At 36.3% G+C, this 57,671-nt stretch carries 66 protein-coding genes and 1 pseudogene (2 of these 67 cut by a window edge); all 67 read left to right on the forward strand.

What is annotated here, in order from left to right:
* Nucleotides 1–2,562 carry the 3' portion of a chromosome segregation protein SMC gene (smc, locus tag AC6F8J_RS12130; protein ID WP_500723619.1) on the forward strand. The gene continues 1,005 nt to the left of window position 1, outside the view, so only the last 2,562 of its 3,567 coding nucleotides appear in the window; its start codon lies off the left edge, out of view; it ends in the stop codon at nt 2,560–2,562.
* 34 nt (nt 2,563–2,596) lie between these two features.
* Nucleotides 2,597–3,526 carry a signal recognition particle-docking protein FtsY gene (gene ftsY, locus AC6F8J_RS12135; protein WP_500723620.1) on the forward strand — a complete coding sequence of 310 codons (930 nt, stop codon included), beginning with the start codon at nt 2,597–2,599 and terminating at the stop codon, nt 3,524–3,526.
* Between the two features lie 37 nt (nt 3,527–3,563).
* Nucleotides 3,564–4,586, forward strand: coding sequence for a TRM11 family SAM-dependent methyltransferase (locus tag AC6F8J_RS12140; protein WP_500723621.1), 1,023 nt, complete (start codon nt 3,564–3,566; stop codon nt 4,584–4,586).
* Nucleotides 4,587–4,705: 119 nt separating this feature from the next.
* Complete coding sequence (locus AC6F8J_RS12145) at nt 4,706–5,095, forward strand: VOC family protein (protein WP_500723622.1); 390 nt, start codon at nt 4,706–4,708, stop codon at nt 5,093–5,095.
* Between the two features lie 87 nt (nt 5,096–5,182).
* The gene (ylxM, locus tag AC6F8J_RS12150) at nt 5,183–5,527 is read left to right on the forward strand and encodes a YlxM family DNA-binding protein (RefSeq protein WP_500723623.1); all 345 of its coding nucleotides are present in this window, start codon (nt 5,183–5,185) and stop codon (nt 5,525–5,527) included.
* A gap of 16 nt (nt 5,528–5,543) precedes the next feature.
* Complete coding sequence (gene ffh / locus AC6F8J_RS12155) at nt 5,544–6,893, forward strand: signal recognition particle protein (protein ID WP_500723624.1); 1,350 nt, start codon at nt 5,544–5,546, stop codon at nt 6,891–6,893.
* A gap of 123 nt (nt 6,894–7,016) precedes the next feature.
* Entirely contained in the window at nt 7,017–7,259 is a 243-nt protein-coding gene (gene rpsP, locus AC6F8J_RS12160) for a 30S ribosomal protein S16 (RefSeq protein ID WP_275841311.1), read from the forward strand.
* Nucleotides 7,260–7,319: 60 nt separating this feature from the next.
* Nucleotides 7,320–7,547, forward strand: coding sequence for a KH domain-containing protein (locus AC6F8J_RS12165; RefSeq protein ID WP_125135491.1), 228 nt, complete (start codon nt 7,320–7,322; stop codon nt 7,545–7,547).
* Nucleotides 7,548–7,676: 129 nt separating this feature from the next.
* The gene (rimM, locus tag AC6F8J_RS12170) at nt 7,677–8,183 is read left to right on the forward strand and encodes a ribosome maturation factor RimM (protein ID WP_500723625.1); all 507 of its coding nucleotides are present in this window, start codon (nt 7,677–7,679) and stop codon (nt 8,181–8,183) included.
* Nucleotides 8,183–8,926 (forward strand): tRNA (guanosine(37)-N1)-methyltransferase TrmD, encoded by a 744-nt coding sequence (gene trmD / locus AC6F8J_RS12175; RefSeq protein ID WP_500723626.1) that lies wholly within the window; start codon nt 8,183–8,185, stop codon nt 8,924–8,926. Before rimM ends, trmD begins: the two co-directional genes overlap by 1 nt.
* A gap of 78 nt (nt 8,927–9,004) precedes the next feature.
* Nucleotides 9,005–9,352, forward strand: coding sequence for a 50S ribosomal protein L19 (rplS, locus tag AC6F8J_RS12180; protein ID WP_500723627.1), 348 nt, complete (start codon nt 9,005–9,007; stop codon nt 9,350–9,352).
* Between the two features lie 223 nt (nt 9,353–9,575).
* Complete coding sequence (gene lepB / locus AC6F8J_RS12185) at nt 9,576–10,124, forward strand: signal peptidase I (protein ID WP_500723628.1); 549 nt, start codon at nt 9,576–9,578, stop codon at nt 10,122–10,124.
* A 167-nt stretch (nt 10,125–10,291) separates the two neighbouring features.
* Entirely contained in the window at nt 10,292–11,149 is an 858-nt protein-coding gene (gene ylqF, locus AC6F8J_RS12190) for a ribosome biogenesis GTPase YlqF (RefSeq protein ID WP_500723629.1), read from the forward strand.
* A 198-nt stretch (nt 11,150–11,347) separates the two neighbouring features.
* Nucleotides 11,348–12,172, forward strand: coding sequence for a ribonuclease HII (gene rnhB, locus AC6F8J_RS12195; RefSeq protein ID WP_500723630.1), 825 nt, complete (start codon nt 11,348–11,350; stop codon nt 12,170–12,172).
* Nucleotides 12,144–13,775, forward strand: a complete 1,632-nt coding sequence (locus tag AC6F8J_RS12200) for a hypothetical protein (RefSeq protein ID WP_500723631.1) — start codon at nt 12,144–12,146, stop codon at nt 13,773–13,775. The genes rnhB and AC6F8J_RS12200 overlap by 29 nt, the downstream gene beginning before the upstream one ends.
* Nucleotides 13,775–14,047 carry an EscU/YscU/HrcU family type III secretion system export apparatus switch protein gene (locus tag AC6F8J_RS12205; protein ID WP_500723632.1) on the forward strand — a complete coding sequence of 91 codons (273 nt, stop codon included), beginning with the start codon at nt 13,775–13,777 and terminating at the stop codon, nt 14,045–14,047. Before AC6F8J_RS12200 ends, AC6F8J_RS12205 begins: the two co-directional genes overlap by 1 nt.
* A gap of 40 nt (nt 14,048–14,087) precedes the next feature.
* Nucleotides 14,088–14,453: a YraN family protein gene (locus tag AC6F8J_RS12210; RefSeq protein WP_500723633.1), complete on the forward strand. Its 366-nt coding sequence runs from the start codon at nt 14,088–14,090 to the stop codon at nt 14,451–14,453.
* A gap of 11 nt (nt 14,454–14,464) precedes the next feature.
* Nucleotides 14,465–15,307 carry a peptidoglycan editing factor PgeF gene (gene pgeF, locus AC6F8J_RS12215; protein WP_500723634.1) on the forward strand — a complete coding sequence of 281 codons (843 nt, stop codon included), beginning with the start codon at nt 14,465–14,467 and terminating at the stop codon, nt 15,305–15,307.
* A gap of 3 nt (nt 15,308–15,310) precedes the next feature.
* Nucleotides 15,311–16,702, forward strand: a complete 1,392-nt coding sequence (locus AC6F8J_RS12220; RefSeq protein ID WP_500723635.1) for a DUF512 domain-containing protein — start codon at nt 15,311–15,313, stop codon at nt 16,700–16,702.
* A 143-nt stretch (nt 16,703–16,845) separates the two neighbouring features.
* Nucleotides 16,846–18,171, forward strand: a complete 1,326-nt coding sequence (gene der, locus AC6F8J_RS12225) for a ribosome biogenesis GTPase Der (protein ID WP_500723636.1) — start codon at nt 16,846–16,848, stop codon at nt 18,169–18,171.
* A 28-nt stretch (nt 18,172–18,199) separates the two neighbouring features.
* Entirely contained in the window at nt 18,200–18,802 is a 603-nt protein-coding gene (plsY, locus tag AC6F8J_RS12230) for a glycerol-3-phosphate 1-O-acyltransferase PlsY (protein WP_500723637.1), read from the forward strand.
* A 7-nt stretch (nt 18,803–18,809) separates the two neighbouring features.
* Nucleotides 18,810–19,802: an NAD(P)H-dependent glycerol-3-phosphate dehydrogenase gene (locus AC6F8J_RS12235; RefSeq protein ID WP_500723719.1), complete on the forward strand. Its 993-nt coding sequence runs from the start codon at nt 18,810–18,812 to the stop codon at nt 19,800–19,802.
* Nucleotides 19,803–19,900: 98 nt separating this feature from the next.
* Nucleotides 19,901–20,263, forward strand: coding sequence for a lipopolysaccharide assembly protein LapA domain-containing protein (locus AC6F8J_RS12240; protein ID WP_500723638.1), 363 nt, complete (start codon nt 19,901–19,903; stop codon nt 20,261–20,263).
* A complete protein-coding gene (locus tag AC6F8J_RS12245) occupies nt 20,256–20,888 on the forward strand; it encodes an HD domain-containing phosphohydrolase (RefSeq protein ID WP_500723639.1) in 633 nt (210 codons plus the stop codon). Before AC6F8J_RS12240 ends, AC6F8J_RS12245 begins: the two co-directional genes overlap by 8 nt.
* A gap of 141 nt (nt 20,889–21,029) precedes the next feature.
* On the forward strand, nt 21,030–21,494 hold the full coding sequence (rimP, locus tag AC6F8J_RS12250; protein ID WP_500723640.1) for a ribosome maturation factor RimP: 465 nt from the start codon (nt 21,030–21,032) through the stop codon (nt 21,492–21,494).
* A 23-nt stretch (nt 21,495–21,517) separates the two neighbouring features.
* Complete coding sequence (gene nusA, locus AC6F8J_RS12255; RefSeq protein WP_500723641.1) at nt 21,518–22,672, forward strand: transcription termination factor NusA; 1,155 nt, start codon at nt 21,518–21,520, stop codon at nt 22,670–22,672.
* 5 nt (nt 22,673–22,677) lie between these two features.
* Nucleotides 22,678–22,944: an RNase P modulator RnpM gene (gene rnpM, locus AC6F8J_RS12260; protein ID WP_275841294.1), complete on the forward strand. Its 267-nt coding sequence runs from the start codon at nt 22,678–22,680 to the stop codon at nt 22,942–22,944.
* A complete protein-coding gene (locus tag AC6F8J_RS12265; protein ID WP_500723642.1) occupies nt 22,937–23,242 on the forward strand; it encodes a ribosomal L7Ae/L30e/S12e/Gadd45 family protein in 306 nt (101 codons plus the stop codon). Before rnpM ends, AC6F8J_RS12265 begins: the two co-directional genes overlap by 8 nt.
* Before the next feature lie 21 nt (nt 23,243–23,263).
* Nucleotides 23,264–25,306: a translation initiation factor IF-2 gene (gene infB / locus AC6F8J_RS12270; protein ID WP_500723643.1), complete on the forward strand. Its 2,043-nt coding sequence runs from the start codon at nt 23,264–23,266 to the stop codon at nt 25,304–25,306.
* Between the two features lie 10 nt (nt 25,307–25,316).
* Nucleotides 25,317–25,757, forward strand: coding sequence for a 30S ribosome-binding factor RbfA (gene rbfA, locus AC6F8J_RS12275; protein WP_500723644.1), 441 nt, complete (start codon nt 25,317–25,319; stop codon nt 25,755–25,757).
* Nucleotides 25,754–26,710 (forward strand): DHH family phosphoesterase, encoded by a 957-nt coding sequence (locus AC6F8J_RS12280; protein WP_500723645.1) that lies wholly within the window; start codon nt 25,754–25,756, stop codon nt 26,708–26,710. The genes rbfA and AC6F8J_RS12280 overlap by 4 nt, the downstream gene beginning before the upstream one ends.
* An 8-nt stretch (nt 26,711–26,718) precedes the next feature.
* The gene (gene truB, locus AC6F8J_RS12285; protein ID WP_500723646.1) at nt 26,719–27,630 is read left to right on the forward strand and encodes a tRNA pseudouridine(55) synthase TruB; all 912 of its coding nucleotides are present in this window, start codon (nt 26,719–26,721) and stop codon (nt 27,628–27,630) included.
* A gap of 14 nt (nt 27,631–27,644) precedes the next feature.
* On the forward strand, nt 27,645–28,577 hold the full coding sequence (gene ribF, locus AC6F8J_RS12290) for a riboflavin biosynthesis protein RibF (protein ID WP_500723647.1): 933 nt from the start codon (nt 27,645–27,647) through the stop codon (nt 28,575–28,577).
* A 264-nt stretch (nt 28,578–28,841) separates the two neighbouring features.
* Nucleotides 28,842–29,117 (forward strand): 30S ribosomal protein S15, encoded by a 276-nt coding sequence (rpsO, locus tag AC6F8J_RS12295; RefSeq protein WP_500723648.1) that lies wholly within the window; start codon nt 28,842–28,844, stop codon nt 29,115–29,117.
* A gap of 204 nt (nt 29,118–29,321) precedes the next feature.
* Nucleotides 29,322–31,421 carry a polyribonucleotide nucleotidyltransferase gene (locus AC6F8J_RS12300; RefSeq protein ID WP_500723649.1) on the forward strand — a complete coding sequence of 700 codons (2,100 nt, stop codon included), beginning with the start codon at nt 29,322–29,324 and terminating at the stop codon, nt 31,419–31,421.
* An 85-nt stretch (nt 31,422–31,506) separates the two neighbouring features.
* Complete coding sequence (locus AC6F8J_RS12305; protein WP_500723650.1) at nt 31,507–32,781, forward strand: insulinase family protein; 1,275 nt, start codon at nt 31,507–31,509, stop codon at nt 32,779–32,781.
* Nucleotides 32,757–33,206 carry a dUTP diphosphatase gene (dut, locus tag AC6F8J_RS12310; protein ID WP_500723651.1) on the forward strand — a complete coding sequence of 150 codons (450 nt, stop codon included), beginning with the start codon at nt 32,757–32,759 and terminating at the stop codon, nt 33,204–33,206. The genes AC6F8J_RS12305 and dut overlap by 25 nt, the downstream gene beginning before the upstream one ends.
* A gap of 32 nt (nt 33,207–33,238) precedes the next feature.
* Nucleotides 33,239–33,799 carry a hypothetical protein gene (locus tag AC6F8J_RS12315; protein ID WP_500723652.1) on the forward strand — a complete coding sequence of 187 codons (561 nt, stop codon included), beginning with the start codon at nt 33,239–33,241 and terminating at the stop codon, nt 33,797–33,799.
* Nucleotides 33,800–34,023: 224 nt separating this feature from the next.
* Nucleotides 34,024–34,752: a pseudouridine synthase gene (locus AC6F8J_RS12320; protein WP_500723653.1), complete on the forward strand. Its 729-nt coding sequence runs from the start codon at nt 34,024–34,026 to the stop codon at nt 34,750–34,752.
* Nucleotides 34,753–34,778: 26 nt separating this feature from the next.
* Nucleotides 34,779–35,774, forward strand: a complete 996-nt coding sequence (gene queG / locus AC6F8J_RS12325; protein WP_500723654.1) for a tRNA epoxyqueuosine(34) reductase QueG — start codon at nt 34,779–34,781, stop codon at nt 35,772–35,774.
* A gap of 1 nt (nt 35,775) precedes the next feature.
* The gene (locus tag AC6F8J_RS12330; RefSeq protein ID WP_500723655.1) at nt 35,776–36,312 is read left to right on the forward strand and encodes a Holliday junction resolvase RecU; all 537 of its coding nucleotides are present in this window, start codon (nt 35,776–35,778) and stop codon (nt 36,310–36,312) included.
* Nucleotides 36,313–36,492: 180 nt separating this feature from the next.
* Complete coding sequence (locus AC6F8J_RS12335) at nt 36,493–38,175, forward strand: DEAD/DEAH box helicase (protein WP_500723656.1); 1,683 nt, start codon at nt 36,493–36,495, stop codon at nt 38,173–38,175.
* 196 nt (nt 38,176–38,371) lie between these two features.
* Entirely contained in the window at nt 38,372–39,622 is a 1,251-nt protein-coding gene (gene hisZ / locus AC6F8J_RS12340) for an ATP phosphoribosyltransferase regulatory subunit (RefSeq protein ID WP_500723657.1), read from the forward strand.
* 48 nt (nt 39,623–39,670) lie between these two features.
* Nucleotides 39,671–40,306 carry an ATP phosphoribosyltransferase gene (gene hisG, locus AC6F8J_RS12345; protein WP_500723658.1) on the forward strand — a complete coding sequence of 212 codons (636 nt, stop codon included), beginning with the start codon at nt 39,671–39,673 and terminating at the stop codon, nt 40,304–40,306.
* Between the two features lie 12 nt (nt 40,307–40,318).
* Nucleotides 40,319–41,614, forward strand: a complete 1,296-nt coding sequence (gene hisD, locus AC6F8J_RS12350; RefSeq protein ID WP_500723659.1) for a histidinol dehydrogenase — start codon at nt 40,319–40,321, stop codon at nt 41,612–41,614.
* Nucleotides 41,607–42,668, forward strand: a complete 1,062-nt coding sequence (gene hisC, locus AC6F8J_RS12355; RefSeq protein WP_500723660.1) for a histidinol-phosphate transaminase — start codon at nt 41,607–41,609, stop codon at nt 42,666–42,668. Before hisD ends, hisC begins: the two co-directional genes overlap by 8 nt.
* A 9-nt stretch (nt 42,669–42,677) precedes the next feature.
* Nucleotides 42,678–43,271 (forward strand): imidazoleglycerol-phosphate dehydratase HisB, encoded by a 594-nt coding sequence (gene hisB, locus AC6F8J_RS12360; protein ID WP_500723661.1) that lies wholly within the window; start codon nt 42,678–42,680, stop codon nt 43,269–43,271.
* 10 nt (nt 43,272–43,281) lie between these two features.
* Nucleotides 43,282–43,884 (forward strand): imidazole glycerol phosphate synthase subunit HisH, encoded by a 603-nt coding sequence (gene hisH / locus AC6F8J_RS12365; protein WP_500723662.1) that lies wholly within the window; start codon nt 43,282–43,284, stop codon nt 43,882–43,884.
* A 75-nt stretch (nt 43,885–43,959) separates the two neighbouring features.
* Complete coding sequence (gene hisA / locus AC6F8J_RS12370) at nt 43,960–44,682, forward strand: 1-(5-phosphoribosyl)-5-[(5-phosphoribosylamino)methylideneamino]imidazole-4-carboxamide isomerase (RefSeq protein WP_500723663.1); 723 nt, start codon at nt 43,960–43,962, stop codon at nt 44,680–44,682.
* A gap of 4 nt (nt 44,683–44,686) precedes the next feature.
* On the forward strand, nt 44,687–45,448 hold the full coding sequence (gene hisF / locus AC6F8J_RS12375; RefSeq protein WP_500723664.1) for an imidazole glycerol phosphate synthase subunit HisF: 762 nt from the start codon (nt 44,687–44,689) through the stop codon (nt 45,446–45,448).
* A pseudogene (hisIE, locus tag AC6F8J_RS12380) lies at nt 45,449–46,090 on the forward strand (bifunctional phosphoribosyl-AMP cyclohydrolase/phosphoribosyl-ATP diphosphatase HisIE); the annotation flags it as partial.
* A gap of 193 nt (nt 46,091–46,283) precedes the next feature.
* On the forward strand, nt 46,284–46,652 hold the full coding sequence (locus AC6F8J_RS12385; RefSeq protein ID WP_500723665.1) for a DRTGG domain-containing protein: 369 nt from the start codon (nt 46,284–46,286) through the stop codon (nt 46,650–46,652).
* On the forward strand, nt 46,636–47,061 hold the full coding sequence (locus AC6F8J_RS12390) for an ATP-binding protein (RefSeq protein ID WP_500723666.1): 426 nt from the start codon (nt 46,636–46,638) through the stop codon (nt 47,059–47,061). Before AC6F8J_RS12385 ends, AC6F8J_RS12390 begins: the two co-directional genes overlap by 17 nt.
* A 61-nt stretch (nt 47,062–47,122) precedes the next feature.
* A complete protein-coding gene (locus AC6F8J_RS12395) occupies nt 47,123–48,442 on the forward strand; it encodes a [Fe-Fe] hydrogenase large subunit C-terminal domain-containing protein (RefSeq protein WP_500723667.1) in 1,320 nt (439 codons plus the stop codon).
* Nucleotides 48,439–48,774, forward strand: a complete 336-nt coding sequence (locus tag AC6F8J_RS12400) for a DRTGG domain-containing protein (RefSeq protein WP_500723668.1) — start codon at nt 48,439–48,441, stop codon at nt 48,772–48,774. The genes AC6F8J_RS12395 and AC6F8J_RS12400 overlap by 4 nt, the downstream gene beginning before the upstream one ends.
* A 10-nt stretch (nt 48,775–48,784) precedes the next feature.
* A complete protein-coding gene (locus tag AC6F8J_RS12405) occupies nt 48,785–49,327 on the forward strand; it encodes an ATP-binding protein (protein WP_500723669.1) in 543 nt (180 codons plus the stop codon).
* Between the two features lie 356 nt (nt 49,328–49,683).
* Entirely contained in the window at nt 49,684–51,006 is a 1,323-nt protein-coding gene (gene rsxC, locus AC6F8J_RS12410) for an electron transport complex subunit RsxC (protein ID WP_500723670.1), read from the forward strand.
* A gap of 9 nt (nt 51,007–51,015) precedes the next feature.
* Entirely contained in the window at nt 51,016–51,951 is a 936-nt protein-coding gene (locus AC6F8J_RS12415; RefSeq protein ID WP_500723671.1) for an RnfABCDGE type electron transport complex subunit D, read from the forward strand.
* On the forward strand, nt 51,951–52,538 hold the full coding sequence (locus AC6F8J_RS12420) for an RnfABCDGE type electron transport complex subunit G (protein WP_500723672.1): 588 nt from the start codon (nt 51,951–51,953) through the stop codon (nt 52,536–52,538). Before AC6F8J_RS12415 ends, AC6F8J_RS12420 begins: the two co-directional genes overlap by 1 nt.
* Nucleotides 52,539–53,144 carry an electron transport complex subunit RsxE gene (gene rsxE / locus AC6F8J_RS12425; RefSeq protein ID WP_500723673.1) on the forward strand — a complete coding sequence of 202 codons (606 nt, stop codon included), beginning with the start codon at nt 52,539–52,541 and terminating at the stop codon, nt 53,142–53,144.
* Between the two features lie 6 nt (nt 53,145–53,150).
* Nucleotides 53,151–53,729 carry an electron transport complex subunit RsxA gene (rsxA, locus tag AC6F8J_RS12430; protein WP_500723674.1) on the forward strand — a complete coding sequence of 193 codons (579 nt, stop codon included), beginning with the start codon at nt 53,151–53,153 and terminating at the stop codon, nt 53,727–53,729.
* 15 nt (nt 53,730–53,744) lie between these two features.
* Entirely contained in the window at nt 53,745–54,542 is a 798-nt protein-coding gene (locus AC6F8J_RS12435; protein ID WP_500723675.1) for an RnfABCDGE type electron transport complex subunit B, read from the forward strand.
* Nucleotides 54,543–54,738: 196 nt separating this feature from the next.
* Nucleotides 54,739–55,008, forward strand: a complete 270-nt coding sequence (locus tag AC6F8J_RS12440; protein WP_500723676.1) for a DUF4321 domain-containing protein — start codon at nt 54,739–54,741, stop codon at nt 55,006–55,008.
* A gap of 2 nt (nt 55,009–55,010) precedes the next feature.
* The gene (locus AC6F8J_RS12445) at nt 55,011–55,619 is read left to right on the forward strand and encodes a Maf family nucleotide pyrophosphatase (protein WP_500723677.1); all 609 of its coding nucleotides are present in this window, start codon (nt 55,011–55,013) and stop codon (nt 55,617–55,619) included.
* A gap of 58 nt (nt 55,620–55,677) precedes the next feature.
* The gene (gene radC / locus AC6F8J_RS12450; protein WP_500723678.1) at nt 55,678–56,373 is read left to right on the forward strand and encodes a RadC family protein; all 696 of its coding nucleotides are present in this window, start codon (nt 55,678–55,680) and stop codon (nt 56,371–56,373) included.
* A gap of 58 nt (nt 56,374–56,431) precedes the next feature.
* Nucleotides 56,432–57,271 (forward strand): rod shape-determining protein MreC, encoded by an 840-nt coding sequence (mreC, locus tag AC6F8J_RS12455; protein WP_500723679.1) that lies wholly within the window; start codon nt 56,432–56,434, stop codon nt 57,269–57,271.
* A protein-coding gene (mreD, locus tag AC6F8J_RS12460; RefSeq protein ID WP_500723680.1) for a rod shape-determining protein MreD crosses the window boundary here: on the forward strand, nt 57,268–57,671 show its 5' portion. Its footprint extends 127 nt past the window's final position; only the first 404 of its 531 coding nucleotides appear in the window; the start codon lies at nt 57,268–57,270; its stop codon lies beyond the right edge, outside the window. The genes mreC and mreD overlap by 4 nt, the downstream gene beginning before the upstream one ends.

The following is a 57,671-nucleotide window of genomic DNA, read 5'->3' on the forward strand; positions in this document are numbered from 1 at the left end:
GAAAAAGCGTTTGAAACATATCAAGAAGATATGGCCTCTCTTTTTGAAAGCAGTGAAAAAAGCGAAAGTAATTTAAAAGAGCAAGAAATTAAGCTTAAGAAAATTAATGATATTATACAAAAGGATGAAGACGCTGTTGGAATCATTCAAACCAATATGATAGAGCGACTTAATGAAATATCCAACATCAAAACAAAAATGCAACGGTATCACACAATGACTGAAAATTCATTGTCTAGAAAAGAAAGCCTTGAAGCTAGGCAAAGTATACTGGCCAAATCATTAGAAGTATTAAGAACGACTTTGAAAGACGAAACAGATTTAAGAGAAGGTTATCAAGCTGAAATATGCAAACTAGAGGAAGAAAAAACGGATATAAATGCCTCTTTAATTGCTTTGCACGAGGCAATCAGTGGCATAGAAATCAAACGTAATGCTATGGTTTCAGAGCTCCAGAATCTAAAGTCTAAGCATAAAGCATTAAATGAAATTACAGATCAATATGAAGGTTACAATCATAGCATTAAAAAAGTCATGTCACAAAGACATCTACCTGCTTATAAGAATAAGATATGTGGTGTCGTTGCTGACATCTTAAAAGTAGAGAAAAAATATGAAAAAGCCATTGAAATTGCCCTCGGTGGCAATTATCAAAATGTTATAACAGAAGATGAGGCAACAGCAAAAGGGCTTATAGAATATTTGAAAACTCAAAAAGCAGGTCGTGGGACGTTCTTACCAATTACTAATATCAAACCCAAGGTACAAAAAAATCCAACAATTCGAATGGAAAAAGGATTTATCGGTTATGGTGATGAATTAGTAGAAGCATCGGATAAATATTCGGATATTTTATCTTTTTTACTAGGGAGAACCATCATTGTAGGAGATATCAATGACGCAATATCAATGGGCAAAAAACATAACAACACCCTAAGAATTGTTACCTTAACAGGAGATGTGGTCAATCCTGGTGGTTCTTTAACCGGGGGTGCATATAAGAATGATAATACTCAGTTCTTGTCTAGAAAAAGAGACCTTGAGACCTTGAAAGAACGCATCCAAAAAATGGACCAGCAACTTAATGAAACAGATTTGACCTATCAAAATTTACTAAAAGAAAAAAGTGGATTAGATAAACAACTAGAGGAAATCCTCTCTAACATCCAAAAAGCTTCTATTGAATTAAATGGGAAAAATATTCAAATGCATCAATTAAATCGTGAAGTGGCTAAAAGTAATGAAGAACTAAAAGAACTTAGAATTGAAGAAGATCAGATTGTGGTTCAAGAACAAGAGTTGAACCTTCAGTTAAAAGAGCTCGAAAAAATCCTTATGGAAAATGAGGTTAATAAGGATGAAGCAGAATTTACCGTCAAACAAATGATGGAAAAATCACTTAATCTAAAGAAGGAAAAAGAAAACTTATTCGAAAGCATCACCAACATTCGTCTTGAATATGCATCCCTAAATGAACAACGTCAAAATGCAAAAAGCAATCTAGAACGAATGAAGGAAGAAATAAATGAATTGACAGACGATATCCAAAGAATAGAGTCGGATGTTCATGCTGCATGTATCAGTCAAAAGGATAAGGTAGAACTTCTTAAGACCTATGCTTATGAGATAACTACATTCGACGGGCGTATTCATGACGTACAAAATCAGATTAAGCAAAAAAATGAAGAGAAACAACAACTGAATAAAGAACAAGAACAATTGTACCTAAAGCAAGAAGAATTGTCTGAAAACATAACATTACTTGAAAAAGAGGCAGTAAGAATTCAAAATACCATATCAAAACTTGAAACTCAAAAAGAAGGCCTCATGGAATACATGTGGGATGAGTACGAGTTGACTTATAATCATATAATTGAGCAAGAAAAAAATCAGCTTGTCAATATGTCAACCATCAAGAAATCCATTGAAGCCCTTAAAACACAGATTAAGGATCTAGGCGATGTGAATGTCAATGCCATTACGGAATATAAGGCGGTCGATGAACGGCATCAATTTTTATCCGAACAAAAAGAAGATTTAATTGAAGCAGAAAGAGAACTTAGAAAAGTCATTATAGAATTAGAAGAAAAAATGCAATTTCAGTTTAGAGAACAGTTTAATGCAATTAACATTAAGTTTCAACAGGTTTTTAAAGAACTTTTTGGTGGCGGTAAGGCTTTTTTAAGACTTTCTGATGAGGAACAGGTACTGGATGCAGGGATACATATTAATGTACAACCTCCAGGCAAAAAACTTCAAAGTATGATGCTTCTATCAGGTGGTGAACGTGCTTTTACTGCCATTGCACTGCTTTTTGCCATACAAAGTCTTAAGCCATCTCCCTTCTGTGTACTTGACGAGATTGAGGCTGCTCTTGATGATGCTAATGTTGAAAGGTTTGCTAAGTATTTAAAAAAACTAACTGTAAATACACAATTCATCATCATTACCCATAGGAGAGGCACTATGGAAGTAAGTGATGCATTATATGGCATTACAATGCAGGAAAAAGGTATATCAACACAGGTATCCGTTAAATTATTAGAAGATATATTGGAATAAAATATAGATTGGTATTCCGGAAAGAAAGGTTATTATGTCAGAAAATAAAAAAAGAGGGTTTTTTGGTAAATTGGTCGAGGGCCTAACAAAAACAAGAGATAATATACTAGGTGGTGTGGATCAAGTTTTAAGTGGATTTTCAAATATTGACGAAGATTTCTATGAAGAACTAGAAGAAGCACTTATTATGGCTGACTTTGGTATTCATACGGCGCTAAGAATCATATCCGACATTAAAATAAAAATAAAAGAACAGCATATCAAAGATCCAATGGAAGTCAAAAAACTACTAAAAGAAGAATTAATGGAAATCATGTGCTTATCCGATGACGCCTATAGTTTTGAAGAGAAAAAATCCGTCATTTTGATTATCGGTGTTAATGGTGTTGGAAAAACCACGACCATTGGTAAACTGGCCATGCGTTATAAAGCTCAAGGCAAGAAGGTGGTCCTTGCAGCAGCGGATACTTTTCGAGCGGCTGCAATAGAGCAATTGACCGAGTGGTCTAATCGAGCCAATGTAGATATTATTGCGGGCCAAGCCAATTCGGATCCAGGAGCGATAGTTTATGATGCTGTTTTTGCAGCAAAAGCCAGAAAAGCTGATCTGCTTATTTGTGATACAGCCGGACGTCTTCATAATAAGAAAAACCTCATGGATGAACTTGGGAAGATCAATAAGATCATTGATCGTGAGTTTCCTGAGGCGCATAAAGAAGTATTATTGGTTCTTGATAGTACAACAGGACAGAATGCCTTACAACAAGCCAAACAATTCAAAGAAGTTGCCAATATTACAGGCATTATTTTGACTAAGCTTGATGGAACAGCAAAAGGTGGTATTGCTATTGCCATACAGTCGGAATTGAATCTATCTGTTAAATTTATTGGCATTGGAGAAGGTATCGATGATTTACAAAATTTTGACCCTAAAGAATTTGTTGAAGCCCTATTTAAACAGTAAGGCGTAAGCCTTCAAAAGAGTAACTTTAAGGAGAATTATGAAATATACCATATTAATGCGCCCTAATTATAATATTGCCTACCATGATGCGTATGTCAAAATGTGTCAGGTTGAATTAAAATCTTTATTAACGGCCTATAATTTCTTAGAAAGTGAACCGACGGTCCAAAATGTTAATAAAGCCACTTATATGACCTTTGAGTCAGATAGGGTATTGAATGCAAATGTATTAAGATCTATCTGTAGATTATCTTTTTTCTATGCCTTATTTCAAATTATTGATAAGGATCTATTTAAGCCGATTCTTATTGAGTATGTACCGGATTTTGAAGAAGATCTTAGTATACGTCTTAAATATAACGGAAAAACCAATGAGGTCATTACACGCATGATGATGAATCTAGCTTTATATCATTCAGATTTCTATGATGAACCTCATCTTAAGCTTCTTGACCCTTTATGTGGTAAGGGAACAACGTTATTTGAGGCCATGATTAACGGCTATGATGCCTATGGTGTAGAAAAGGATAAAAAACACGTGGCAGATCTTGGTACTTACATAACACGTTATATTAAAGATGCACGATTTAAACATACCAATCAAAGAGGTAAATTAATTCATAACCGTAAGACCATTGGTGAAACCTTTGAATTACAATATGCTAAAGAAAAAGATCAATACAAATCAGGGAAATTTAGGGAATTAAGGGTATTAAGAGCCGATACAACGAATTTTGAAGGTGCTTTCCGTCATAATTCAATCCACTTGATCGTAACGGACCTCCCTTATGGCGTACAACATAGTGGCAAAGAAAAAGGAGAAAAAACAATTGGTTTAAGTGGTCTATTAGACCAAGGCTTAACCTCATGGGATCCTTATTTGAAAAAAGGAGGCGCAATGGCCATTTCTTGGAATACTTACACAGATTCAAGAGCGCGCCTGATTCAGATGTTCGAAGAACACGGTTATATTGTAATGAAAGATCTTGAAATGTCCAATTTAGTACATCGTGTATCTCAAGCTATTACTAGGGATATTATTATTGCCTATAAGGGTTAATTTTTTGATACCTTATTTTTACCGAAATAAATTCAATATAAAGGATGAATTTTATAGTCCTTTAGGTTATGATAGAATAAGAATCTAATCCTGTATTCATATGAAAAGTAGGTGTTGAATTGAAAATAAATCATATTGCTATATGGACCAATCAACTTGAAGCCATGAAAACTTTTTATTGTCAGTATTTTAAGGGTAAAGCCGGTCACAAATATCATAATAAGAAAAAAGAATTTGAGTCCTATTTTATTTCTTTTGATGAAGGTGCTAGAATAGAGCTGATGACCATGCCTGATATTGTTGAACTTGAAGCGCATCAACTTTTATCATGTCTTGGATTGGCACATTTTGCTTTATCTGTCGGAAGTGAAATGGAAGTGGTTAGAATAACAGAAAAATTAAGATGTGATGGCTATACAATTGCCAGTGAACCAAGAGTTACCGGAGATAATTACTACGAGAGCCTTGTTTTGGATCCGGATGGAAACTGTGTGGAAATCACCGTATAACAAACCAAAAAAAATGAACTTGACATAGAACGAATATTGTCCTATAATACCACTGTAAAGTAAAAGACCTTAACAGTGGTGATGATGATGGATCAAGTATTCGAAAAAACTTTATTATTTGACTTTTATGGAGAATTGCTAACAGAACGCCAAAAGCAATTGTATCAACTATATAACCTTGATGATTTATCCCTAGGTGAAATATCAGAACAACTAGATATAAGCAGACAAGGTGTGTTTGACGCACTGAAACGATGCGATCAACAGCTGCATCACTTTGAAAGCAAATTACAGCTTGTACATCGATTCATTAGAAATAAAAAACGGGCCATGAAGATTCATGAGCTTATTTCAAAGCTCAAAGCAAGTCAGGATGATGAAGGTTTGACTGAGATTGAGGCCATCACGGAAGCAATGATAAAGGATATGTAAAAAATGGAGGCCTTACATGGCATTTGAAAGTTTATCTGACAAATTTCAGAATATATTTAACAACTTAAAGAAAAAAGGCAAGTTAAGTGAGGCGGATGTCAAAGCCGCTATGCGTGAAGTGAAAATGGCGCTTCTTGAAGCAGATGTCAACTTTAAAGTTGTTAAAGATTTTGTTAATACAGTAAAAGAACGGGCTATCGGGGATGAAGTTATGGAAAGCTTAACGCCCGGACAGCATGTAATAAAAATAGTGAATGAAGAAATGGTTACACTCATGGGTTCTGGTGAATCTGAACTCACATTCACTACAGGTGGTGGACCAACAATCTATATGATGGTCGGGTTGCAAGGTGCAGGTAAGACAACGACATCAGCTAAATTGGCCGGTTTATTAAAGAAAAAAGGCAAAAAACCACTTTTGGTTGCTTGTGATATTTATCGTCCTGCAGCGATCAAACAACTTCAGGTTGTAGGTGAACAGTTAGGTATACCCGTTTTTTCTATGGGCACTCAAAACAAACCCATTGACATTGCAAAAGCAGCCCTTGAGCATGGAAATAAAAATAATCATGATTTAATCCTATTAGATACAGCCGGAAGACTCCATATTGATGAAGGCATGATGGATGAGCTTATTGAACTCAAAGACGTTATGAAACCAAAAGAAACATTGTTGGTTATAGATGCTATGACGGGACAAGATGCCGTTCATGTGGCCGAGCTGTTTAATGAAAAAATCGGTGTTGACGGCGTTATTCTTACAAAATTAGATGGTGATACTAGAGGTGGTGCGGCTTTATCCGTTAAAGCAGTTACTCAAAAACCCATCAAATTTGCCGGAATGGGAGAAAAGTTGTCCGACCTTGAAGTCTTCTATCCAGAGCGTATGGCCTCAAGAATATTGGGTATGGGTGATGTATTAACTTTAATTGAAAAAGCCCAAAGCAATATAGATGAGAAAAAAGCATCTGAAATGGAACGTAAGTTCCGAAAAGCAGAATTTAATTTCGAGGATTTTTTAGAACAGATGCAACAGTTAAAAAGTATGGGTTCTTTATCGGATTTGATGGCTATGATTCCGGGTATGAGCGCCCAAATGAAAAACGTACAGATAGATGACAATGAAATGGCTAAAATGGAAGCCATGATTTTATCAATGACTTTAGAAGAACGTAATGATCCAAGTGTTATTAATATTTCCAGGAAAAATAGAATTGCAGCAGGTTCAGGGAACAAAATCCAGGATGTGAACCGTTTTATCAAGCAGTTTGAACAATCCAAAAAAATGATGAAACAAATGAGTGGCATGATGGGTAAAAAAGGGCGACGTGGCGGTAAAAGTATGTTCGGTAACCTGCCCTTTTAGTTCATGAATACCTACATATCGGGTACATACCCAAGGTGTGGTTTCTATATACAATTGATAGAAATAGGCTAAGGATTAGTTGGCCATTGAAAATCAAACATTAAATATAAGGAGGTGAAACACATGGTGAAAATGAGACTTAAGAGATTAGGACAAAAGAAAGCTCCTTTTTATAGAATCGTAGTTGCAGACTCAAGATCTCCAAGAGATGGTAAGTTTATTGAGCAATTAGGCTACTATGATCCAACAAAAGATCCAATCGATCTTAAAATCGATGCGGAAATAGCTAAAAAATGGCTTAGCACAGGCGCTCAACCTACGACAACTGTAAGCAAACTTTTGAAAATCGCTGGTATCGTTGAATAAGGTGTCTAAAGATCCTATTTGGGACGAATAAGCACTGTCATTTACGTAGGAGGTCGGCATATGAAAGAATTAGTAGAAGCAATTGCGAAAGCACTGGTGGATCATCCTGAAGCTGTTGTTGTCAACGAAGTTGAAGGTGAACGTTCTACGATTTTGGAATTGAAAGTGGCACCGGATGATATGGGTAAAGTAATCGGCAAACAAGGTCGTATCGCTAAAGCCATTCGTACGGTTGTCAAAGCAGCTGCAACCAAAGATGATAAACGTGTGGTTGTAGAAATACTTTAACCATTTGATACATTTCACAAAAATGATTAAGTTAAGCTAATCAATGGGCTGTCTTATAAGTGATACGTTCTGTGAGCGATATTTCTTACGAGACAGCCTTATTTACTAAAGGTTAAAAAAGGTGGTAACATGGAATATATGTATATTGGTCGTGTGGCAAACACCCATGGTGTAAGAGGTGTCATTAAAGTTCTTCCAACCACAGATGACCCAAAACGATTTGAATTGTTAAAAAAAGTTAAGATCGAAGATGCACGAGGTAAAGAGGCTGATTATACAGTGGTGAAGGTTAAGTATTTGCATCAGTTCGTCTTACTGGAATTAAAAGAAGTGATGGATATGAATATGGCCGAAAGTCTAAAACAAGGCATTATTAAGATACCCAAAGAAGAAGCTTTGCCACTGGAGACTGATGAATATTATGTTCAAGATTTAATAGGCTTAAAGGTTTATGACCACTTAGATATCTATATGGGTATTATTAAAGACGTACTTTTTACAGGCAGTAATGAAGTATATGTGGTTACGCTTGAAACCGGCAAAGAACTCTTACTACCTGCCATTAAAGATTGTATTCTGGATGTGGACATAGCAAGTAACAAAATGAAGGTTTATGTCATGGAAGGATTGATGTGATGAAGTTCAATGTCTTGACACTTTTCCCAGATATGGTTATGGATAGTTTAAATCATAGCATTATTGGAAAGGCTATAGAAAAAGGTATTCTTCAAATCAATTCCATTAACTTTAGAGACTTTAGTGACTCAAAACACAATTCAGTGGATGATTATCCATATGGTGGTGGTGCAGGCATGGTCATACAAGCACAGCCGGTCCTAGATGCATATGAAGATCTTGTCAAAAAGGAAGGCCCCTCGAGATTGATTTATATGACACCCCAGGGAAAAACCTTTAACCAAGCAATGGCCGAAGAGTTTGCCCAGGCGGATCAGTTGACTTTTCTGTGTGGTCATTATGAAGGCGTTGATGAAAGAATCATTGACAGTATTGTGACCGATGAAGTCTCAATAGGAGATTTTGTTCTAACAGGTGGTGAGATGGCCGTAGTTCTTATTATTGACGCTGTTGCAAGATTAATCCCTGGTGTCCTAAAGAACAATTGCTCCAGTGAACATGAAAGCTTTCAAGATCACCTCCTCGAATACCCTCAATACTCAAGGCCAGAAGTCTTTAGGGGTATGCGTGTACCAAAAGTCTTATTATCTGGGCATCATAAAAATATAGAAATCTGGCGTAGGGAGCAATCCCTTTTAAGAACTTGTAAAAAAAGACCGGATTTATTATCATATGCTAATTTGACGGAAAGTGATAAACAATTTTTGAAAAAATATTGCAATTATGATGTAAATATGCTATAGTAATTTACTGTGACTACGGATGTTCCGCTTTTATGAAACGGATATTATGAACATCTATGATGGAAGGAGGATACTCAAATGAATAACATTATTAGAGGCATTGAGCAAGCTCAATTAAAAGAAAATGTAGAGTTATTTAACGTTGGAGATACAGTACGTGTATATGCAAAAGTTAAAGAAGGCAACCGTGAAAGAGTTCAGATGTTCGAAGGAACAGTTCTTAGCAGACAAAACGGTGGTTCCAAAGAAAACTTTACAGTAAGAAGGATTTCTTACGGTGTTGGTGTTGAAAGGTCATGGCCTGTACATTCACCAAACATTGAAAAAATCGAAGTAATCAGACGCGGTAAAGTAAGAAGAGCAAAATTAAATTACTTAAGAAACCGTATCGGTAAGAGCGCTAAGGTTAAGGAATTAATTCGATAAGAGTATCTTATATGAGAGTAAAAAGGGTAAGGCCAACATCTGGTACTGCCCTTTTATTTTTTTATAACTAATGTATTGTATGAAAAGTTCAACTGTGTAGTTTTGAAACCTTAACCTTGGTTAAAAGTTTATTACATTTTTTAAAATAACTTGAGTTGTCATGTGAAAAAGGTGTACAATGACATAACAAGGGGCAGATAATCTTTAGTTCGACGTTAAACGTATGAAAGAAGGTAAAAACTTGGAAGAGAACAAATTAAGAAAAGAACTTATAGGTTGGGCTAGAGACCTTACCATAGCACTATTAGTTGTATTTATAATCTTTAATTTTTTGGGACAAAAAACGAATGTCGTTGGAAAATCGATGGAGCCAACACTCCATGATGGTGATCAATTGGTGGTTGATAAATTAAGTTATCGTTTTAGTGAAATCGAACGTTATGATATTATTATTTTCCCCTATGAGCCTAAGCTATATTATATTAAACGAGTCATTGCCCTTCCTGGGGAGTCTGTAGACATACAAAATGGTACACTTTTAGTGAATGGTGAAGCAATAGATTCTAAATATAATTTTGATATAATAACAGAATATGGAAATAATTTACCGATTGTCGTGCCACCCAATGAATATTTCGTACTGGGTGATAACCGTAATAATAGCTCAGACAGTCGCTATATAGATGTTGGAACCATACATAAAAAGGACATCATTGGAAAAGCGGTGGTACGGATTTGGCCGCTAAAACTAGTTGGATTCATTGATGGTTAGATGCCATTTCGAGATGTGTTCTAGGCTTTCAGCTAGCAAGTCGGCCGCAACTCATATAGAAATCCTACACGTAGGGAAATAGAGTTATTAAATTAATTGATACTAGGAAAGCATAGTGGGTAATCACTCATTATGCTTTATATATGCAGAGAAATATGAGGTTTTATATGAACATACAATGGTATCCAGGTCATATGACCAAAGCAAAAAGAATGATGGAAGAGAACATAAAACTTGTTGATGTAGTTATTGAACTGGTAGATGCAAGAGTACCCATTAGCAGTCAAAACCCAGAGGTACTTAAACTTGCCAAGAATAAGCCTAGGATTATCGTTTTAAACAAGGTAGATTTGGCCGATGGAAAAGAAACAAAAAAATGGGCAGAGTTTTTTTTAGACCAAGGCTACGTTGTAGTTGAGGTGAACTCACAAAACGGAAAAGGTATAAAAAGTGTATCTGCGGCTATTAATCTAGCATGTAAAGAAAAGATTGAACGTAATAAAAAACGTGGCTTACTCAACAGACCTATGCGCGCTATGGTGGTAGGGATTCCTAATGTTGGGAAAAGTACATTTATCAATAAACTGGTTGGTAAAGCCAGCGCCAAAACAGGTAACAAGCCTGGTGTAACAAAAGGCAAGCAATGGCTAAAGTTGAAAAATGAGTTTGAACTTCTAGATACTCCTGGTGTGTTATGGCCTAAATTTGAAGATCAAAATGTAGGAATCAAACTGGCTATGATTGGCTCCATACGGGAAGAAATACTGGACACTGAAGGTCTGGCAATGTTAGCGTTAGAGTTCATGCGAGATCGATATCCGAAGCTATTGTTGGATAAATACCCAATGACGGATGTGGCGGGTAAAAAAGGTCATGAGTTACTTGAAGCGGTAACCATAACTAGACATCTTTTAAAACCGGGTGGTGAACCGGACGTTTCACGAATGGCTAAAATGTTTTTAGATGAATTTAGAAATGGGAAAATAGGCAAAATGACCTTAGAGTCTGTATTAGAGTATACATAAGAAATAGGTGCTGATTTTAGTACCTATTTCTTATTAGGGTAAAAGAGTAAAACTTATTTTTACTAAACGCATATACAAAAGTTAAATTAGACGCCTTAACCATATTATGCAAATAATAGAAAATATCTTTATCAGAACCTTGTCATAGGTTATAATGGAAACAGATATAAGCAACCACTAACAAATCAGGGGGGTACTATGGATACTTTGCCCATCAATAACATTAAAAAAATCTACAAAGAAACCGACGTCTATGGACTGGATGCTTTTATTAAACAATTTAAAGAGGATGATAGAGCAGGTGTGAAATATTTGGTTGACTGTTCAAGAAAAAAAATACATGCTTATAATAGGGAATTAGACAGAATTGAACGTATGCGCACTTATGAATATAAATATGACCATTTAGAATATATTTGTGGTATTGATGAAGTGGGACGAGGACCTTTAGCCGGTCCGGTAGTCACAGCAGCTGTCATTCTGAAGAAAGACACGAAGCTACTTTACATTAATGATTCCAAAAAACTATCAGAGAAAATGCGAGAAATGCTCTACGATCAGATTATGGATGAAGCCATCGCGGTAAGCATTGGTTTAGAAAGTGTCGAGACAATCGATTCGATTAATATATTACAGGCCACTTATAAAGCTATGAAAAAAGCGGTCACCAATCTTAACACTAAGCCGGATATACTCCTAGTGGATGCGGTTACCATACCGGGTATTAAACTAAAGCAACTACCCATCATTAAAGGTGATGAAAAGAGCATCTCAATAGCCGCAGCCAGTATAATAGCAAAAGTAACGAGAGATAGAATGATGAAGGATTATCATGAAATCTTTCCGGCCTATGATTTTGATAAAAATAAGGGTTATGGTTCGACAACACATATTGAGGCCATTAAAAAAGTAGGACCTTGTTCTATTCACCGTAGATCTTTTATAAAAAACCTTGTTACACAAACCCATATAAGTACTTCAAGGAGTGATGAATTTGAAAATAGATCCGAGCATGATTCATAAAAAATATGGTCAGGTTCAAAACACAGGAGAAACCAATGGCTTAAAAGGTGAGAAGCTAACCTATATAGAAGGTCAGGTTGTCAAAGGTGAGGTTCTTGATGCGACCTTAACCGGTGTAAAAATCAAGCTCACAAATGGTCAAATACTTGATGCAAAGTTAGCACAACCAGCCATGTTTTCTATTGGTGATGAAGTTGCTTTAGCTGTAAAAGAAGCGTCTGCAAAACAAATACTGCTTACGACTTTACAGCAAGCGCCTCAATTGGTAGATGATAAACTAATAAATATTTTAGAAAATGCCAAACTACCTATGACAGAAGAAAATCATCATTTGGTTCGTCAATTAATTGAAAATAATATGGCCATCAGTGACAAAAGCTTAAAAAGTTTTATACAATTAACCAAGCAGTTTTCCGAAGCAACGGTTAAACAGCTTATTTTCATGGTAAAGCATGACATACCGATAACGTCGGAAAACATACTGCAACTCACCATGTTAGAAAATAATGAGCATGCTTTGATGAAAAGCATAACGGCCTTAGCCGATGATATAACAACCGCCATGGGCTCTAAGGCGGAGTTTTCCCCATTACTGGTCAAAAACACCCCAACATTAGAACAAAGCACAACGCCATTAACCTTGCTTACAAACAACAAAAATAGCAGTGATTTTTTTAATAACCTAAACCAAGTTATAAAGGCCACATCGAACTCAAACATAGATGCATGGCCTAAGCCAACGTCAAAAACACCCATTGGAGATATGCTTCTTATAAAAGATGTGGAAAAGCTAACAAGTCACTTAAGACAACAAGTGATTGTGCATGCTAATGATTCAGGAGAAAAGTTACCTCCAAGCGACACTCAAAAGCAGTTGATTGAAAAACTAGAATCCGGAAAACAATTGGATTTATTAGACTTCGTTAATATAGGAAAAGAGAAGCTGTTACCAATAGAACAATTAAGGGATATTCTTATACAACTTAAGTCGGACAGCACTTATGCTACTCTAGTCAAAGGTATGCTTATGTCAAAAGATGAACTCGGGGACATGGTACAAGTCAAAGATTATTATAAGACCTTAAATCAAAAAATGACTGAATTAATTAAAACAGATGAACATGCTTTGAAAGATGAAGGTAACAATGTCTTAAAAGAAGCTCAAAATATCAAGTTTTCACTATCCTTTCTTAATTCACTTGGTAAGGACTTTAGCTTGATCCATCTACCTATGCTATTACAAGACCAACTCTTGCATTCGGAACTCTATGTTATTGGTGATCGAAAGAAAAATAGAGATAAAGAAAAACCCGTAACCGCACTTGTACGTCTTGATCTCCTAAATCTTGGTCATACAGATATTCATATAAAAAAAACAGGAAAAAATTTGGATATTCAGTTTTTTATGACTGATGAAAAACAAATTCCCATCGTAAATGAAAATCTATATGAACTTCATAACCTATTAAATCGAAAGAACTTTAATGTGCTATCCATAAAGGTATTAGCTTTGCAAAAATCTTTTGATATTGTAACCGATTTTCTTGATAGGCAGGATATAAAAGCCAACATCAGCAGGTATACTTTTGATATGAGAGCGTGATGATAATGAAAGAGAAAAAAAAAGCAGTTGCTATTAAGTATAGTGAAGGTCAAGTAGCACCAAATCTAGTGGCAAAAGGAAAAGGCGTCATTGCTGATAAAATCATAGAAAAAGCTCAAGAGGAAGCGTTACCTATATATCAGGATGCCAAACTAGCCGATGAACTAACGAAACTGGAGATTGGCGATTACATTCCTGAAGAGCTGTATAAAGTGGTGGCTGAAATTCTGGTTTTTGTGACGGATTTGGACAAACTACGTGATAAAATATAAAAATAGAGTAGACATTTTTTACAATTGACGAGGGGGTCTTATGAACAAAAGAGATACGGGCCATCACTATGAAGAAATGGCCGTCAGCTATTTGATTAAAAAGGGCTATAGGATTATTAAAAGAAACTATTATACAAGATATGGTGAAATTGACATCATAGCCTATAAATCATCTACTTACATTTTTATTGAAGTTAAATATAGAACCTCAGATAAAAAAGGTAAACCTTTTGAAGCTGTCGGTTATGCAAAAAGACAAAGATTAATGAAATCAAGTTTAAGCTATTGTAAGGTTATGAATTTGTTTGGTCAGTCTATGCGCTTTGATATTATCGATATCCTTAATGAAACCCTTACACATTATAAAAACGCTTTTGAAATGGATAAAAGATATGTGAATTATTGAAAGGAATCAAGATGATACGTTCTAAAAGTTTATATATTGACAGGCACAAAGAAGTTGTGATTATAAAGCTACCCCCTTTAGAAGCTACCGGTTTGGTGAACCATGGGTTCTCAACAAAACTTGGAGGTATAAGCAAGGGTGTTTATGAATCCATGAATCTTGGGAAAAATAGGGGTGACTCACCTTATAACGTTGAAGAAAACTTCAATCGATTTTGTGATACCCTTGGTGTTGATGCAGATACTTTGGTTTTTAGTGACCAAGTCCATGAAGCAGAAGTACGTGTGGTTGGGAAAGAAGATCGAGGAAAAGGGTTTTATAGAACATCGGATATTATTGGTGTGGATGGTTTAATAACCAATCAAGTAGGTGTCACACTCACTACCTTCTATGCGGATTGTGTCCCTTTGTTTTTTTTGGATCCAATAAAAAAGGTTATTGGCTTATCCCATGCAGGATGGAGAGGAACCGTCAAAGGTATTGGACCAAAAACAGTAGAACGCATGGAACAGACCTATGGCAGCAAACCCAAAGATATTTTAGTTGGGATTGGACCTTCCATAGGGTCTTGTTGTTATGAAGTTGGTACGGATGTTATAAAAGAGTTTGAAAAATATCTAAATCATGATATAATTGTACGGATTATCTCAAGAATAAATGATGAACACTTTAAATTAGATCTTTGGGAAGCCAACCGATTGTTATTGCTAGGTGTAGGTATTGATGATAAAAATATGGTTGTAACGGATTTGTGTACTAAGTGCCATAGTGATATTTTTTATTCTCATCGATTTATGGGAAACCAAAGAGGCAGTCTTGCGGCTATGATTGCTTTGAAATTGAAGACCGAGTAAAGATTGAGTTGTCATGATGAAGAAGGTGAAGCATTGGAATTAAAGCATTACAACAAAGATGAAGCATATTATCATAAGATTCTTGGCGTAAAACAAGACAGTATTGCAGGCGAACTAGGCATAAAGTCGGGAGACAAGCTGATAAGTATTAATGGTAAAAAAATCCAAGACGCCTTGGATTATCATTTATTTGTTCAAGATGAGTTTATTGATTTGATGATTTATAACTTAGAACACAATGAACCTTGGCTGTATGAGATTGAAAAAGATGAAGATGAAGATCTTGGACTGATCTTTGATAACAATTTAATGGATGAATACCGTTCATGTAGAAATAAATGTGTCTTTTGCTTTATTGACCAATTGCCAAAAGGCATGCGTGAAACTTTATACTTTAAGGATGATGATGCCAGACTATCATTTTTACAAGGCAACTATATTACCCTAACAAATATGACCAGTAGAGAAGTGGACAGAATTATAGAGTATCATCTGTCTCCAATTAATATATCCATTCACACCATGAACTTAGAGCTGCGACAAAAGATGTTGAAAAACAAAAATTCAGGTAAAATAGTCACCTACATGAATCGTCTTTATGAAGCCGGCATAACCATGAATGGTCAAATTGTACTTTGTAAAGGACTAAATGACCAAGACGAATTAGTCTATTCAATTCAAGCTCTTGGCAAATATATACCTCATCTTCAATCCGTATCTATTGTACCTGTTGGTTTATCCAAACATAGAGACGGCCTTTACCCTTTGGCGCCTTTCTCAAAAGAGGATTGTATAGAAATCATCAAGCTTGTAGAAGGTCTTCAACAACAATATATGGCACAATATAATCATCATTTCATTCATCTAGGTGATGAGTTCTATATCATGGCGGGAGTAGAAGTGCCTACTGAGTCTACTTATGATGGGTATTTACAACTGGAAAATGGTGTAGGTATGACCCGTATGTTTGTAGATGACCTAACAAGAGAAATAGAAGGAATGAATCATATAAGCATTAAAGAAACTAAAATAACCTTAGTGACAGGAAAGCTATTTGAACCAATATTAAAAAAACTTATGTCCATGTTAGAGTCTAAGGTTCAGAATCTGAAACTTCAAGTTATTGGTATTGAAAATATTTTTTTTGGTCCTCAGATTACGGTATCAGGGTTATTAACAGGCAAAGATATCCTTCATCAGCTAAAGGCCTTTGATCTTGGTCAACATCTTTATTTGCCGGACAATATTCTAAGGGATGGTGAAGGGGTATTGCTAGATGATACGACGGTTTCAGATATGGAAAAAGCTATTGGCATACCGATGGCATTTATTGATTGTTTTGGTAGTGATTTGATTCAATCGATACTGAACCATATTGAACCAAATAGAATATAATGGTTAAAAGGTCAAAACTAAGTTTCACTAAATTCACATACAATATATAGATTACGTTGATATGTTCCCAGCGATAATTCAAATGTGAAAAATCAGGCTAACGGAGTCATTATGTAGAGTGCTTTACATATAAGGAGAATGCAATGAGTAGAAAACCCATAGTCGCAGTCGTTGGGCGACCCAATGTCGGCAAATCGACCATCTTTAATATGATGGCAGGCGAAAAAATCGCCATTGTACAAAATACGCCAGGTGTCACAAGAGACCGAATATATGCAGATGTAGAATGGTTGAATCATAATTTCACAATTATTGACACAGGCGGTATAGAACCTGATTCAAAGGATGTAATTTTGTCGCAAATGCGTTATCAAGCTGAAACGGCTATCGAAACGGCAGATGTAATTATGTTTGTCGTGGATGTTTTGACAGGGGTAACCGATACGGATTACAAAGTAGCTGATATGTTAAGAAAGAGTAAAAAACCAATTGTATTATGTGTTAACAAGACAGATAACTTTGACAAACTTCAGTACGATGTATTAGAGTTTTATAATCTGGGACTTGGTGAACCCATGCCATTATCTGCAGTAAACAAGATTGGCATGGGTGATCTTCTAGAAGAAATCGTCAAACACTTCTACGAACAGGTTGAAGCGGAAGAGGAAGAAGAAATAACCAAAATTGCAATCATTGGAAAACCGAATGTCGGCAAATCATCATTAATCAATAAAATCTTAGGAGAAGAACGGCATATTGTAAGTGAGCTAGCAGGGACAACACGAGACGCAATTGATTCAAGGGTTATATACGATGAAAAGGAATATATTTTTATTGATACTGCCGGACTCAGGCGTAAAAATAAAATTAAAGAAGAGATTGAAAAGTATAGTATTATACGTGCGGTGGCGGCAATTGAAAAGGCAGATATTGTTATACTTATGATTGATGCCGTTCTGGGCATTACGGAACAAGATGCAAAAATAGCTGGCATCGCACACGATCGAGGAAAAGGTGCAATAATTGCTGTCAATAAATGGGATGCGATAGAAAAAAACGACAAGACCATGTACCGTTTCTTAGATACGATACAAGTCACCTTAGCCTATATGACGTATGCACCCATTGTGTTCATATCAGCACAAACTGGTCTTAGAATCAATAAACTCTTTGAAACCATTGAGATGGTCGTTCAGAATCAGACCCTTAGAGTACAAACCGGTGTTATAAATGATGTTCTCTATGATGCAATGGCTATGAATCAACCACCATCCGATAAAGGGAAACGTCTAAAAATCTATTATATGACACAAGTTGCAATTAAACCGCCCACTTTTGTCCTTTTTGTCAATGATAAGGAATTGGCACATTTTTCATATATAAGGTATATAGAGAATAAGTTAAGAGATGCATTTGGTTTTAAGGGTACACCTCTTAAAATGTTGATTCGGGAAAGAAAAGAAGATTAATGGCTCGGCTTAAGAAAGGAAAGGTATTATGTCTTATTTAATCAGTATTATTATGGGGTATTTTTTAGGATGCTTTCAAACAGCGTATATTGTTGCTAAAAGAACTAAACATATTGACATTAGGGAACATGGAAGTGGGAATTCCGGTACAACCAATGCCATTAGAGTTTTGGGATGGAAGTTAGGAATGTTGACTTTTGTGGGCGATATATTAAAGGCTGTTTTAGCGGTCATCATAGCTAGAACGTTATTTGAATCTCAATTAGCAGGACTCTATGCTGGTGCAGGTGTTATCATTGGTCATAATTGGCCTTTTGTTTTGAAGTTTAAGGGTGGAAAAGGTATTGCCTCAACACTTGGTATGTTGCTTGCATTTGATTGGCGTATTGGTTTGGTTGTTTGGGCAGTTGCATCTTTAGCCATTTATCTGACCAGATATGTTTCATTAGGTTCTATACTTTTAGTAACCATTATGCCCATTGGCGTTTTCATACTTTATCCAGGTGGGACACAAGAAGTGATTATAACATCCATTCTAGCTATCGTTGCCATATATAGACACAAGGCTAATATCGGCCGTCTAATTCGAGGCGAAGAAAATAAGCTGGGTGTAAAAAAACAGGCAACTTAGGAGGTTTATTATGAAAGTGAGCATACTGGGTGCCGGTAGTTGGGGCATTGCCCTGGCTATGCTACTGAATGAAAACAATCATGAAGTAGCGGTGTGGTCGATTGTAGATGAAGAAGTCAAAATGTTGAATCAACATCATGAACACTTACACAATCTTCCCGGAATTAAAATAGATGAGACTATTCTCATTACAAACGATATAAAAAAAGCTGTGATTGGATCAGACATGGTTATATTTGCCGTACCTTCAAGATATGTTAGAAGCACGGCAATTATGGTACGAGAATATATAAAACCAAGCCAAATTATACTTAATGTAGGTAAGGGGCTAGAAGATAAAACATTGTTTACTCTAGCCGAGGTTATAGAGGATGTCATTCATACCAACCCTATAGCCGTACTCTCCGGACCCAGTCATGCAGAAGAAGTGGCCAGGAAAATACCAACTTCCGTAGTAGCCGCATCTAAAGATGAGCGCATTGTAAAAAAAGTACAAGAAACATTTATGAATCAATTTTTTAGAGTTTATGGAAGTTCGGATGTCTTAGGTGTTGAAATCGGAGGCGCACTGAAAAATGTTATTGCACTAGCAGCAGGTATTTCAGATGGACTTGGGTTTGGTGACAATACAAAAGCGGCATTGATGACAAGAGGTATTGCTGAGATATCTAGACTTGGTCTGGCTATGGGTGGCGATATTCAGACCTTTAATGGTCTTACTGGTATAGGAGATTTGATTGTGACTTGTACAAGTGTGCATAGTCGAAACAGAAAAGCCGGTATACTTATAGGAGAAGGATTAACACTACAAGAAGCACAAAAAAAAGTGAGCATGGTTGTTGAAGGCGTCTACGCAGCTCACGCAGCAACCGCTTTGGCTGCAAAATTCGAAATAGAGCTTCCTATAATTGAACAGGTCAATGAAGTATTGTTTAACAACAAAAATCCAAGAGAAGCTGTGACAGAACTGATGTTAAGAGATCGAAAATTTGAGTCTTGATGATGATTGCTGTTTGAAAAACAATATGATAAAATCAAATAGTAAGTATCCGTAAACTACCCTTGATGGGATATGTCAAAAAATCTTAAGGAGATGTTATGCAAAAGAATTTAATCATAACCTTACTATTTTCAATTTTTATTTCTTTGTTTGCGATTCTAAATGCTTCTGCCGTACCGATTAACTTTATATTTGCCATGGTTGATATTTCTGTTGCACTTGTTATTCTAATATCTGCGAGTATAGGTGCCATTATTCTATATTCGATGGGTGCTATCAGTAAATTAAAAGCCAGAAAAACAATTAAAGAAAAAGATAAAATCATTGAAGCCTTAAAACAAGAGTTGAATGAGCTTAAATTAATTAAGGCCAATATGGAAGTGGAAATGATGTATTCAAAAGATCAACCGACTCAATTTAATACACCAATTATAGATCAAGAGGAAGAAATTCATGAATAAATGCGACACCTGTGGGGGCTGCTCTCAAACCCAAAAAAAGAATCTAGAAGGCGACAAAGTCATAATTGATTTGCTTATGGACGTTCTTGAAAGTAACAACATGTCTATGAAAAATCATGCCAATCATGTTGCTACCATGTCAAAATGGTTGGCCCAGTACTTGGGCATTGATTCAAAATTATGTGATACCATAGAACTTGCAGGAAGGTTTCATGACATTGGTATGATGAAAATACCCTCATCTCTATTTAATAAGAGAGACGCTTTGACTGTAGAGGATTGGAATCAGTTCAAAAAGCATCCGGAATACGGTTATGAAATCTTAAATAAGTATCCGGAGTTAAACGAAGTGGCTCAAATTGTCTTAGAACATCATGAATGGTTTGATGGTACAGGTTATCCGAGTGGCTATTTAAGTAATGAGATACATTTAGGTGCAAGAATCGTAGGATTATGTGAAACCATCGATCATATGTCAACAAAAAAACCATATAAAGATGCTACTGATTTTAAGACGATTGAAGAAGAAATCAGACAAAAATCAGGAACCCAATTTGACCCTTGGTTGGTTATGCATATTAAGGAATTAATAATTGTATGGCAAGAAACCTTGAGTGGTATGTAGATATATTTTTTTGGAAACCTTGTAAAATCAATGTTTTTGTGGTATAATTATTTAAAATTAAAGTTGTGATTAAGATAAGAGTGGGCTTTTGGTCCACTCTTTATATTTGAGTTGGTTAATCGTTGGAAAGGAAGTGGCCGTTTGGCAAATAAAGATCGAATTGAAAAATTAGTAGAAACACTACTTGAGCCCATATTAAAAGAAAATGGTGTAACACTGGTAGATGTAGACTATGTAAGGGAACTTGGACATTTTTATTTACGTGTCTATATCGATAAAGAGGGCGGTGTTACCATCAAGGATTGTGAACATGTAAGTAAAGCCTTGGAAGTGGTACTGGATGAAAAAGATCCTATTCAAGACCCTTATATTTTAGAAGTCAGCTCTCCGGGATTGGATCGACCTTTGAAAAAGGATAAAGACTTTGAGAGAAGTATCGGTAAAGATGTAGAAATGAAACTTTATAAAGCACTTAATGGACATAAGGAATTTTTAGGGATGCTTGTATCTTATAATAAGACAGAAATCGTATTAAAAATGAATGACCAAGAGCGTGTTTTTAACAGGAGCGATATAGCGCTTATCAGGCTTTCTGTCGTATTTTAATTAAATTCAAGGAGGATTAAATCATGAATGCTGAGTTTATTCAAGCATTGGCACAAATCGAAAAAGAGAAGGGCATCAGTAAAGAGGTCCTAATAGAGGCAATTGAAAATTCCTTAATTACAGCCTGCAAAAATAATTTCGGTGCATCTACGAATGTTAAAGTTATCATAGACCAAGAAGACGGGGATGTATCTGTTTACTCTGAAAAAAAAATTGTAGAAATCGTTGACAACGATCAAATCGAAATCAGTCTAGAGGAAGCCGTTGAATACAGTCCGGATTACGAAATTGGTGATATTGTTCAAATTGAGATTACACCTAAGAATTTTGGTCGTATTGCAGCACAGAAAGCAAAACAAGTTGTGGTGCAAAAAATCCGTGAGGCTGAGAGAGATGTACTTTTCAATCAATACATTTCTAAAGAAAAAGAAGTTGTAACCGGAATAATTCAGAGAGAAAACAAGGGTAATGTGGTCGTTAATTTGGGTAAGATTGATGCCATTATGGCTGAAAAAGAATGTATACCAGGTGAAACATATAACACCAATGAAAGGCTAAAAGTCTATGTCGTAGAAGTTAAAGATTCAACAAAAGGTCCTAAAGTATATGTTTCAAGGACCCATCCGGAGTTGATAAAACGTCTTTTCGAACAAGAGGTACCTGAAGTCCATGATGGCGTAGTGGAAATAAAATCCGTATCAAGAGAAGCAGGTTCTAGGACGAAAATTGCAGTACATTCAAACAATTCAGATGTTGACCCCGTAGGCTCTTGCGTAGGACATAATGGTTCTAGAGTCGGCATCATTGTTCATGAGCTTAAAGGAGAAAAGATTGACATTATCCCATGGAGTGAAAAGTCAGAAGTTTATATAGCTGCAGCTCTGAGCCCTTCCAAAGTTGTTAAGGTTGTGGTGGATGAGACACATAAAAGTGCAAAAGTTGTTGTACCGGATTATCAACTATCATTGGCAATTGGTAAAGAAGGTCAAAATGCAAGACTTGCTGCAAAATTAACAGGCTATCGAATTGATATTAAAAGTGAGACGCAAGCAAAAGAAACAAATTTTATGGCACTTGATGAGAAACCGGTCAATCCTTTTGAACAGTTTTTAGAACAAACCAATCTAGATAACGAAGAAGATACTGAAACAGGTACTGATTTGTTTGATAAGGAGTAGGTGAAATGGCAAAAAAATTACCTATGAGAAAATGCTTAGGTTGTCTAATGATGCAAGAGAAGAAGTCTTTAATCAGGGTTGTTCGATCAAATGAAGGTGTTTACGATATCGATCTTACCGGTAAAAAAAATGGACGTGGCGCCTATGTTTGTAAAAAAGTGGATTGCTTTAATAAAGCTGAAAAATCCAAAGGCTTAGAGCGTGCTTTTAAAGAGAAAATACCAACAGGCGTTTATGATGCTTTACGTAAGGAGATCGAAGACGTTGAATAATATATTTTCAATGATTGGATTAGCTATGAAAGCTGGGAAAGTATTGTCAGGAGAATTTAGCGTTGAAACAGGGATTAAAAACAATAGTGTTTTTCTATGTATAATAGCCACTGACGCCTCAGACAATACAAAGAAAAAATTCACCAATATGTGTGCTTATCGCCAGATCAAATTGATTATACTGGGTGATAAAACAAGCTTAGGAAAAGCCATCGGAAAGGAATACCGTGCGACAGTCGGTATTGTTGATGAGGGATTTACCAACGCTATATTATCTAAGGTTGGTGAGCAAGCATAACAATAAATCGGAGGTAAGTGAATGTCGAAAATAAGAGTATATGAGTTAGCTAAAGAATTAGATGTAACCAATAAGGCTTTAATAGAGATTCTTAGGAACTTGAAAGTGGATATAAAAAATCACATGAGTTCTTTAACAGAAGAAGAATACAATGTAATACTAGATCATTATAAAAAAGGTAAAAAAGAAGATGAAAACTCAAAACCAGAAGAAGGAAATACTATTGAATCAGCTGAGGATGAGATACAAAAAAAAACCAATAAAAAACGACATAAGAATGTGGAAGAAGTCGTAGAAGAAAAAGAATTTATCGAATTACCTGAAAGTGTTATGGTTAGTTTGTTAGCTGATAAACTTGAGCTACAGGTTTCGGATATTATAAAAATACTAATGAACCGTGGTATTATGGCAACAGCCAATCAGGAAATCCCTTTTGAACTTGCAGAAGAAATAGCTATGGAACATGAAATGCTCGTCGTTAGAGAACCCGAAAAAAATATTGTTGAGTTATTCTTTGAAGACAAAGATTTGGTGGACCGAGAAGAAGATTTGATAAAACGTTCTCCAGTTGTTGTTGTCATGGGTCATGTTGACCATGGTAAAACCTCACTACTTGACGCACTTAGAGAATCAAACGTGACTGAAAAAGAACATGGTGGTATTACCCAGCACATTGGTGCATCGGTCGTATCCCTTGATGGGGGAGAAAGCATAACATTTTTAGACACACCGGGACACGAAGCTTTTACAGCTATGCGTTTACGTGGAGCAATGGCAACGGACATTGCAATTTTGGTTGTTGCTGCGGATGATGGTGTTATGCCACAAACCGTTGAAGCCATTAATCATGCTAAAGCAGCCGGCGTTCAAATCATTGTTGCAGTTAATAAAATTGATAAACCAGGAGCTAACCCTGACCGTGTATTACAAGAACTGGTAGAATATGGTCTTATTGCTGAAGCTTGGGGTGGTGACACCATTTGTGTTCAAGTCTCTGCACTAGAGCACACGAACCTTGAAGAATTATTGGAAATGATTGTACTTGTGGCTGAAGTGGAGGATTATAAAGCAAATCCAAGCAGAAAAGCAAGGGGTACCATTATTGAAGCTCAGCTGGATAAAGGAAGAGGACCTGTTGCCACAGTATTGATTCAAAACGGAACCTTATCAGTTGGAGACGCAATTATTGCCGGTCCTGCCTACGGACGTATTAGGGCTATGGTAGATGATAAAGGACGACGTGTGAAATCAGCAGGACCATCAACGCCAGTAGAAATACTTGGTTTGTCAGAAGTACCAACCGCAGGTGATGCCTTTTTTACCGCAAAAGATGAAAAACAAGCCAGACAGTTAGCGAATAAAGTAGTGGATCAATCCAGAGAAAAAATGATTCAGACAACGCCTCAAAAAGTGACACTTGATGATCTCTTCCATCAGATTCAAGTTGGTGAGATGAAAGAATTAAATGTTATTGTAAAAGCGGATGTTCAAGGATCCGTAGAAGCCGTCAAGCAAAGTCTTATGAAACTGTCTAATGAAGAAGTGGTTATTCATGTGCTACACGGTGGTGTAGGTGCGGTCACGGAAACAGATGTTATGTTAGCTTCTGCATCTAATGCCATAATTATTGGTTTTAATGTGCGACCTGAATCCAGTGCAACTGCAGCTGCTGCTCGAGAGCAGATAGATCTTAGATTATACCGAGTTATCTATAATGCGATTGAAGATATTCAAGCAGCTATGACAGGTATGCTAGATCCTATCTATGAAGAAAAAGTATTAGGCCATATTGAGATTAGACAAACATTTAAAGTATCCGGAGTCGGTACTATAGGCGGTGGTTTTGTACTTGATGGTAAAGTTGTTCGTAATTCAAGCGTACGCTTGATACGTGACGGTATCGTAATCTATGAAGGCGCTTTGGCATCTCTTAAGAGATTTAAGGATGATGTAAAAGAAGTCAATACTGGCTATGAATGTGGTGTGATGCTAGATAAGTACAATGACCTTCGAGACGGTGATGTTGTTGAAGCATTTGCTATGGTGGAAATACCTAGAAAGTAAAGGTGAAATAATGAAAAAAAACAGCAATAGACTAATAAGAATTAATCAAGAAGTTAAACATGACTTGACGACAATTCTAAGAGAAGATATAAAAGATCCTAGAGTAAGTTCACTTACTTCAATAGTAAAAGTAGATGTTACAGCCGACTTAAAGTTTTGTAAGGTTTATGTTAGTGTCATGGGTGATGCATCGGACCAAAAAGAAACTATAGAAGGACTTAAAAGTTCTGCAGGTCATATCAGAAGCGAGCTTGCCCATAGAACAAATCTTAGAAATACGCCACAATTGTCCTTTATATTGGACCATTCCATTGAATATGGTGTTGAAATATCTGCACTCATAGATAAAGTCGTACAGACAGACCAAGATAAAGAAGTAGAAGATGATATTGAAACGGAAAATATAGAAAATGAAATAGAAGCAATTGAAGATAAAGAGGTTCATGAATGAAATTAGGTACATTAGTAGATTTGGCTAAAAAATACCAGAACATATGCCTACTAGGACATATTTACCCGGATGGTGATTGCGTTGGTGCGACATTAGGCTTGGCTATGCTTTTGGAAAAATATGATGTGTCATCTAGGGTGCTACTAAAAGATTTACCGGATCAATATAATTTTTTGCCGGTATCTCGTTATGTCAGCAATCATATGGCAGAACCGGCGGATTTGATTATATCATTAGATGCCAGTGATCCTGAAAGACTAGGTACATTTGGCCAGCTCCTTACAAGTGGAAAGAAAGTGGTCAACATAGATCATCATGTAAGTAATACTATGTTTGGAGATTATAATTATGTGGATGTAGAAGCCAGTTCAACGAGTGAAATGGTGTTTCAGATGGTTGAAGACTTTTCTGTCATGGATGTAGATATTGCTAAAGCCCTTTATACCGGTATTCTCTTTGATACCGGTGGTTTTAAGCATAGCAACACCAAACCTTCCACCCATTTGGCTGCAGCTAAGCTTATATCTTATGGGTTTGATTTTTCAGCGTTGATTCACAAGCTATTTGACGAAAAACCTTTAAAGGCTTTTAAGGCACAAGGATTAGCTTTTGAAAGAGCGCGTACCTATATGAATAATAAGATTCTTGTATGCTATTTGAATATGGAAGATTATAAAACTTTTGGTATTGAGAAATCCGATACTGAAAGCATCGTTCACTATATGAACAATGTTGAAGGTATTGAGGTTGCTATCTTTTTCTATGCTATTGATGAGGATACCTATAAAATAAGCCTCCGTTCAAAAGGTACCGTAGATGTTTGCAAGGTTGCTATGAATTTTGGCGGTGGCGGCCATCAAAAAGCTTCCGGTGCAAGTATAAAGGCATCCCTTGAAGACGCTATTTTGGCTGTTACAAAAGTTGTTTCATTACAGTTAGAAAAGAAAAAATGAGGTAAGATATGTATAATGGTATTATCAACGTATACAAAGAGAAAGACTTTACTTCTCATGATGTTGTGGCTATTTTAAGAGGTATTCTGGGACAAAAGAAGATCGGGCATACGGGTACTTTGGACCCTCAAGCAGTAGGCATTTTACCTGTTTGTCTTGGAAAAGCAACTAAAGTAGCCGATTTATTAACAGATAAAGACAAAACTTATAAAACACTTTTTAAGCTGGGTGAAGAAACAGATACTCAAGATTATACGGGTAAAATTATTGATAAAAAACCTTATTCAGTAGACAATACTACAATTTTAGAAACAATTAAAAGTTTCGTTGGTGACCATGATCAGTTACCACCCATGTATTCCGCCATCAAAATTGATGGCAGAAAGCTTTACGATTTGGCTAGATCAGGTCAGACCATTGAACGAAAAAAAAGACGGATTAGAATATATGACATTTATGACATTCAGATAGATTTACCGTTTATTAAAATGACGGTTCATTGTAAGAAAGGCACTTACATTCGTACCTTATGTCGTGATATTAGTGAAGCTCTAGGCACCTGTGGCCATATGGTTGAATTAGAAAGAACGGCATCGGGCATTTTTACAAAAGAAACGGCCTTGACCCTTGAAGATATTAAAAAACTCGTTCATGATAACAAAATATCCGAAGCCATCGTTCCGGTCGATACTTTATTCAGTCATTATCAACGACTTGTAATAAATCCGGATTATAATCTTATGCTATATAATGGAAACAAGCTACCTTTAGAAGCTATTATGAATTATAATACAAACAAGGTCGTGGACAAGACATGTTATAACGTATATAATAATGAAGGCGATTATATGGGCATATATGAGTGGTTATCCCAAAAAAATCAATTAATGCCAGTTATTTTTTTTTGTATACGTCATTAAGAGAGGTAATATAAATGAAAACAATTTTACAAACCAATGTTTTTGAATTGCCACAATGTATCGTTGTTTTTGGTAATTTTGACGGTGTCCATAAAGGCCATCAATTGTTGATACAGGAGGCACTTAAAAAAAGTAAAGAATTGGGCATACCATCTGCTTTATTCACCTTTAGACCTCATCCAATATTTGTTGTTATGGGAAAGCCGGAAGAGGACATTATTTTCACACCTGAAGAAAAGAAAAAAGTTGTTGAAGATATGGGTGTGGATTACTATATTGAATATCCTTTTACAATGGATGTAGCCAATATGGCTGCTGAGGTTTTTGTAGAAGAAGTGATATATAAAGAACTTCACGCAAAATATGTGGTTGTTGGTGTGGATTTTAAGTTCGGTAAAGGCCGTAGCGGAAGCATACCTCTATTAGAATCTTTGGGTAGAACCTATGGTTTTAAAGTTATTGCCTTTGAAAAGCTATGTGATCATCACCGAGTTATTAGCAGTACATGGCTTCGCCAAGAGATTAAAAAGGGTCATATGGAGGCATTTAGAGCATTAACAGGCAGAGAATTTATTGTTATTGGAAAAGTGGAACATGGCAGATCTATCGGTAGAACCATTGGTTTTCCAACGGCCAATGTGGCTATATCACCTTCAAAAATATTACCGCCACATGGTGTCTATGCTTCCTATACAACAGTCAAGGGCATACGCTATAAAAGTATTACGAACGTTGGTCCAAAACCAGCCTCAATTTCAGGTGAAATGGTGGTTGAAACCTATATACTGGATTTCGATGAAATGATTTATGGTGAAACTCTTCTTATTGAAATGATCCATTTCCTAAGAGAAGCTTATAAGTTAAAATCATTAGATCATTTGAAGTCTCTTATTCAAGAAGACCTTAAGGACTTGGATAACTATTTTAAGACCTTAATAAATGGTTAAGGTCTCAAAACTATATAGTTGAACTTTTGCATACAATATATAGTAATGAATGCATCAACGTAATCTATATTTTGTATGTAAATTTAGTGAAACTTAGTTTTGACCCTTTAACCATTAATAGATAAAGCATAAAATCTGATTTACAATCAAAAACACTTATGTTATTATATACTATGTACCTGAGCCGTTGCTCGGATATTGGAGACTCCGTCCTTATCTTGGCTTTTGGCGATTAATAATAATATATCCTATGGAGGTTACAAAATGCAAACAGCAATGCCTAAAGAAAAAAAATTAGAAATCATCGCAAAATTTGGTAGAAACGAGCAAGATACCGGTTCACCAGAGGTTCAAATTGCTTTGTTAACATGGAGAATTAATCATTTGACAGAACATTTGAAAATGCATAAAAAAGATCATCACTCAAGAAGAGGTCTTTTGAAACTTGTTGGACAAAGAAGAGGTTTGTTAAAATATCTTTCAAATAAAGATATTGAATCATACCGTAACTTGATTCTAGAGTTAGGTCTAAGAAGATAATTAAAAAATAGAGCGGAGTTGATTCCGCTCTATTTTTTTCTTTCATTACAACACAAAAAGTGGTACTATAGAAATAACGAAAAAATGAAGAAACCTAGCAAGTATCCTTAGTCATTAGTTTGTGTCGTTTATTATCAATATCATTTTAATAAACGCTAGAAACTAAAGACTAAAGGGGCTAGGTACAATTGAAAGGAGACAATTATGTCTAAAATTTATTCAATGGAGCTTGCCGGTAGGACACTTAGTGTCGAAATTGGTAAAATGGCACAACTTGCAAGTGGTGCTTGTATGATTAGTTATGGTGAAACCGTAGTATTATCAACCGCAACTGCATCGGAGAAACCAAGAGAAGGTGTAGATTTTTTCCCGCTTAGTGTGGATTATGAAGAGAAACTATATTCAATTGGAAAAATACCAGGCGGCTTTATAAAAAGAGAAGGGCGTCCAACGGAGAACTCTATTTTAACTTGCAGAATTATTGACCGTCCTATTCGTCCTTTATTCCCGAAAGACTATAGAAATGAGTGTAGTATTGTCAATACAGTGATGGCCGTTGATCAAGATTGTATGCCTGAAGTTGTAGCTGCAATTGGTACATCTATTGCTTTGTCTATATCTCATATTCCTTTTATGGGACCAACCGCTTCAACTTATGTTGGACTTGTAGATGGTGAATTTGTATTCAACCCAACTTCTGCTCAAAGAGAAGCTTCTGATATGGTCCTTAATGTGGTATCAACATCAGAAAAAGTAACTATGATTGAGGCAGAAGCAAATGAAGTGTCAGAAGAAATTATAATTGAAGCAATTGCTATGGCTCATGAGTTGAATACAGAAATTTGTGCTTGGATTAAAGATATCCAACTTAAAGAAGGTAAGCCAAAGCAAGCTTATACAGATGCATCTGTCCCCGAAGAAATTATGACAGCACTTAAAGACGTTATTGGTGATGCGCGAATAGAAGAGGCTGTCTATGTAGAAGATAAAAGTGAACGTTTTGCCCGCATTGATGCTCTTAAAGATGAAATGCTTGCCATCATAGAAGCGGATGAAACAAAATCAACATGGAAACATTGGTTGGATGAAGCTTTTTATCAGTATCAGAAGAAAACTGTACGTCGTTTGATCTTAAAAGAGCATAAACGTCCGGATGGTCGTGGAATAGATGAAATAAGAACACTGAGTGCTGAAATAGATATCCTTCCTAGGGTCCATGGATCGGCATTGTTCACAAGAGGCGAAACACAAGCCCTTACCATAACAACTTTGGCGCCATTATCAGATAGACAAAGAGTCGATGCCCTTGATGAATTGACAGAAGACAAACGTTATATGCATCATTATAACTTCCCTTCATATTCAGTAGGAGAGAGCAGACCTTCAAGAGGTCCGGGGCGACGTGAGATTGGTCATGGTGCTTTAGCAGAAAAAGCCTTACTACCGGTACTGCCATCAGAAAGCGAATTTCCATATGCCATCAGAACCGTCTCAGAGATCTTAAGTTCTAACGGCTCTACCTCACAAGCCAGTATTTGTGCCAGCTCATTATCACTAATGGCTGCAGGTGTTCCACTAAAAGCGCCGGTTGCGGGTATCTCATGTGGACTTGTTATAGGTGATAATGAAAATGATTTCATATTATTAACGGATATTCAAGGACTTGAAGACTTTTTTGGCGATATGGATTTTAAAGTTGCCGGAACTGAAAAAGGCATTACAGCGATACAACTTGATATGAAACTTTTAGGTATATCACAAGAAGTCATTGAAGGTGCTATATATCAAACGAAAAAAGCAAGAATGGTCATCTTAAATGATGTTATGAATAAAACCATCAGTGAAGGTAGATCAGAACTTGCACCGACAGCACCAAAGATCATTCAGACGCAAATCAATCCCGAAAAAATTGGTGAGGTTGTTGGTCCAAGAGGTAAGGTAATCAACAAAATCATCGAAGACACTGGCGTATCCATTGATATTGAAGATGATGGTCGTGTATTTATTTGTGGTGTTGATACGGAAGCAGCCAATGAAGCAAAACGTATTGTTGAAACCATAGCAAATGGTGTTCAAGTGGGTGCGATTTATGAGGGAAAAGTGGTTAGAATCACAACTTTTGGAGCCTTTGTAGAACTAATTCCAGGTAAAGACGGTTTGGTCCACATATCAAAAATTGCAAAAGAACGTGTTACTAAAGTAGAAGACGTACTTAGTGAAGGTCAAATTGTAAAAGTTAAGGTAACGGAAGTGGATGCTCAAGGTAGAATCAATCTGTCAATGAAAGCATTACTCGAAGATTAACGTTTAGTAAAAGACTGGGACCTTACCAATCACAAAGTTGGTAAGGTCTTTTAATTTAAAAATCAGAATGCAATATGGAGGACAAATGATAAAAACCACTACTTTGGATAACAGCATCACGTTGGTTTATGAACCTTTAGAATTTGTAAAATCCGTTTCAATAGGTATATGGATACGTAATGGATCTATAGATGAGACGCCTGAAAACAATGGTATTTCTCATTTTATAGAGCATATGATGTTCAAAGGTTCAAGCAAAAGAAATGCAAAAGAAATTGCGGATGAGATGGCTAGAATCGGTGGTCATATAAATGCTTTTACTGCCAAAGAATATACCTGTTATTATGCCCATACTTTGGATGAGCATTTAGAAACAGCTATCGATGTACTTTCAGATATGTTGACGCACCCTGAATTCAAGCTTGAAGAAATCAAAAAAGAGAAGGGCGTTATATTAGAAGAAATCGCCATGTCTGAGGATGCACCTGAAGATATTGTTCATGATCAATTGGAAAACGAAGTGTTTAAGCCTTCAAGATTATCTATGGATATACTGGGTACCCGCGAAAATATAAGAGGTTTTACACGTGAAAAACTATTTGAATATATGAATTGCCATTATGTAGCAAAAAATATAGTGATTGCTGTTGTAGGCGCCTTTGATGAAGAACAGGTAATTGAGTTATTAAACACGGCTTTTAAAGATACTTCAACTCAAGCGCCACCGGTTCGTAACCTTGATTTTACAAGAGAGGCAACCTTTATTTTCAAAGAAAAAGATATCGAGCAGATTCATATGGTGATCAACTTTCCTAGTATATCCTATAAGAATGAAGCCATTTTTGTTTTATCAGTTCTTAATACAATCATAGGCGGTGGCATTAATTCAAAGCTTTTTATGGGTATAAGGGAAGATAAGGGCTTAACCTATTCCATTTATTCTTATGATGAGTCCTATGAAGCAACAGGTATGTTTAATATTTATGCTGCTTTTAACCCTTCTCAAGCCGATGACGTAATTGTTAATACATTAAAAGAACTCAATACATTTATTGAAGAAGGTATTGATGAAGATAGTTTAGATAAAATCAAAGAACAAATCAAATGTAATCTAATTATCGGATACGAGAATATGAACAATCGTATGTCCAATTATGGTAAAGGCATGTTGATGCAACAACGTATAAAAACCCAAGAGGAAATCGTAGAAGCGATTGATGCTGTTACCGTTGAAGCAATAATGACTATGGCACGTGACATATTTTTGGATCCAAGTATCAGTTTATCAATTGTTGGACATCTAAAAGATATTAACCAAGAAAGGATCATCGCATTATGCAAAAAATTAAAGTATATGTAGAACAAACAGAAGAAGGCAAAGATTTACCCCTACCAAAGTACATGAGCGAACAAGCAGCGGGATTGGATTTATTTGCTGCTGTTGTTGAAGATGTTATCTTGAAAAAAGGTGAAATAAAACTGGTTCCAACAGGGCTTAAGATTGCACTCCCAGATACCTATGAAGCTCAAATTCGACCAAGAAGTGGGCTGGCTTTCAAACACGGGATTAGTCTTGTTAATACTCCGGGAACCATTGATGCGGATTATAGGGGAGAAATCAAAATCATTATGATTAACTTCGGGGAAGAAGACTTTACCATTAAGCGTGGTGATCGTATTGCTCAAATGGTTATAAACCGTATAGATCAAATTAATTGGATACTAACAGATGCTTTGGAAGAAACCGCAAGAGGTGACGGCGGCTTTGGTCACACAGGTGTTTAGTGTGACATAAGGACAAAAAAGAGGTGAAAATCATGAATCAAGGTACGCAAGGCTACATTGATTATAGCAAACATAAGTGTCTAAAAGAGGCTTTTATAGGCGTTGTTATATTTATGACAGTATACTTAGTAGGTATCATGATTATGGGTAGTCAAAAAAGCTATTTTACAATTGTAGCTGTTTTATTGATTTTACCAACGGCTCAAAAGGCTTCACAATATTTTGCCTATAGTCCTTACAGGAGTATTTCTGATGACCTAGTTAAGGGATTAAGTGCAGACGCCTATAAAACATTGTTTGAACTACTTATAATAAGAGGTAAATCAACCTACTTCTTGGATGCGGTACTTATTGGTGACTCTTATACTTTAATTCTTTGTCTTCCTAGTAAAAAGTATAAGCAAGATCATAATCTTATTCGTCAATCTATCCAGCACATGTTGAAAGATAAAGGCATTCAAGTAACCGTTTTATCTTATGATAAGACAAGTGAGTTGATGAATGCATTAGATACACTTGAGCTAGCATCAGATAAAACAAGCAGCAAACAAATGGTAAGTATTGAAAGGGCATTATTGCAGAATGGTATGTAATGGTCGAAATAAATATTACACCTCAAAATCAAAACCAGAGGATAGATAAGTTCATACTTAAGATATTGCCCGGTATGTCGAAAAGTTTTTGCTATAAAATGTTTCGCAAAAAAAATATTACATTAAATAAGAAAAGAATAAGTGGCCAGGAGATATGTAGAGAAGGAGATTCCATCCAAGTTTACTTTACGAAGGAAACCTATAATCACTTTGCTTTAAAAAAGATGGAAAAAAGATTTGATGAGGGTAGGATATTGGATGTGATTTATGAAGACGATGATCTTATTGTCATAAACAAGGCCGCTGGAATATTATCTCAAGATGATGGTTCCGCTTTGTCAGTAGTGGATCAAATTCGGTCCCATTATAAAGAAAAAAATCTTCAAATGGACACAGGATTCAAAATAGGGGTAAGCAATCGCCTAGATCGAAATACCACAGGTATTATCCTCTCAGCAAAATCCTTAACTATGGCTCAAAGGATAAACCTAAAGATTAAAAATCAAGAAGTAAGAAAATTATATAGGTCTATTGTAATCGGTAAACTAGATAAAGAAATAGAACTGAAAGATTACATTCAAAAAGATCACAATCACAATAAAGTACGTATAGATTCAGATGGTGATCTTATGATTCATACCCTTGTTAAACCTATTAGATGGAATGCATCTTTTACAGAATTAGAAATTGAGATTAAGACAGGCAAAACACACCAAATACGTGTCCATTTAGCATCCATCGGTCATCCAATTATTGGTGATAATAAATATGGAAATACCCACATAAATTATAGCATGAAGCATAAATATGATATAAGCCATCAGTTGCTTCATGCTTATAGTTATCAGTTTATAGAAGGGGATATAGAGCTAGATAATATACGTTATTATAAGCCATTTATTGCCGACTATCCTGACATATATAATACAATTGCAAAGGCTGTGTTTGAATGAAGGCTAAGGTAATAAAAGAAAATATTATGAAGTTTTGTAATTCTTTAGGTATAAAAGCAGTTGGCTTTGCTGGTGCTATGCCTTTTTATTACCTAGAGGATGACTACCACTATAGGCAAGAGCATTATTTAGATTGTCCATTTGAAGTTAGGGATTCTCTTGCTGATTTAATAGATCCTAAAAGAATCAAAGAAGATGGCAAATCATTCATTTGTATCTTAGAGCCTCATCAGCCTTATTCTAGAACCAAATCATCAAGTGATACCGGACATATGGCGAGTGGTACTGCTTCTGTTGATTATCATACTGTTTTAGATGAACATCTTGAAAAGCTACAATTATTTCTAGTAGAAAACTATAATATACATGGCGTTAAGCTCTGCGATACATCTCCTTTATCCGACCGTGCCATCGCGGTACGTTCCGGATTAGGTGTCTTACGTCGTAACAATATGTTCTATCATAAAACCATGGGAAGTTATGTTAACATAGCCGCCTTACTCATTGATTATGATTTAGAGGCTATAGATTATGTGATGGAAGCCATGCCATGTGGTACTTGTCAGATATGTAAAGTAACTTGTCCAACAAAGGCGATTATTGGAGATGGAACCATAAATAGTAGTAGATGTATATCTTACTTGACCCAAAAAAAAGAATTATCAGAGGCAGAATCTAAGATGATTGGGCGTATGATTTATGGATGCGACATTTGTCAGATTAGATGTCCTGCCAATAATAAAGTGCAGAATCCTTTTGTAGAACTCTTAGTTGACAAGGACGTGAACCTAATCAACTTGCTTAATATAGATAAGGCTACGTTTAATGCGACCTACAAAAAGACGGCTTCCGGATGGCGAGGCAAGCGAACTTTGCAACGCAACGCCATTGCGGCTATAGGTAATTCGGGTGACACTGGGATGATAGATATCCTGAAAAATTATGAACATGACGATAGAAGTATCATCCGTAGTGAAGTTCAAAGAGCAATAAAGCGTTTAGAAAACATCGAGGTGGAGTAATATGGCTTATTGGGGTTCTAGAGGTTTAAGAGGTAGTACATTAGAAGAAATGGTTAATATAACCAATGAACGCTATTTAGAACATGGTCTGGCACTTATTGAAAAAATCCCAACGCCGATCAAACCCATAACCTTAGGGAAAGAAAGTGGCACCATAACATTGGCTTATTTTGAGAAAAAAAGCAGTGTAGACTATATTGGTGTTGTTCAAGGCATTCCCATTTGTTTCGATGCCAAAGAGACTTCAAAAGAATATTTCCCACTCAAAAACATCCATGAACATCAGATTACTTATATGCAAACGTTTGAAAAACAAGAAGGTGTTGCCTTTATGTTGATTTATTTTTCTAAGCAGAACCGTTATTTCTTCCTGCCTTTTAGAATCATATTGAAGCATTGGGAAGAAGCAAGAAGCGGTGGCCGTAAATCCATACCTATGTCTGCCTTTGATGCCACCCTTGAAATCAAAAGCAAATCGGGTTATCTTGTACATTATCTAGAAGCATTAGGCAAATACCTTAGTAATAACGGAGAATAATGCTAAAAAACTTGCCAATAAGTTTCTTATGCTATATAATTAGCAATTGTGCGATTAAATGTAAAAAATTTGCACAAAATCAATCGTTTGGATTCATCAAATGTCGGAATTATGGGTAAACAGGTGTTGTTTATGTTACTTTCTTGATGGATCCATATGTGCCATTAGAAAGAGGAAAACATGAATAATATTTCAGAATTAAGTTTATCAGATTCAATTTACAAAGCGCTTAAGGATATGAATTTTGAACAGTTAACGGATATTCAAGAGTTAGCGATCCCTATACTTCTTGAAGGAAAAGACCTGATTGGACAATCTCAAACAGGGACAGGAAAAACAGCTGCTTTTGCCATTCCCTTACTTGAAAAAGTTGACCCTGTGGTAAAGAGTCCTCAAGCAATCATCTTATGCCCAACTAGAGAGTTGGCGGTACAGGTTGCAAATGAGTTTAACAAAATTGGGAAGTACATGAGAAATATAAAAACAGTCGCTGTATATGGTGGTGAGCCAATCTACAGACAGATTACCCAACTTAAAAGGGGAGTACAAATCATCATTGGAACCCCCGGACGAACCATAGATCATATTAATCGTGGCACCATCAAGTTAGATGATATCCATACCATGATTCTTGATGAAGCCGATGAAATGTTAAAAATGGGCTTTAGAGAAGATATTGAGCAGGTGCTTAGTAATATGGACACAGCCAATGTACAGACGGTCCTTTTTTCAGCTACCATGCCTCAAAGTATTATTGATATTACAAAACATTATCAAAAAGACCCTGAACTTATAAAAGTGAAGTCGAAGCTAATCACAGCAGATACAATAACACAACAATATCTTGAAGTTAAAAGAAGTCATAAGATTGAAGCCATTTCAAGAATACTTGAGGTTGATAAGCCAAATCGTTGTATCGTATTTTGTAATACAAAATCATCTGTAAATGATGTGTGTGATGCCTTAATGCTTAGAAATTTTTCATCCGATAAGATCCATGGAGATCTTAAACAAGAAATGCGTATGGATGTTCTAAAGAAGTTTAATAATTCTCAAATCAATGTTCTTGTTGCTACCGATGTCGCAGCACGTGGTCTTGACATACAGAATGTGGATATCGTAATTAATTATGATGTTCCTGATAAGGCAGATTATTATGTACATAGAATCGGTCGAAGCGGACGTGCAGGTAAAGAGGGACGTGCCATTACCCTTGTCAGCACCGGAGACCGTCGTTTACTTCGAGATATCACAAGTTATACTAAAACGGTCATTGAAAAAATTGCTATTCCTACCAATATAGAAGTCAATGCTTCTAAAATCACTGATTTTATTGATGAACTTGATGAAATCATAAGGGGCGGAGACATGCATGAATATATGTCTATTTTGAATCAAATTGATACGGTTCATCCTCTTGAAGAAATTTGTGCTGCATTAATTAAAAAAACATTATCATTAGATAAAAATCATCATGAAAATGACATTAACTTTAAGCTTGGTGATGATAAAGGTCGTCAGCGTCAATCTTTTGGCAGCAACAGAGATCGTGGCAGCCGTGGTGAACGAGGTGCCGGTACTCAAAGAAATCGTAAAAGAGATGACAAGGATATGGTTCGTATGTTTTTTAATGTCGGTAATAAGGATAACTTGAAGCCAAAACATATTCTTGGTGCTATTGCAGGTGAATGTAATGTTAAAGGTAGCCAAATAGGGGCTATTGATATGCTTGACAAGTTTACTTTTGTCGACGTTCACAAAGATATTGCCAAAATTGTCCTTAAGAAGATGGAAGGCAATAAGATTAATAATAAAAAAGTTTCTGTTGAGATTGCTAAGACTTCAAAAGAAAAAAATATATAAGAATAAAAGTAAGGAAGTCTCTAAGGGTAAAAGCTTAGAGGCTTTTTTTAAAAGAACTATTAAGAAATTTATTTTTGTGATAATATGAATTCATGGGATTTACGGTTGACAGGATCTAGGAATTGTTTTATAATAATATTTAATTTATCGAATTAGCAATCTACCACTTTACCATAACAAAGCACTGGAGGCGCATATGAGAGATAAGCAATTACATACACCGGAAGGTGTAAGAGATATTCATTGTAATGAAGCTCTAAAGAAAAATGAAATCCAAAGACGGATCATGGCTGTATTTCATCATTATGGCTTTTTAGATGTACAGACACCAACTTTTGAATATATTGATGTTTTTAGTCATGATTCAGGTACGATAGATATTAAGAATATGTATAAGTTCTTTGATTCTGATGGTAATATTTTGGTTATGAGACCGGATATTACACCCTCAGTAGCTAGAATGATGGCAACGGGATACCATCATGAAAATATACCTAAAAGATTCTGTTACCTTGGCAATGCTTTTAGAAATATCGAAAGCTATCAGTTGAAGTTAAGAGAATTCACTCAAGCAGGCGTAGAATTAATTGGTATTGATAATGAAGATGCCGATGCCGAAATAATTGCAATTGTTATTCAATCTTTGTTGGCAGTAGGCCTAAAAGATTTTCAAATTGATATTGGTCAGGCCGGATTTTTTAAAGGTTTGCTTGAAGAAGCTGGTCTAGATTCAAAGTACGAAGAAGAATTACGAATGTTGATTGATCAAAAAAATTATATAGCAGTAAAAGAGTTGCTAGACAGCCTTGAGTTAGATCAATCTCATAAGAAGGTACTTCTTGATCTACCTAAATTCTTTGGCGATGTGAAGGTGATAGAGCAAGCTAAAGCAACGACTATGAATAAAAAGGCTTTAGCTGCATTAGAGCGGTTGGAACGTATTTATAGTATTCTATGTGATTATAAAGTTGAACAATATGTTTCTTTTGATCTTGGTATGGTGAGTCAGATTAATTACTACACTGGTATTGTCTTTAGAGGCTACACTTTCGGAACAGGTGTATCTATTGTAGATGGTGGCCGTTATGATACCTTGTTGGAAGAATTCGGTCATAGTGCACCCGCTGTAGGCTTTGCTATAATTGTGGATGAAGTCATGAACAGTATAGACAGACAACATATTGAGATTAAGGTACCGAGTACGGATACTTTATTGTTATATAACCGAAAATCCAGAACTATGGCTATATCTGTCGCCGATCGTATGCGTAGAGAAGGCATGCGGATTGAGATTGGAATGTTGGATCGTGATTTAGACGAGAATATAACCTATGGTAAAAAGAATCGTATTGGTGGTATTATGAATTTTTTGTCTCTAGATGAAGTGGAACTGGTTAATCTAAAAACCAATGAAAGAAACACGGTGGATGTTAAATCACTTTTCTAAGAGATCGAATAACGGATTCTAAAAAGAACAGGATGAAAGGTGAATATTATGAGATATTTAACATTTGCTCTTGCTAAAGGGCGATTGGCTAAAAAGACTTTAGCTTATTTAGAAGAAGTTGGTATTACATGTGAAGAGATGAAAAGTGATACAAGAAAACTGATTTTTGTAAATGAAGAACTAAAACTAAAGTTCTTTTTGGCAAAGGCCAGCGATGTGCCAACCTATGTGGAGTATGGTGCTGCAGATATTGGTGTGGTTGGTAAAGATACAATATTAGAAGAACGTAAAAACTTATATGAAGTTTTTGATTTAAAACTTGGGGTCTGTGATATGGTGGTAGCCGGTCCGGAAAGTGCTCGTAATCAGCTTTTGCACAGTTCCTCTATACGCGTTGCTACTAAGTATCCCAATATTGCTAAGGACTATTTTTATAATAAAAAGAATCAAAAAGTTGAGATTATAAAACTAAATGGTTCCATAGAACTGGCACCTCTTGTTGGGCTGTCAGAAGTGATTGTAGATATCGTGGAGACCGGTGCTACTTTGAAGGAAAACGGTCTAGTGGTACTTGAAAAAATATGTCCACTTTCTGCAAGGGTCGTGGTTAATCGTGTCAGTATGAAGATGGAAAATCAGCGTATTAACCGTATTATTGATGGTTTAAGAGATATCATCCAGTAAAGGAGATTAAGTATGAAAGTATACGATTTTACACAAGGTGAAGTTATTGATATTAAGAAACTTTTGGAAGACAGAGCGCCAGCTTCTTATGGAGATTATGAGACAAGCGTTGCAAAAATCATAAAGAACGTGAAAACCAAGGGGAATAAAGCCGTATTAGAATATACAGCCGAGTTTGACAAAGTAACATTAGATCAAACGACAATGAAAATAACACCTGAGGAAATTAGTAAGGCCTATGACCTTGTAGATGAGAAGCTGATTCGAGTTATAAGAAAAGCCAAGGACAGGATATATGCTTTTCATGCAAAGCAGAAGCAATACAGCTGGTTTGATACTGAAGAAGACGGTAGTATCATGGGACAAAAAATCACCCCACTTGAGCGCGTCGGTGTCTATGTACCAGGTGGTAAGGCTGTGTACACATCCTCTGTTATTATGGATGTGGTTCCGGCATTGGTTGCAGGTGTAAAAGAGATAGTTGTTACCACGCCACCGGATTCTACCGGTAACATCAACCCCCAAATACTGGTGGCTGCTGATATTTGTGGGATTGAAACCATCTATAAAATTGGTGGTGCTCAAGCCGTCGCAGCTTTAGCTTTTGGAACTGAAACCATAAAAAAAGTTGACAAAATTGTTGGACCCGGTAATATTTTTGTTGCTTTGGCAAAAAAAGCTGTTTATGGTCACGTCAGTATCGACTCTATAGCAGGGCCATCTGAGGTTCTGGTTATTGCGGATGAAACATCTAGCCCCAAATACATAGCAGCCGATCTTCTGTCTCAAGCAGAACATGATGAACTCGCTTCTTCAGTATTGATTACAACAAGTAAGACGATTGCTGAAAAGGTAAAGGAAGAAATAGAGCGTCAAACCGCATATTTAAAGCGTAAAGAGATTATAGAAGCCTCATTAACGAATTATGGTGTTACTATTATTGTTGATACGTTACAAGATGCTGTGGCCATCAGCAATGAGATTGCACCGGAACATCTGGAAATCTGTACGAAGAATCCTTTTGAACTGATGCCTTTTATAAAAAATGCAGGTGCAATATTCCTTGGAAATCATACACCTGAGCCGCTTGGGGATTATATGGCGGGCCCTAACCATGTACTGCCAACAAATGCAACGGCAAAGTTCTTTTCACCTTTGTCAGTGGATGATTTTATTAAGAAATCCAGTATTACTTTTTTTGGACGGGATGCACTAAAGTCACTCAGTGAAGATGTGATCTATTTTGCAGAATCTGAAAAACTAGATGCCCACGCTAACGCCATAAAAGTGAGGTTTGAAAATGATTAAGGATTACATACGTAAGGACTTATTGGATTTCAAACCCTATCATACACCACTTATGGCTTATGATATTAAGTTGGATGCCAATGAAAATCCTTACATACATAGCCCTTATGTCCTTGAAAGAATAAAGTCTTGGGTAGATGAAAAAGACAATCTAACCCGTTACCCTGACACAGATGTACATGTTTTAAGACAAAAGCTTGGCGCTTATCATGGTGTTTCCGAAAATGAAATCATATGTACAGTGGGATCAGATCAGCTTATTGATCTGATTATAAAAGTATTTGTGGAACCGGATGATGGTGTCCTCGTACCCAATCCTTCTTTTAGTATGTATGGTTTATCAACAGTACTTAATCATGGCAAAGTTATATCTTATGAACTAAATGACGATTATGATTATGATTATGATTTAATCCTAAAGAGATATAAGGACCATAAGCCTAAGCTTGTATTCATTTGTACACCCAATAACCCTACTGGAAATAGAGCTTCAATTGAAGGCATGAAGATGATTTTAGATTATGTGGACTGTCCTGTTATTATTGATGAAGCCTATGAAGAATTTGATGGCGACTCCATGGTTTCCTATATTCATACCTACAGCAACTTAATTGTGTTAAAGACTTTTTCTAAGGCCTATGGTATTGCAGGTCTTAGAATCGGGTATGGTATTGCAAGTAGGGAGATGATTGAAGTGGTCAATATTGCAAAACCACCTTACAATTTATCCGCCTTTTCTCAAGCAGTTGCATTTTTCATATTAGAGGATATAGATTACTATAATGCTCTAGTTGATAGAATCAAAAAGGAAAAAGAAAAATTATATCAGTTTTTCTTGAGTATGAGTTGTTTTGAAAGGGTCTATCCGTCAAAAGCTAACTTCATTCTTGTTAAAATTAAGAATATGGATTTAATGACCTATCTACAGGATCATAGAGTTCTCATAAGAAGTTTTGGCGATACAGGTAGACTTGCTTATCATATGCGGATTACAATTGGAACAGAAGATGAGAACAGACGTCTCATGGCATTAATAAAGACTTATGAACTTTAAGGAGGAGCTATGACAAATCGTTTATGTACTATGCATCGAAAAACAAAAGAAACAGACATTGAAATGAAGCTCAATATTGACGGATCCGGCAAATCAACTTTGAAGACGGGGATTGGGTTTTTCAATCATATGCTAACCCATATTGCTAAACATGGGCTTTTCGATCTTGAGATAACCTGCGTGGGCGATCTAGAAGTGGATTGTCATCACTCCATAGAAGACATAGGAATCGTACTTGGTAAATGTATTCGGGAAGCCATTGGTGATAAAGCTGGCATCAAGCGTTATGGGTCTTGTATCTTGCCAATGGATGAAACTTTGGTCTTGTGTGCACTTGATTTATCCGGCAGACCCTACATGAACTTTGATGTGGCCCTAACATCACTTCGCCTTGGGGATATGGATGTAGAAATGGTTGAAGAGTTTTTTATGGCTGTAGCCGTCCATGCCGGTATGAATTTACACATCAAATTACTGGATGGTTCAAACAACCATCATATTGTTGAAGGCATTTTCAAGGCCTTTGGCAACGCACTTGATCAAGCCACTCTTTTTGATTCGCGTATTATAGGCACAAGATCAACCAAGGGCATGTTGGAATAGGGGTGAAGCTATGGTTATAGGTATAATTGATTATGGTATGGGGAATCTACAAAGTGTGTGCAATGCTCTTGATTTTATTGGTGTCGAGCACTTTACCTCTTCTGACAAAGAAATCTTAAAGACAGCGAATAAGTTTATATTACCTGGTGTTGGTGCATTTGGTGATGCCATAAAACGCCTTCGAGAAAAAGGGCTCGACCAACTACTTATAGATATGAAAGCTGAAGGCAAACCGGTTCTTGGTATATGTCTTGGTATGCAATTGCTCTTTGACACCAGCACTGAATTTGGATTTCATACTGGTCTTGGACTTATAAAAGGCAAGGTTATTAAACTGGAAGTAGAGAATCTAAAAATCCCTCATATGGGATGGAACGCACTCAATATACAGAAAAGATCACCTTTATTTAACGGGCTACCTGAAGAAGCCTACGTGTATTTTGTTCACTCCTACCATCTGGAAACAGATGAGGATGTTGTTTCTGCAACAACCTACTATGGTAAAGATATTCAGATTGCAGCTCAACAAGATCATATATACGGCTTACAATTTCATCCAGAAAAAAGCGGTGATGTAGGCTTGAAGATTCTAGAAAATTTTGCTTTTTTATAAACTAGGTAGGTTAAAATATCAAAATTAAGATTCACGGTATCTTTTTGATACTTTAACCCGAGAAAGAGGACAATTATGAGGTTATATCCAGCAATAGATATTATCAACGGTCAGGCAGTACGTCTTGTGCAAGGTGACTATAAGAAAGAAACGGTGTATGATAAGGACCCCGTCCAAGTCGCTAAACAGTGGGAAGATGCCGGTGCCAATTACATTCATGTTGTGGATTTAGATGGCGCACAAGATGGCACATGGAAAAACAGAGAGACCATCTCTAATATTGTAAAAAGCGTTAAAATACCTGTGCAAACTGGTGGCGGAATAAGATCACTTCAAGACATTGAAGAACGGTTGTCTGTTGGGATTACAAGGGTCATTTTAGGCACAGTGGCCATCAAAAATTCGGAGCTTGTTTCAGAAGCAGTAAATAGATTCGGTCACGAGGCCATCGTAGTAGGTATTGATGCAAAAGACGGTATGGTGGCCATTCACGGTTGGGAGCAAGTAAGTGACATATCCGCTCTTGATTTATGCTTGAAGGTTAAATCCATGGGTATAACTACCATAATCTACACCGATATTGCTAAAGATGGGATGATGTTGGGTCCGAATATTGAACAGACCAGGCAGTTGATTCAAGAAACTGGTATGACTATCATTGCTTCAGGTGGCGTCTCTAATTATGAAGACCTAGAGAAAGTATCTCAAATTCAGGCGGAAGGTGTCATTATTGGAAAAGCCCTATACACAAAAGCCATTAATCTGAAAAAGGCTATTCGACAATTTGAAAGTAGGTGACCCTATGTTATCAAAAAGAATCATACCTTGCTTAGATGTTGATAAAGGCAGAGTTGTTAAAGGTGTTCAGTTTATAAACATCATAGATGCAGGTGATCCTGTAGAAGTTGCCAAAGCATATAATAAAAGTATGGCAGACGAAATTGTTTTTCTGGACATAACAGCCTCTCATGAAGGGCGTGATACCATTGTGGATGTGGTAAAGAAAACCGCAAAGGAGATTTTTATCCCTTTAACAGTAGGAGGCGGCATTCGAACAGTTGAAGATTTTAGAGCTATGTTGCTGGCAGGCGCTGACAAGGTTGCTGTTAATTCTGCGGCCGTAAATCGTCCGGAGCTCATTAAAGAAGCCGCTTTAAAATACGGAAGTCAATGTGTGGTTCTCGCTATGGACGCAAAACGAAACGATAAACGTAAATCATGGGATGTCTATATTAATGGTGGTAGAATTAATAAACATATAGATGCCATTGAGTGGGCAAAAAAAGCAGAAGCTCTTGGCGCAGGGGAAATTCTATTAACCAGTATGGATTGTGATGGTACAAAAGCCGGGTTTGATGTACAATTGACCAAAGCAGTAAGTGAAGCTGTGGGCATTCCTGTGATAGCATCCGGTGGTGCCGGTACAATGAAACATTTTTCAGACGTTTTGACAGAGGGTCTGGCAGATGCAGCGCTCGCCGCATCTTTATTTCACTTTAAAGAAATGGAAATAGTTGATTTAAAAAACTATTTACATAATCAAAATATACCTGTAAGAAGATAGGAGAATATTATGAATTTTAATGATTTCAAACTTGGGGAAGACGGTCTACTTCCTGCTATAGTGCAAGATTATATGACAAGCCAAGTGCTTATGATGGCCTACATGAATGAAGAAGCTTATACGAAAACGATTGAAACCGGTAAAGCCACTTTCTATAGCAGAAGCCGTAAATCCTTATGGATTAAAGGCGAAACATCCGGTCATTATCAAACAGTTAAAGAAATTGCACTCGATTGTGATCAAGATACGTTGCTTCTTAAAGTACACCAAGAAGGTAACGCATGCCATACAGGTGCTTATTCATGCTTCTATAGATATTTAGATAAGAATGAGGGTGACTATTTGGAAGTCGATACCTTTAAGCAAAAAGATGTCTTAAGTGGTGTCTTTGATGTAGTCATGGATCGAAAGGTTAATCCTAAAGAGGGTTCGTATACCAATTATCTTTTTGAAAAAGGGATTGATAAAATCTTAAAAAAAGTCGGAGAAGAAACGGCAGAAATTATTATTGGTGCAAAAAATGAAGGTAAAGAAGAAATGGTTTATGAAATATCAGATTTGTTATACCATTTAACCGTACTTATGGTAGAAAAAGGTGCTAATTGGGAAGATATATATAAAGAACTTGATAAGAGGCGATAGTTAAATTGTTTTCTACTGGAAAGTTCTTTGCAATATATCTTTTCTAAGACTTTCCTAATGAGCTTCTTTTTTGTGAAAATCATATAATATTCTTGACTATTACGTCCATAGGTTATACAATGTCATATGAATGGACAAAATGTTCTTTGTAAATGATAATGATTGTTAAAATGATAACGATGGAGGTAATGGAATGCATCTTACTCGAATTAAAGAGATTCTAGACGCACAAGTCATTGCAGGCAAGGGTGATATGAATCAAGAAATTGATTTTGGTTATGGTTGTGACTTAATGAGTGATGTTTTAGCTTATGTACAAAATAACATTGTTCTGTTAACAGGCTTGGTTCATCCTCAAGTTATAAGAACCGCTGAAATGTTAGATATAAAAGCAATTGTCATAGTAAGAGGTAAAGAACCTGGGTCGGATTTAATTGAGATGGCCAATCGTCGAGACATCGTGATAATGACGACCAAGCACTCATTATTTACCGCTTCAGGTCTTTTGTTTAAGAACGGCCTTATAGGAGAGGAGATTGCCCATAATGAACTTACATTTTGATGTTGAAGGTGGTGAGTTTATTTCTGCAGGTGTGGCTTCCAGTAAGGTGAAAAAAGTCTTAAAACAACTTGCTATACAACCGGAAATTATTAGGAAGATATCCGTTGCCATGTATGAAGCCGAGATCAATATGGTTATTCATGCCCATGGCGGCGTTATAGATGCTGAGATTATGCCAGATCATGTACATGTAGTTCTAAAAGATGAAGGACCAGGTATCGAAAATATTGAGCTTGCTATGAAGGCCGGTTACTCGACTGCATCCAGATTGGCTAGAGAAATGGGATTTGGTGCAGGTATGGGGCTTGCCAATATGAAAAAACATGCCGATATTCTTCAAATCGAATCAGAACCAGGTAAAGGAACAACGGTTGAAATTACAGTAAAGCTCTATCCTGAACAAGCTTAAGAAAAAATTGTGTTAGTAGTTGCGTCATTGTCATAAAGAGTTCTATAGGAGGCATCATGTTATGGGAAATTACCATTCAGTAACCCTTGATAAGAATCGTTGCATAGGTTGTACGGATTGTATCAAGCGTTGTCCAACAGAAGCCATTCGTGTCAGACATTCAAAAGCAGAAATTACAGATGAACTTTGTATTGATTGCGGTATGTGTATTCGTGTTTGTAAAAGTCATGCTAAACGAGCACTAACCGATCCTCTGGATAAAATCAACAAATTCAAATATAAGGTTGCAATACCGGCACCAACCCTATATACTCAGTTTAAAAAGCTTAGAAATCCTAATATCGTGCTTACAGCACTTAAGAAAATTGGATTTGATGAAGTTTTTGAGGTTGCAAAAGCGGCAGAAGTTGTTACTGCATATAGCCAACAGCTTTTGAATGAAGGTAAAATCAATCGTCCAGTTATATCTTCGGCATGTCCAGCCATTGTCAAGTTAATACAAATGCGTTTCCCTTCATTAATTGATAATGTTATGCCGATCATTTCACCTAAAGAGGCTATAGCTCGTTACGCCAGACAATATCTGATGGATCAGGGACTTGCAAGTAAAGATATCGGTATTTTCTTTATAACACCATGCGCAGCAAAAGTTACCAATAGCAGACAACCTCAAACAATTAAAACCAGCGATGTTGATGGTGTTATATCTATGAAAGACATATACTTAGAGTTAATACCGGTTATTAATAAACTGAAACCGGAAGATATTGAAATCATTCAAATGAGTTCAGCTAATGGAATTGGATGGGCTGCCAGTGGTGGAGAAGGTCTTGCTTCAAAAGTCTATAATTTGGTTGCTGTTGATGGTATTGAAAATGTCATTACCATCTTAGAAAGAGTTGAAAACAATAAGTTAGATGTTGATTTTATTGAATGTTTGGCTTGTGTGAATGGATGTTTAGGTGGACCTTTGACGGTTGAGAACTCTTTTGTGAGTACGAATCGAATGGGGAAAATAAAAAAGTATGTCAAGCAACATGGAAAAACAAGAGATCTAAACATTATTAATCCGAAAATACGACTCAAATGGGACTATGCCCTTGAAGTGACACATGTCAGAAAATTGGATGACAATATGATGGTGGCTTTGACTAAAATGGAACAGATTGATGATTTACACAAAACATTACCTCGAATTGATTGTGGATCTTGTGGCGCTCCAACGTGTAAGGCTTTTGCTGAAGATGTCGTTAGAGGAGATGCAATTATTGAAGACTGTATTTTTATGTTAAGAGAAAAGGTAAGGTCCATGGCAGAGGAAATGATGTCACTTAGTGGTATTTTACCACCTTCCATTGATCAGAATAGGAGAGAATCATGACCATAAACGATGTTCAAAAAATACTAGATGCAACTGTAGTGACCCAATCAATTTATGAGAATAATAGTGTTCAATCAGGATTTGTTGGCGACTTGCTAAGTATTGTTATGGGAAAAGCGAAAGAGCAGTGCGCATGGATTACCATACAAGGCCACATTAATATCATCGCAGTCGGTACCTTGATTAATGTTGCTTGTATTATTGTTACCGAAGGCTTTAAAGTGGACGAAGATGCTATTTCAAAAGCAAATGAAGAAGATATTGTTATTATGACGACGCACTTATCCTCTTATGAATCAGCTGCCTTATTGTCTAAAAACGGTTTGGAATAGGTGTAATCTTATGAAAGAATTGTCCATGCATATATTAGATATTGCAACCAATAGTGTTCGTGGTGGTGCGAGTCAAATTCTTATATCCGTCTCTGAGGACATATACAATAATGAATTTCGCTTTGATATACAAGACAATGGAAAAGGTATTCCAGATGAGATTCTAAGTACGATCAGGAATCCTTTCACCACATCACGTACCCTTCGGAAAGTGGGTCTAGGTATACCATTATTAGATGAAAACTGTCGTCTATGTGATGGTTATTTGAAGATTGAGTCTCAAGTTAATTGTGGTACAAGGCTAAAATCTATGATGGTATATGACCACATTGATCGTCCTCCTATGGGTGATATTGTAAATACAATAATCGGACTCATCACTTCCAATGAGAACATTGATATTTGTTATAGGCATAACTATAATGAAAATAGCTTTGAAGTCAGTACGAAAGCTTTGCAGGAAGCTTTGGAAGATGTGCCTTTAACTTCAATAAGTGTAATACAATGGTTGAAAGAATATCTAACTGAATCTCTTGATGAGCTTCGAGAATAACAATAAATAATGGTTAAAGTGTTAAATTAAAAAACAAACAAAATAAAGGCACAATCCGATGGTAAAGTTAAGACGATAATGGATTGATTGTTTCCTGAATTTGTTTTTTATAAATACAGTATGTATACATAATACGCTGTAAAGTCATGTATAATGAGTCTTGGAGAAATTAAACATGATTCGTAACATTGTCAACTATGTATCAATTGTTGTGGTGAAAGTCCATTTGTATTATTATATGTACTGAGCCATGATGCATTGTATATGGGTTTAAAGACTCAAGTTAATAATAAGTCTAGGGCAGTTTTAGTTTGTAAATCAAACAGTTGCAAATAAAAACAGAATGGAGGTTGCCTATGGCAGCATTTACTTTCAAACGTGGAATTCATCCACCGGATCACAAAGAATCAACGAATCAAAAACCCATAAAAATATTAAAGCCGATTGGAGATCTAATTTTTCCAATGGCACAACATATTGGGGCACCATGTGAACCTATTGTCAAAAAAGGTGATCGTGTTTTATTAGGACAAAAAATCGCTGATTCAGAAGCATTTGTTTCTTCACCAATCTTTAGTAGTGTTTCAGGGACCGTCAAGTCCATAGAAGAAGTGGAACACCCTAATGGGTTTAAGTGCAAGGGTATTATTATTGAAAATGATCATCTCTATGAAGATGATCCAAGTTTGAATCAAGCTCATGATTATAAGAACCTGACAAACGAAGAGCTATTAGGGATTATTAAAAATGCGGGCATTGTAGGTATGGGAGGCGCGACCTTCCCAACCCATATAAAGCTTTCACCACCACCGGATAAAAAAATTGATTATATCATTTTAAATGGTGCTGAATGTGAGCCTTATTTGACGTCAGATCATCGTATTATGTTAGAAGAAACAGATCGTCTGATTGCCGGCCTTAAAGTTTTACTAAGTATGTTTAAAGATGCTAAGGGGATTATTGGTATTGAGGCAAATAAACCAGATGCTATCAAAAAAGTAACAGAAGCAGCTAAAGCAGAGCCGCGTATTGATGTGATTACATTACATACGAAGTACCCGCAAGGTGCTGAAAAACAACTCATATATGCAGCAACAAAAAGAGAAGTACCCTCTGGAAAACTACCTTTTGAAGTTGGGTGCATCGTTCAAAATGTGGATACCATTGTTGCCATTCATAGAGCGGTTGATCGTGGACGACCTTTAACGCGCAGGATTGTTACAGTTACAGGTGATGCTATTAAAGAACCTCAAAACTTTAAAGTTAGACTGGGTACCAGTTATAAGGAACTGATTGAAGCTGCAGGCGGTTTTGTTGAAGAGCCGGCCAAAATCATTTCCGGTGGACCTATGATGGGTTTTGCTATGTATACCATGGATGTTCCGATTATAAAAGGTTCTTCTTCCATTCTATGCTTAACGAAAAAAGCCATAGCAACAGAAGATGAGAGTAATTGTATGCGTTGTGGTAAATGTGTTAGCGCATGTCCAATGGGTCTTTTACCTTTTGAATTAAATAAATTTGCATTGGCACAGGTTGAAGATGAATTTGAGGCGTATAACGGTATGGATTGTATGGAATGCGGTGCATGTTCTTATATTTGTCCATCGAAAAGGCATTTACTCCAGTCCTTTAGGACAACCAAGAAACAAATCCTTACAAACAGAAGAAAATCTTAGGAGGCTCATATGTCAGATATGTATATAATTTCTTCATCACCGCATATTAAATCAAGAGATTCGATTCAAAAAACGATGTTAGATGTTTTAATTGCTTTGTCACCCGCTGCCTTTTTTGCAATTTATTATTTTGGTGTCGGTGCCTTTAGTACAATCGTTGTTTGTATCCTATCTAGTGTTTTTGCGGAATGGGGTTATACAAAACTAATGAAACAAAAAAACACTGCAATGGATTTATCTGCTGCTGTAACTGGGTTGCTGCTGGCACTTAACTTACCAAGTTCTATTCCATGGTGGGTTTCAGTTATGGGTAGTTTCTTTGCTATTATCATTGTCAAACAACTTTTTGGTGGCCTAGGACAAAATTTTATGAACCCTGCTTTGGCTGCGAGAGCTTTTCTCTTGATTTCTTTCACGGGTCTAATGACCACATGGGGATTTGTAGATGGCGTTAGTGCTGCAACACCACTTGGGATTATTAAAGAAGGTGGGCAGATGATGCCGCCACTTTTTGATACCTTTATTGGTACAATACCAGGTTCTTTAGGTGAGACTTCAGCCCTTGCTTTAATAATTGGTGGTCTGTATTTGATGGCAAGAAAAGTGATTTCATGGCGTATACCCACCATTTATATTGCTACGACGGCCATTATGGTTCTGTTATTTGGAGGAAAAGGTTTTGATTTGACTTTTTTAGGCTATCATATTTTTTCGGGTGGATTGATGATTGGTGCCTTTTTTATGGCAACAGATTATGCCTCCTCACCAACGACTCCAAAAGGACAAATCATTATGGGCTTAGGATGTGGTTTGCTGACAGCTCTAATTCGACTTTTCGGGGGGTATCCTGAAGGTGTATCATTTGCAATCTTGATTATGAATCTTTTTGTACCACTTATTGATAAATACACAGTTCCAAAATCATTTGGGGAGGTGGCAAAATAATGGCTAAACAATCAGACAACATCATTAAAAATGCTATGATTCTATTCATGATTACTGTGATTGCTGGAACACTACTTGGGTTAACTTATGAAGTTACCAAAGAACCAATTCGTATACAGCAAGAAAAACTCAAAAATAACGCATTAAAAGCCGTCGTTTTTGAGGCTACTGAATTTTCATTAATTGATTTAGAAGAAGGTTCTAGTGAACAAGGCATTGTAAATCTGTATGAAGCGACAAAAGATGGTGCAATAATTGGTTATGCTTTTGAGATGACGGCAACAGAAGGTTATGGAGGCAATATAGCTTTAATGGTCGGTATCGGCATGGATGATCAAATACTTGGTGTCGATGTCATTCGACATAATGAAACACCGGGTCTTGGTGCAAAGATTACAGAATTAGCCTTCAAATCTGAATTCGAGGGACAACCCGTTGCACCCTTAACCGTTATTAAAGGTGCGCCAACCGGTAATCCTGGTGATATAACATCCATTAGTGGTGCTACCATAACTTCTGTATCTGTTACGAATGCGGTAAATGTTGCCACTCAATATTATAATGACAATATGGCGGAGGTGAAATAGATGAAAAGTGTTATAAAAAGATTCAAATCAGGTATTTTAGATGAGAATCCTGTTTTTATCCAAGTACTTGGCATGTGTCCTACTTTGGCTGTTACAACTTCTGCCGAAAACGGTATTGGTATGGGGCTTGCTACAACTACAGTATTGATTATGGCCAATCTGGTTATTTCTCTTCTAAGGAACATTATACCTTCTAAAGTAAGGATACCGGCATTCATTGTCATTATAGCCTCATTTGTAACTATTGTTGATTTTATGCTTCAGGGATTTGTTCCGGCACTTTATGCTTCACTTGGACTATTCATACCACTTATTGTTGTTAACTGTGTTATTTTAGGACGTGCAGAAGGCTTTGCTTCAAAGAACAAGCCATTTATATCCGTTGTTGACGGATTGGGTATGGGTCTTGGTTTCACACTTGCTCTTGGCGCCATTGGTGCTGTTAGAGAGATTTTAGGTGCTGGGACACTTTTGGGTCTGAGTGTTATGCCTGCTAACTTTGTTCCAATATCAATAATGATATTAGCGCCTGGTGCGTTCTTAGTTCTAGGTGTATTACTGGCAGCATTTAATTATGTTTTGGCAAAAGCAGCCAATAGAAATTAGGAGGTTATGATGGATTTATTATTATTTTTTATCGGTGCCATCTTGGTCAACAACATCGTACTTTCAAGGTTCTTAGGTGTTTGTCCATTTTTAGGTGTTTCTAAAAAAGTGGAGACTGCTCTTGGAATGGGTCTTGCCGTTACATTTGTTATGACTCTGGCATCAATTATGTCCTATATCGTTTATGAATTTATACTTAAGAAATTTAATATTGAGTTTTTGTATACCATAGCATTTATACTTGTCATAGCATCCCTTGTTCAATTGGTTGAGATGATTATACAAAAAACAAGCCCTTCTTTATATCAAGCCCTTGGGGTGTTTTTACCTCTTATTACAACCAACTGTGCTGTACTTGGTATTGCCGTTATAAATATGCAAAATGAGTATTCACTCTTTAAGAGCATCGTTAGTGGCTTGGGTACCGCTATTGGTTTCACGCTAGCGATTGTCTTAATGGCAGGTATTAGGGAACGAATCGAATACAATCCAATTCCAAAATCTTTTAAAGGATATCCAATCGTACTTATTACTGCCGGGCTTATGGCGATTGCTTTCCTAGGATTTACAGGATTGATCAAATAAGATGGAGGTATTAGGATGGAAATGACAAATATAATATTTTCGGCTCTAAGTATTGGCGGCCTTGGATTAATCTTTGGGTTAGGACTTGGGTATGCCGCCAAAAAATTTGCCGTTGATGTCAACCCTCTCGTTGCAGAGGTTAGAGAAGCTTTGCCAAGTGCCAATTGTGGTGCTTGTGGATATGCAGGATGTGATGCTTTTGCTAAAGCTGTAGTCGAAGGAGACGCTAAAACCAGTGGTTGTCCCGTTGGCGGTCAAACTTGTGCAGACGAAGTTGCTAGAATCATGGGTGTAGAAGTAAGTGATCTTGATCCAACTACAGCTTTTGTTAAGTGCTTCGGTGATTGTGACAAAGCGAAGGAAAAATATACCTATATGGGTGTGGCAGATTGTATCGATGCAAGCCAAGTTCAAGGTGGTGGCTCAAAAGCTTGTTCTTACGGTTGCCTTGGTTTGGGTAGCTGTGTCAAGGCCTGTATGTTCGATGCCATTCATGTAGTTAACGGTCTTGCCGTCGTGGATGAAGAAAAATGTACTTCATGTGGTCTCTGTGTATCTGCGTGTCCAAAAGACATCATAGAAATCATACCTTTAGCATCAAAAGTACGCGTTAATTGTAACTCTCAGGAAAAAGGTAAAGATACAATGAAAGCATGTAGTGTAGGTTGTATTGGTTGTCGCAAATGCTCTAAGGCTTGCGAATATGATGCCTTTACCTTTACGAATGGTTTAGCAAAAATCGACTATGATAAATGTGTTCAATGTGGTGCATGTATTGAAGTTTGTCCTACTAAAGCGATCTCACAACACTAATATTATGGTTAATACATAACAGACTGGCTCATATAAAATGAGTCAGTCTGTTTTTCTTAATCTATACCTTGAAAAACTATACAAATAAATAGGCCTATGATAAAATAGAACTGCGTTGACATAAACGGAGACTTTATGTGTCCGGATTTATGTTTTACTCATGTTTCTAAAAGGTACTTAAGAAAAGGGGATTAATATGACATATCAAAGAAAAAGCACAAAAAATGGTTGGACTTTATTTCTACTGGTATTGACTGGTATTGTTCTTGGTGGTTTTATCGGTAGTTTGGCACAAGGCGTATCCTATTTAAAATGGCTAGACTTCGGCTATAAGTTTGGTATGGTAGGAAACCCATTAGAAATAGATTTAAAAGTTATTGAACTGACATTTAAGATATTAATTAGAATTACCGTATCCAGTATTCTAGGTGTAGCCCTATCACTATTTGTTTACAGAAAGTTATAATTATGAAATCTATAGAAATTATTTTAGCGTCAGGATCACCTAGACGCAAAGAAATTCTCAACAATTTAAAATTATATCCACGGGTAATTAAGTCTAATATTGACGAATTACATAAACCTAATGAAAAGCCTCATGCTCTTGTCCATAGACTTTCATATGAAAAAGCCTATGCTGTTGCAAAAGAACTCGAACAAGGCTTAATTATTGGGTCTGATACGATTGTGGTTGTAGATAATCAAATCCTTACTCAGCCTAAAACAGCCACAGAGGCTATAGCTATGTTAACTGCGATAAGCGGCAGAACCCATCAGGTTTTGACAGGCATGACTTTAATACACCAGCCGGGTCATGAAGTATTTACACAAGTAGCTATGACCAACGTAATCATGAACCCACTTTCAGAAACATGGATACAGGACTATGTAGCGACAGGCGAACCAATGGATAAAGCAGGTGCTTATGGTATTCAAGGTATTGGTGCCACCCTTGTTAAACGGATTGATGGAGAATACAGTACGGTTGTCGGATTGTCCGTACAAACCTTAATGGATGGCTTCAAATCTTTGAAATTAAATTATTTTGATCTTATAAAGGACCAATTGTATAGTTAAAGGGTCAAAAAAAGAGATAGAAAACATGAGATAAGAGACTTGTTATCAGGGGGATAATATGCAAAAATCAATGACCATCAAAGAAATTCCAAGTGAAGAACGACCATATGAGAAACTAGAAATACGAGGTGCCTCTGCTTTATCCGATGCAGAACTTCTTGCTATTATCATTAAATGCGGCACCAAAGAAGAAAAGTCAACTGATATAGCTATGCGTGTTCTGAACCAACATGCATCCGGCTTGATTGGCCTGCATAAGTTGACTATGAAAGAACTACAAACGATAAAAGGTATAGGTCGCGTCAAAGCGATACAATTAAAAGCAATCACTGAAATTTCTAACCGAATGGCAAAAGCAACTTATAAGGAAAGGATTAATGTTCATTCACCTTCATCTGTAGCTTCAGTTTATATGGAAGCCATGCGGCATTTAGAATGTGAGCATTTCAAAGTGGTCATATTGGACACGAAGCATAATATAATTGGAGATCATACACTGTCTGTTGGTACGGTAAATGCTTCTCTTGTACACCCTAGAGAAGTATTTATTTATGCTTTAAGAAATCATGCTGTTAGTATCATACTATTACACAATCACCCAAGTGGAAACTCAACACCAAGTAATGAAGACATCGCCATTACAAAGCGTATACAATCATCAGGAGAAATATTAGGTATTACCTTACTTGACCACATTGTAATTGGAGATGGGAATTATACCAGCTTAAAAGAAAAAGGTTATATCCGTGCTTAAAGTGTCAATAATTCAACTCTATCGTTTTTAACAATAACCATCAGTTAATGGAGGCAATATGTCAAGAAGAAGGCGTTTAACATCACAGAAAATAATAACAGGAATATCCGTCCTTTTTCTTTTCTTAATGATTTTAACATGGGAAACGAGGACGGAAATCACACCAATTGAAAAAAGTGTGGCCTATGTTGTTATACCGGTACAAAAGGGCATTACTTACTTTGGAGACTGGTTAGTAGGCAGTGTGAATTTTATAAAAAATATTAATGAGCTTGAAGAACTTAATCAACTATTAAGTGAAGAAGTTCATCAATTGACCTATGAAAATAAAATTCTAGAACAATCTAAATCAGAGCTAGAAAGACTTAGAACATTGTATGAACTTGATCAGCGTTATGCTGATTATCCCAAAACAGGTTCTAGAGTTATTAGTAAAGACCCTGGTAATTGGTATCATGTTTTTGCAATTGATAAAGGGGAAAGTGCAGGATTCAAACCGGATATGGTGGTTATGTCAGGTGCTGGTTTGCTTGGCAAAATTATAGAAGTCGGGCCGAATTATTCCAAAGTACGTTCTATAATAGATGACAAAAGCAGTGTTAGTGCATTTATTGTTCGTACAGAAGACTTATGCATTGTTAAAGGTGACTTAACCTTGTATAACGATGGTCTTTTAAGAGTTGAATATATTGGAGAGGATGTCAATTTGATTGTGGGTGATGAAGTAACCACTTCTCATCTTGGTGAAGTCTACCCTCCAGGGATACTGATAGGACACATTGTAGAAATTGAAAATAACCCAAACCGATTGACTCAAGTTGCTTATCTTAAGCCTGTAGTGGACTTTAAACATATGGAAGAGGTTCTGGTCATCAACCGCTTGTGGAGGAAGCAATGAGAAAAGTACAATTTGCTCGTTTTTTTGTTATTGGATTAATCATACTCATCAACCTAATTTTACAGCCTATCGTGTTCCAGGAAATTGCCTTTAATGGTATTGTACCTAATATTTTTGTCATCACTATTGTTTCTTTTGGTCTGTTAAGAGGGCGCGTAGAAGGTGCTGTTGTAGGTGTTATTATTGGTTTATTACACGATATTTTTTATGGTGATGTTATAGGATTTTATGCTTTAATATATATGTATATTGGTTATGCCACAGGGTTTTTTCATCGAACTTTTTACAGAGAAAGTCTGCTTGTACCTATTGCTATGATTGGCATTGCTGATTTTTTTCAAAATTTTATCGTTTACTTTTTTACGTTTTTATTTAGAGGTCAGTTAAAGTTGAACCAATA

The organism is Petrocella sp. (assembly GCF_059865615.1).

Bases quoted from the DNA above. Each gene is read 5' to 3' on its own strand.
- ftsY (WP_500723620.1), top strand. From the start codon at position 2,597: ATGTCAGAAAATAAAAAAAGAGGGTTTTTTGGTAAATTGGTCGAGGGC.
- AC6F8J_RS12140 (WP_500723621.1), top strand. From the start codon at position 3,564: ATGAAATATACCATATTAATGCGCCCTAATTATAATATTGCCTACCAT.
- ylxM (WP_500723623.1), top strand. From the start codon at position 5,183: ATGGATCAAGTATTCGAAAAAACTTTATTATTTGACTTTTATGGAGAA.
- ffh (WP_500723624.1), top strand. From the start codon at position 5,544: ATGGCATTTGAAAGTTTATCTGACAAATTTCAGAATATATTTAACAAC.
- rpsP (WP_275841311.1), top strand. From the start codon at position 7,017: ATGGTGAAAATGAGACTTAAGAGATTAGGACAAAAGAAAGCTCCTTTT.
- AC6F8J_RS12165 (WP_125135491.1), top strand. From the start codon at position 7,320: ATGAAAGAATTAGTAGAAGCAATTGCGAAAGCACTGGTGGATCATCCT.
- rimM (WP_500723625.1), top strand. From the start codon at position 7,677: ATGGAATATATGTATATTGGTCGTGTGGCAAACACCCATGGTGTAAGA.
- trmD (WP_500723626.1), top strand. From the start codon at position 8,183: ATGAAGTTCAATGTCTTGACACTTTTCCCAGATATGGTTATGGATAGT.
- rplS (WP_500723627.1), top strand. From the start codon at position 9,005: ATGAATAACATTATTAGAGGCATTGAGCAAGCTCAATTAAAAGAAAAT.
- lepB (WP_500723628.1), top strand. From the start codon at position 9,576: ATGAAAGAAGGTAAAAACTTGGAAGAGAACAAATTAAGAAAAGAACTT.
- ylqF (WP_500723629.1), top strand. From the start codon at position 10,292: ATGAACATACAATGGTATCCAGGTCATATGACCAAAGCAAAAAGAATG.
- rnhB (WP_500723630.1), top strand. From the start codon at position 11,348: ATGGATACTTTGCCCATCAATAACATTAAAAAAATCTACAAAGAAACC.
- AC6F8J_RS12205 (WP_500723632.1), top strand. From the start codon at position 13,775: ATGATAATGAAAGAGAAAAAAAAAGCAGTTGCTATTAAGTATAGTGAA.
- AC6F8J_RS12210 (WP_500723633.1), top strand. From the start codon at position 14,088: ATGAACAAAAGAGATACGGGCCATCACTATGAAGAAATGGCCGTCAGC.
- pgeF (WP_500723634.1), top strand. From the start codon at position 14,465: ATGATACGTTCTAAAAGTTTATATATTGACAGGCACAAAGAAGTTGTG.
- der (WP_500723636.1), top strand. From the start codon at position 16,846: ATGAGTAGAAAACCCATAGTCGCAGTCGTTGGGCGACCCAATGTCGGC.
- plsY (WP_500723637.1), top strand. From the start codon at position 18,200: ATGTCTTATTTAATCAGTATTATTATGGGGTATTTTTTAGGATGCTTT.
- AC6F8J_RS12240 (WP_500723638.1), top strand. From the start codon at position 19,901: ATGCAAAAGAATTTAATCATAACCTTACTATTTTCAATTTTTATTTCT.
- AC6F8J_RS12245 (WP_500723639.1), top strand. From the start codon at position 20,256: ATGAATAAATGCGACACCTGTGGGGGCTGCTCTCAAACCCAAAAAAAG.
- nusA (WP_500723641.1), top strand. From the start codon at position 21,518: ATGAATGCTGAGTTTATTCAAGCATTGGCACAAATCGAAAAAGAGAAG.
- rnpM (WP_275841294.1), top strand. From the start codon at position 22,678: ATGGCAAAAAAATTACCTATGAGAAAATGCTTAGGTTGTCTAATGATG.
- infB (WP_500723643.1), top strand. From the start codon at position 23,264: ATGTCGAAAATAAGAGTATATGAGTTAGCTAAAGAATTAGATGTAACC.
- rbfA (WP_500723644.1), top strand. From the start codon at position 25,317: ATGAAAAAAAACAGCAATAGACTAATAAGAATTAATCAAGAAGTTAAA.
- AC6F8J_RS12280 (WP_500723645.1), top strand. From the start codon at position 25,754: ATGAAATTAGGTACATTAGTAGATTTGGCTAAAAAATACCAGAACATA.
- truB (WP_500723646.1), top strand. From the start codon at position 26,719: ATGTATAATGGTATTATCAACGTATACAAAGAGAAAGACTTTACTTCT.
- ribF (WP_500723647.1), top strand. From the start codon at position 27,645: ATGAAAACAATTTTACAAACCAATGTTTTTGAATTGCCACAATGTATC.
- rpsO (WP_500723648.1), top strand. From the start codon at position 28,842: ATGCAAACAGCAATGCCTAAAGAAAAAAAATTAGAAATCATCGCAAAA.
- AC6F8J_RS12300 (WP_500723649.1), top strand. From the start codon at position 29,322: ATGTCTAAAATTTATTCAATGGAGCTTGCCGGTAGGACACTTAGTGTC.
- AC6F8J_RS12305 (WP_500723650.1), top strand. From the start codon at position 31,507: ATGATAAAAACCACTACTTTGGATAACAGCATCACGTTGGTTTATGAA.
- dut (WP_500723651.1), top strand. From the start codon at position 32,757: ATGCAAAAAATTAAAGTATATGTAGAACAAACAGAAGAAGGCAAAGAT.
- AC6F8J_RS12315 (WP_500723652.1), top strand. From the start codon at position 33,239: ATGAATCAAGGTACGCAAGGCTACATTGATTATAGCAAACATAAGTGT.
- AC6F8J_RS12320 (WP_500723653.1), top strand. From the start codon at position 34,024: ATGGAAAAAAGATTTGATGAGGGTAGGATATTGGATGTGATTTATGAA.
- queG (WP_500723654.1), top strand. From the start codon at position 34,779: ATGAAGTTTTGTAATTCTTTAGGTATAAAAGCAGTTGGCTTTGCTGGT.
- AC6F8J_RS12330 (WP_500723655.1), top strand. From the start codon at position 35,776: ATGGCTTATTGGGGTTCTAGAGGTTTAAGAGGTAGTACATTAGAAGAA.
- AC6F8J_RS12335 (WP_500723656.1), top strand. From the start codon at position 36,493: ATGAATAATATTTCAGAATTAAGTTTATCAGATTCAATTTACAAAGCG.
- hisZ (WP_500723657.1), top strand. From the start codon at position 38,372: ATGAGAGATAAGCAATTACATACACCGGAAGGTGTAAGAGATATTCAT.
- hisG (WP_500723658.1), top strand. From the start codon at position 39,671: ATGAGATATTTAACATTTGCTCTTGCTAAAGGGCGATTGGCTAAAAAG.
- hisD (WP_500723659.1), top strand. From the start codon at position 40,319: ATGAAAGTATACGATTTTACACAAGGTGAAGTTATTGATATTAAGAAA.
- hisC (WP_500723660.1), top strand. From the start codon at position 41,607: ATGATTAAGGATTACATACGTAAGGACTTATTGGATTTCAAACCCTAT.
- hisB (WP_500723661.1), top strand. From the start codon at position 42,678: ATGACAAATCGTTTATGTACTATGCATCGAAAAACAAAAGAAACAGAC.
- hisH (WP_500723662.1), top strand. From the start codon at position 43,282: ATGGTTATAGGTATAATTGATTATGGTATGGGGAATCTACAAAGTGTG.
- hisA (WP_500723663.1), top strand. From the start codon at position 43,960: ATGAGGTTATATCCAGCAATAGATATTATCAACGGTCAGGCAGTACGT.
- hisF (WP_500723664.1), top strand. From the start codon at position 44,687: ATGTTATCAAAAAGAATCATACCTTGCTTAGATGTTGATAAAGGCAGA.
- AC6F8J_RS12385 (WP_500723665.1), top strand. From the start codon at position 46,284: ATGCATCTTACTCGAATTAAAGAGATTCTAGACGCACAAGTCATTGCA.
- AC6F8J_RS12390 (WP_500723666.1), top strand. From the start codon at position 46,636: ATGAACTTACATTTTGATGTTGAAGGTGGTGAGTTTATTTCTGCAGGT.
- AC6F8J_RS12395 (WP_500723667.1), top strand. From the start codon at position 47,123: ATGGGAAATTACCATTCAGTAACCCTTGATAAGAATCGTTGCATAGGT.
- AC6F8J_RS12400 (WP_500723668.1), top strand. From the start codon at position 48,439: ATGACCATAAACGATGTTCAAAAAATACTAGATGCAACTGTAGTGACC.
- AC6F8J_RS12405 (WP_500723669.1), top strand. From the start codon at position 48,785: ATGAAAGAATTGTCCATGCATATATTAGATATTGCAACCAATAGTGTT.
- rsxC (WP_500723670.1), top strand. From the start codon at position 49,684: ATGGCAGCATTTACTTTCAAACGTGGAATTCATCCACCGGATCACAAA.
- AC6F8J_RS12415 (WP_500723671.1), top strand. From the start codon at position 51,016: ATGTCAGATATGTATATAATTTCTTCATCACCGCATATTAAATCAAGA.
- AC6F8J_RS12420 (WP_500723672.1), top strand. From the start codon at position 51,951: ATGGCTAAACAATCAGACAACATCATTAAAAATGCTATGATTCTATTC.
- rsxE (WP_500723673.1), top strand. From the start codon at position 52,539: ATGAAAAGTGTTATAAAAAGATTCAAATCAGGTATTTTAGATGAGAAT.
- rsxA (WP_500723674.1), top strand. From the start codon at position 53,151: ATGATGGATTTATTATTATTTTTTATCGGTGCCATCTTGGTCAACAAC.
- AC6F8J_RS12435 (WP_500723675.1), top strand. From the start codon at position 53,745: ATGGAAATGACAAATATAATATTTTCGGCTCTAAGTATTGGCGGCCTT.
- AC6F8J_RS12440 (WP_500723676.1), top strand. From the start codon at position 54,739: ATGACATATCAAAGAAAAAGCACAAAAAATGGTTGGACTTTATTTCTA.
- AC6F8J_RS12445 (WP_500723677.1), top strand. From the start codon at position 55,011: ATGAAATCTATAGAAATTATTTTAGCGTCAGGATCACCTAGACGCAAA.
- radC (WP_500723678.1), top strand. From the start codon at position 55,678: ATGCAAAAATCAATGACCATCAAAGAAATTCCAAGTGAAGAACGACCA.
- mreC (WP_500723679.1), top strand. From the start codon at position 56,432: ATGTCAAGAAGAAGGCGTTTAACATCACAGAAAATAATAACAGGAATA.